This window comes from Roseateles sp. P2_H4, assembly GCF_056403315.1.
Genome location: NZ_JBFUFR010000005.1, coordinates 53,018 through 108,620, shown reverse-complemented (window position 1 = coordinate 108,620; position 55,603 = coordinate 53,018). Strand labels below are relative to the sequence as shown.

Annotated in this window: 51 protein-coding genes and 1 pseudogene (1 of these 52 only partly in view); 25 read left to right on the top strand and 27 right to left on the bottom strand. The window is 68.1% G+C overall.

Going from position 1 to position 55,603, the window contains the following annotated elements; genetic code table 11:
• On the top strand, nt 1-1,129 hold the 3' portion of the coding sequence (locus AC1DW3_RS05535) for a methyl-accepting chemotaxis protein (protein WP_477929369.1). The gene continues 563 nt to the left of window position 1, outside the view; 1,129 of the gene's 1,692 nt are visible here — the last part of the coding sequence; its start codon lies beyond the left edge, outside the window; it ends in the stop codon at nt 1,127-1,129.
• 18 nt (nt 1,130-1,147) lie between these two features.
• Here AC1DW3_RS05535 and AC1DW3_RS05530 read toward each other — a convergent pair whose 3' ends face one another.
• The 3 genes from AC1DW3_RS05530 to guaD form a co-directional block, all read right to left on the bottom strand.
• Nucleotides 1,148-1,339 (bottom strand): hypothetical protein, encoded by a 192-nt coding sequence (locus AC1DW3_RS05530; protein ID WP_477929368.1) that lies wholly within the window; start codon nt 1,337-1,339, stop codon nt 1,148-1,150.
• A gap of 11 nt (nt 1,340-1,350) precedes the next feature.
• Nucleotides 1,351-3,297: a S9 family peptidase gene (locus AC1DW3_RS05525; RefSeq protein WP_477929367.1), complete on the bottom strand. Its 1,947-nt coding sequence runs from the start codon at nt 3,295-3,297 to the stop codon at nt 1,351-1,353.
• 176 nt (nt 3,298-3,473) lie between these two features.
• Nucleotides 3,474-4,796, bottom strand: a complete 1,323-nt coding sequence (gene guaD, locus AC1DW3_RS05520) for a guanine deaminase (protein WP_477929365.1) — start codon at nt 4,794-4,796, stop codon at nt 3,474-3,476.
• 39 nt (nt 4,797-4,835) lie between these two features.
• Here guaD and xdhA point away from each other — a divergent pair, with 39 nt between their 5' ends.
• Genes xdhA through AC1DW3_RS05505 form a run of 3 tightly spaced genes read left to right on the top strand, consistent with a single transcriptional unit; the run spans nt 4,836 to nt 9,186 of the window.
• Nucleotides 4,836-6,305 carry a xanthine dehydrogenase small subunit gene (gene xdhA / locus AC1DW3_RS05515; protein ID WP_477929363.1) on the top strand — a complete coding sequence of 490 codons (1,470 nt, stop codon included), beginning with the start codon at nt 4,836-4,838 and terminating at the stop codon, nt 6,303-6,305.
• Nucleotides 6,302-8,620, top strand: coding sequence for a xanthine dehydrogenase molybdopterin binding subunit (xdhB, locus tag AC1DW3_RS05510; protein ID WP_477929362.1), 2,319 nt, complete (start codon nt 6,302-6,304; stop codon nt 8,618-8,620). The genes xdhA and xdhB overlap by 4 nt, the downstream gene beginning before the upstream one ends.
• Nucleotides 8,617-9,186, top strand: a complete 570-nt coding sequence (locus AC1DW3_RS05505) for a peptidoglycan recognition protein family protein (RefSeq protein WP_477929361.1) — start codon at nt 8,617-8,619, stop codon at nt 9,184-9,186. The genes xdhB and AC1DW3_RS05505 overlap by 4 nt, the downstream gene beginning before the upstream one ends.
• On the opposite strand, the gene AC1DW3_RS05500 is transcribed toward AC1DW3_RS05505, so the two are convergent.
• From AC1DW3_RS05500 to polA, 4 genes are all read right to left on the bottom strand, one after another.
• Entirely contained in the window at nt 9,183-9,812 is a 630-nt protein-coding gene (locus tag AC1DW3_RS05500) for a response regulator transcription factor (protein ID WP_477929359.1), read from the bottom strand. The two genes, AC1DW3_RS05505 and AC1DW3_RS05500, sit on opposite strands and share 4 nt — an antisense overlap.
• A 37-nt stretch (nt 9,813-9,849) precedes the next feature.
• On the bottom strand, nt 9,850-10,470 hold the full coding sequence (locus AC1DW3_RS05495; RefSeq protein ID WP_477929357.1) for an ATPase: 621 nt from the start codon (nt 10,468-10,470) through the stop codon (nt 9,850-9,852).
• A 3-nt stretch (nt 10,471-10,473) separates the two neighbouring features.
• Nucleotides 10,474-10,827: a type II toxin-antitoxin system prevent-host-death family antitoxin gene (locus AC1DW3_RS05490; RefSeq protein ID WP_477929356.1), complete on the bottom strand. Its 354-nt coding sequence runs from the start codon at nt 10,825-10,827 to the stop codon at nt 10,474-10,476.
• A 98-nt stretch (nt 10,828-10,925) separates the two neighbouring features.
• Nucleotides 10,926-13,688, bottom strand: coding sequence for a DNA polymerase I (gene polA / locus AC1DW3_RS05485; protein WP_477929354.1), 2,763 nt, complete (start codon nt 13,686-13,688; stop codon nt 10,926-10,928).
• 42 nt (nt 13,689-13,730) lie between these two features.
• Here polA and AC1DW3_RS05480 point away from each other — a divergent pair, with 42 nt between their 5' ends.
• The 4 genes from AC1DW3_RS05480 to AC1DW3_RS05465 all read left to right on the top strand — a co-directional run bounded on the left by AC1DW3_RS05480 (nt 13,731) and on the right by AC1DW3_RS05465 (nt 18,012).
• Nucleotides 13,731-14,024 carry a hypothetical protein gene (locus AC1DW3_RS05480; protein WP_477929352.1) on the top strand — a complete coding sequence of 98 codons (294 nt, stop codon included), beginning with the start codon at nt 13,731-13,733 and terminating at the stop codon, nt 14,022-14,024.
• A gap of 33 nt (nt 14,025-14,057) precedes the next feature.
• A complete protein-coding gene (locus tag AC1DW3_RS05475) occupies nt 14,058-15,071 on the top strand; it encodes a homoserine kinase (protein WP_477929350.1) in 1,014 nt (337 codons plus the stop codon).
• A 2-nt stretch (nt 15,072-15,073) separates the two neighbouring features.
• Nucleotides 15,074-15,898, top strand: a complete 825-nt coding sequence (locus AC1DW3_RS05470; RefSeq protein ID WP_477929564.1) for a BPSS1780 family membrane protein — start codon at nt 15,074-15,076, stop codon at nt 15,896-15,898.
• A gap of 137 nt (nt 15,899-16,035) precedes the next feature.
• On the top strand, nt 16,036-18,012 hold the full coding sequence (locus AC1DW3_RS05465) for a PhoX family protein (protein ID WP_477929348.1): 1,977 nt from the start codon (nt 16,036-16,038) through the stop codon (nt 18,010-18,012).
• Nucleotides 18,013-18,060: 48 nt separating this feature from the next.
• Here the strand turns inward: AC1DW3_RS05465 and AC1DW3_RS05460 are convergent, their stop codons facing one another.
• Nucleotides 18,061-18,465 carry an HPF/RaiA family ribosome-associated protein gene (locus tag AC1DW3_RS05460; protein ID WP_477929346.1) on the bottom strand — a complete coding sequence of 135 codons (405 nt, stop codon included), beginning with the start codon at nt 18,463-18,465 and terminating at the stop codon, nt 18,061-18,063.
• 223 nt (nt 18,466-18,688) lie between these two features.
• Between AC1DW3_RS05460 and AC1DW3_RS05455 the strand changes: the two genes are divergently transcribed.
• Nucleotides 18,689-18,922, top strand: coding sequence for a hypothetical protein (locus AC1DW3_RS05455; RefSeq protein WP_477929344.1), 234 nt, complete (start codon nt 18,689-18,691; stop codon nt 18,920-18,922).
• 19 nt (nt 18,923-18,941) lie between these two features.
• On the opposite strand, the gene AC1DW3_RS05450 is transcribed toward AC1DW3_RS05455, so the two are convergent.
• Nucleotides 18,942-19,367, bottom strand: coding sequence for a PaaI family thioesterase (locus AC1DW3_RS05450; protein ID WP_477929342.1), 426 nt, complete (start codon nt 19,365-19,367; stop codon nt 18,942-18,944).
• Between the two features lie 63 nt (nt 19,368-19,430).
• Between AC1DW3_RS05450 and AC1DW3_RS05445 the strand changes: the two genes are divergently transcribed.
• Nucleotides 19,431-20,243: a class I SAM-dependent methyltransferase gene (locus AC1DW3_RS05445; RefSeq protein WP_477929340.1), complete on the top strand. Its 813-nt coding sequence runs from the start codon at nt 19,431-19,433 to the stop codon at nt 20,241-20,243.
• A 151-nt stretch (nt 20,244-20,394) separates the two neighbouring features.
• Here AC1DW3_RS05445 and AC1DW3_RS05440 read toward each other — a convergent pair whose 3' ends face one another.
• Entirely contained in the window at nt 20,395-22,782 is a 2,388-nt protein-coding gene (locus AC1DW3_RS05440) for a UvrD-helicase domain-containing protein (protein WP_477929338.1), read from the bottom strand.
• Nucleotides 22,783-22,889: 107 nt separating this feature from the next.
• Between AC1DW3_RS05440 and AC1DW3_RS05435 the strand changes: the two genes are divergently transcribed.
• Nucleotides 22,890-23,627 (top strand): DUF481 domain-containing protein, encoded by a 738-nt coding sequence (locus AC1DW3_RS05435; protein WP_477929336.1) that lies wholly within the window; start codon nt 22,890-22,892, stop codon nt 23,625-23,627.
• Nucleotide 23,628: 1 nt separating this feature from the next.
• On the opposite strand, the gene AC1DW3_RS05430 is transcribed toward AC1DW3_RS05435, so the two are convergent.
• Both AC1DW3_RS05430 and AC1DW3_RS05425 read right to left on the bottom strand, forming a co-directional pair.
• A complete protein-coding gene (locus AC1DW3_RS05430; RefSeq protein ID WP_477929334.1) occupies nt 23,629-23,898 on the bottom strand; it encodes a hypothetical protein in 270 nt (89 codons plus the stop codon).
• A gap of 14 nt (nt 23,899-23,912) precedes the next feature.
• Nucleotides 23,913-25,676 (bottom strand): DUF885 domain-containing protein, encoded by a 1,764-nt coding sequence (locus AC1DW3_RS05425; RefSeq protein ID WP_477929332.1) that lies wholly within the window; start codon nt 25,674-25,676, stop codon nt 23,913-23,915.
• Between the two features lie 80 nt (nt 25,677-25,756).
• Between AC1DW3_RS05425 and AC1DW3_RS05420 the strand changes: the two genes are divergently transcribed.
• The 4 genes from AC1DW3_RS05420 to AC1DW3_RS05405 all read left to right on the top strand — a co-directional run bounded on the left by AC1DW3_RS05420 (nt 25,757) and on the right by AC1DW3_RS05405 (nt 30,225).
• Nucleotides 25,757-26,707, top strand: coding sequence for a bifunctional helix-turn-helix transcriptional regulator/GNAT family N-acetyltransferase (locus AC1DW3_RS05420; protein ID WP_477929330.1), 951 nt, complete (start codon nt 25,757-25,759; stop codon nt 26,705-26,707).
• Between the two features lie 158 nt (nt 26,708-26,865).
• Nucleotides 26,866-29,127: a putative bifunctional diguanylate cyclase/phosphodiesterase gene (locus AC1DW3_RS05415; protein WP_477929327.1), complete on the top strand. Its 2,262-nt coding sequence runs from the start codon at nt 26,866-26,868 to the stop codon at nt 29,125-29,127.
• 10 nt (nt 29,128-29,137) lie between these two features.
• Entirely contained in the window at nt 29,138-29,533 is a 396-nt protein-coding gene (locus AC1DW3_RS05410) for a YchJ family protein (RefSeq protein WP_477929325.1), read from the top strand.
• Complete coding sequence (locus tag AC1DW3_RS05405; RefSeq protein WP_477929323.1) at nt 29,530-30,225, top strand: pseudouridine synthase; 696 nt, start codon at nt 29,530-29,532, stop codon at nt 30,223-30,225. The genes AC1DW3_RS05410 and AC1DW3_RS05405 overlap by 4 nt, the downstream gene beginning before the upstream one ends.
• Here AC1DW3_RS05405 and AC1DW3_RS05400 read toward each other — a convergent pair.
• Entirely contained in the window at nt 30,209-32,158 is a 1,950-nt protein-coding gene (locus AC1DW3_RS05400) for a hypothetical protein (protein ID WP_477929321.1), read from the bottom strand. The genes AC1DW3_RS05405 and AC1DW3_RS05400 overlap by 17 nt on opposite strands.
• Before the next feature lie 154 nt (nt 32,159-32,312).
• On the opposite strand from AC1DW3_RS05400, the gene AC1DW3_RS05395 reads away from it, so the two are divergent.
• On the top strand, nt 32,313-33,314 hold the full coding sequence (locus AC1DW3_RS05395; protein ID WP_477929319.1) for a zinc-dependent alcohol dehydrogenase family protein: 1,002 nt from the start codon (nt 32,313-32,315) through the stop codon (nt 33,312-33,314).
• Complete coding sequence (locus AC1DW3_RS05390) at nt 33,307-34,104, top strand: SDR family NAD(P)-dependent oxidoreductase (RefSeq protein WP_477929317.1); 798 nt, start codon at nt 33,307-33,309, stop codon at nt 34,102-34,104. Before AC1DW3_RS05395 ends, AC1DW3_RS05390 begins: the two co-directional genes overlap by 8 nt.
• On the opposite strand, the gene AC1DW3_RS05385 is transcribed toward AC1DW3_RS05390, so the two are convergent.
• Both AC1DW3_RS05385 and AC1DW3_RS05380 read right to left on the bottom strand, forming a co-directional pair.
• Entirely contained in the window at nt 34,101-34,847 is a 747-nt protein-coding gene (locus AC1DW3_RS05385; protein ID WP_477929315.1) for a substrate-binding periplasmic protein, read from the bottom strand. The genes AC1DW3_RS05390 and AC1DW3_RS05385 overlap by 4 nt on opposite strands.
• Before the next feature lie 53 nt (nt 34,848-34,900).
• Nucleotides 34,901-36,829: a CocE/NonD family hydrolase gene (locus AC1DW3_RS05380; protein WP_477929313.1), complete on the bottom strand. Its 1,929-nt coding sequence runs from the start codon at nt 36,827-36,829 to the stop codon at nt 34,901-34,903.
• A gap of 98 nt (nt 36,830-36,927) precedes the next feature.
• On the opposite strand from AC1DW3_RS05380, the gene AC1DW3_RS05375 reads away from it, so the two are divergent.
• Nucleotides 36,928-37,797: an ADP-polyphosphate phosphotransferase gene (locus AC1DW3_RS05375; protein WP_477929311.1), complete on the top strand. Its 870-nt coding sequence runs from the start codon at nt 36,928-36,930 to the stop codon at nt 37,795-37,797.
• A gap of 158 nt (nt 37,798-37,955) precedes the next feature.
• Here AC1DW3_RS05375 and AC1DW3_RS05370 read toward each other — a convergent pair whose 3' ends face one another.
• Together AC1DW3_RS05370 and AC1DW3_RS05365 are read right to left on the bottom strand one after the other, a co-directional pair.
• Nucleotides 37,956-39,026: a WD40/YVTN/BNR-like repeat-containing protein gene (locus AC1DW3_RS05370; protein ID WP_477929309.1), complete on the bottom strand. Its 1,071-nt coding sequence runs from the start codon at nt 39,024-39,026 to the stop codon at nt 37,956-37,958.
• A 3-nt stretch (nt 39,027-39,029) separates the two neighbouring features.
• Entirely contained in the window at nt 39,030-39,299 is a 270-nt protein-coding gene (locus tag AC1DW3_RS05365; protein ID WP_056198526.1) for a MoaD/ThiS family protein, read from the bottom strand.
• A gap of 89 nt (nt 39,300-39,388) precedes the next feature.
• On the opposite strand from AC1DW3_RS05365, the gene rarD reads away from it, so the two are divergent.
• On the top strand, nt 39,389-40,264 hold the full coding sequence (gene rarD / locus AC1DW3_RS05360; protein WP_477929306.1) for an EamA family transporter RarD: 876 nt from the start codon (nt 39,389-39,391) through the stop codon (nt 40,262-40,264).
• Here rarD and ahpF read toward each other — a convergent pair.
• From ahpF to AC1DW3_RS05330, 6 genes are all read right to left on the bottom strand, one after another.
• Nucleotides 40,261-41,814 (bottom strand): alkyl hydroperoxide reductase subunit F, encoded by a 1,554-nt coding sequence (ahpF, locus tag AC1DW3_RS05355; protein ID WP_477929304.1) that lies wholly within the window; start codon nt 41,812-41,814, stop codon nt 40,261-40,263. The genes rarD and ahpF overlap by 4 nt on opposite strands.
• Before the next feature lie 194 nt (nt 41,815-42,008).
• Entirely contained in the window at nt 42,009-42,572 is a 564-nt protein-coding gene (gene ahpC / locus AC1DW3_RS05350) for an alkyl hydroperoxide reductase subunit C (RefSeq protein ID WP_477929302.1), read from the bottom strand.
• 131 nt (nt 42,573-42,703) lie between these two features.
• A complete protein-coding gene (locus tag AC1DW3_RS05345) occupies nt 42,704-43,834 on the bottom strand; it encodes an HD domain-containing phosphohydrolase (protein ID WP_477929300.1) in 1,131 nt (376 codons plus the stop codon).
• A gap of 34 nt (nt 43,835-43,868) precedes the next feature.
• Nucleotides 43,869-45,044 carry a DegT/DnrJ/EryC1/StrS family aminotransferase gene (locus AC1DW3_RS05340; protein ID WP_477929299.1) on the bottom strand — a complete coding sequence of 392 codons (1,176 nt, stop codon included), beginning with the start codon at nt 45,042-45,044 and terminating at the stop codon, nt 43,869-43,871.
• Nucleotides 45,045-45,626 (bottom strand): acyltransferase, encoded by a 582-nt coding sequence (locus AC1DW3_RS05335; protein ID WP_477929297.1) that lies wholly within the window; start codon nt 45,624-45,626, stop codon nt 45,045-45,047. It lies immediately after the preceding gene.
• The gene (locus AC1DW3_RS05330; protein WP_477929563.1) at nt 45,626-46,630 is read right to left on the bottom strand and encodes a Gfo/Idh/MocA family protein; all 1,005 of its coding nucleotides are present in this window, start codon (nt 46,628-46,630) and stop codon (nt 45,626-45,628) included. Before AC1DW3_RS05330 ends, AC1DW3_RS05335 begins: the two co-directional genes overlap by 1 nt.
• A 14-nt stretch (nt 46,631-46,644) precedes the next feature.
• Here AC1DW3_RS05330 and AC1DW3_RS05325 point away from each other — a divergent pair.
• A pseudogene (locus AC1DW3_RS05325) lies at nt 46,645-46,698 on the top strand (hypothetical protein); the annotation flags it as partial.
• Between the two features lie 40 nt (nt 46,699-46,738).
• Here AC1DW3_RS05325 and lysA read toward each other — a convergent pair.
• The gene (gene lysA, locus AC1DW3_RS05320) at nt 46,739-47,974 is read right to left on the bottom strand and encodes a diaminopimelate decarboxylase (protein WP_477929295.1); all 1,236 of its coding nucleotides are present in this window, start codon (nt 47,972-47,974) and stop codon (nt 46,739-46,741) included.
• A gap of 70 nt (nt 47,975-48,044) precedes the next feature.
• On the opposite strand from lysA, the gene AC1DW3_RS05315 reads away from it, so the two are divergent.
• Entirely contained in the window at nt 48,045-48,950 is a 906-nt protein-coding gene (locus tag AC1DW3_RS05315; protein ID WP_477929293.1) for a LysR family transcriptional regulator, read from the top strand.
• Here the strand turns inward: AC1DW3_RS05315 and dxs are convergent.
• Genes dxs through xseB form a run of 3 tightly spaced genes read right to left on the bottom strand, consistent with a single transcriptional unit; the run spans nt 48,901 to nt 51,961 of the window.
• Nucleotides 48,901-50,793: a 1-deoxy-D-xylulose-5-phosphate synthase gene (gene dxs / locus AC1DW3_RS05310; RefSeq protein WP_477929291.1), complete on the bottom strand. Its 1,893-nt coding sequence runs from the start codon at nt 50,791-50,793 to the stop codon at nt 48,901-48,903. The genes AC1DW3_RS05315 and dxs overlap by 50 nt on opposite strands.
• 11 nt (nt 50,794-50,804) lie before the next feature.
• The gene (locus tag AC1DW3_RS05305) at nt 50,805-51,704 is read right to left on the bottom strand and encodes a polyprenyl synthetase family protein (RefSeq protein WP_477929289.1); all 900 of its coding nucleotides are present in this window, start codon (nt 51,702-51,704) and stop codon (nt 50,805-50,807) included.
• Nucleotides 51,701-51,961 carry an exodeoxyribonuclease VII small subunit gene (xseB, locus tag AC1DW3_RS05300; protein WP_477929288.1) on the bottom strand — a complete coding sequence of 87 codons (261 nt, stop codon included), beginning with the start codon at nt 51,959-51,961 and terminating at the stop codon, nt 51,701-51,703. Before xseB ends, AC1DW3_RS05305 begins: the two co-directional genes overlap by 4 nt.
• A 236-nt stretch (nt 51,962-52,197) precedes the next feature.
• Here xseB and AC1DW3_RS05295 point away from each other — a divergent pair, with 236 nt between their 5' ends.
• The 4 genes from AC1DW3_RS05295 to AC1DW3_RS05280 all read left to right on the top strand — a co-directional run bounded on the left by AC1DW3_RS05295 (nt 52,198) and on the right by AC1DW3_RS05280 (nt 55,546).
• Nucleotides 52,198-53,310, top strand: a complete 1,113-nt coding sequence (locus AC1DW3_RS05295; protein WP_477929286.1) for an aromatic ring-hydroxylating oxygenase subunit alpha — start codon at nt 52,198-52,200, stop codon at nt 53,308-53,310.
• Nucleotides 53,310-54,212 (top strand): DMT family transporter, encoded by a 903-nt coding sequence (locus AC1DW3_RS05290; RefSeq protein ID WP_477929284.1) that lies wholly within the window; start codon nt 53,310-53,312, stop codon nt 54,210-54,212. The genes AC1DW3_RS05295 and AC1DW3_RS05290 overlap by 1 nt, the downstream gene beginning before the upstream one ends.
• Complete coding sequence (locus AC1DW3_RS05285; RefSeq protein WP_477929282.1) at nt 54,209-55,033, top strand: sulfurtransferase; 825 nt, start codon at nt 54,209-54,211, stop codon at nt 55,031-55,033. The genes AC1DW3_RS05290 and AC1DW3_RS05285 overlap by 4 nt, the downstream gene beginning before the upstream one ends.
• 78 nt (nt 55,034-55,111) lie before the next feature.
• Nucleotides 55,112-55,546: a universal stress protein gene (locus AC1DW3_RS05280; protein ID WP_477929280.1), complete on the top strand. Its 435-nt coding sequence runs from the start codon at nt 55,112-55,114 to the stop codon at nt 55,544-55,546.
• Nucleotides 55,547-55,603 lie beyond the last annotated feature (57 nt).

The following is a 55,603-nucleotide window of genomic DNA, read 5'->3' as shown; positions in this document are numbered from 1 at the left end:
TGTCACGGCGCTGGCCATGGGCGGGGCGCTGCTGGGCATCGTCATCGCCATCGTGGCGGGCATGATCGTCACGCGCTCGGTGACGCGCCCGATCGGCCGGGTCGTCGGCGACCTCCGGACGATCGCCGGCGGCGACCTGACCGTTGACGTGACGGTGGACCGCGGTGACGAAGTGGGCGAGCTGCAGCGCGCCCTGTCCGGCACGGTGGACGCGTTGCGCCGCCTGGTGGGCGAGGTGCGCTCGGGCATCGACTCGGTGACCACGGCGTCGGGCCAGATCGCGGCGGGCAACCAGGACCTGTCCAGCCGCACCGAGCAGCAGGCGTCCAGCTTGCAGGAAACCGCCAGCTCGATGGAAGAGCTGACGGCGATGGTGAAGCAAAGCGCCGACGCGGCCCGCGCCGCCAGCGGGCTGGCCGCCAACGCCAGCAAGGTGGCCGGCCGGGGCGGCGAAGTGGTGGGCCTCGTCGTGGGCACGATGGAGGAGATCAGCAGCAGCAGCCGCAAGATCGGCGAGATCATCGGCGTCATCGACAGCATCGCCTTCCAGACCAACATCCTCGCGCTGAATGCAGCCGTGGAGGCCGCACGGGCCGGCGAGCAGGGGCGCGGCTTCGCGGTGGTCGCCAGCGAAGTGCGCGTGCTGGCCCAGCGCAGCGCCGAAGCGGCCAAGGAGATCAAGGCCCTGATCGGCGCCAGCGCCGACAAGGTGGAAGCCGGCAGCCGCCAGGTCGCCGAAGCCGGCCAGACGATGCAGGACATCGTGGAGGAGGTACGCAAGGTCAACGACCTGATCGGCGAGATCGCGGGCACCGCCGGGGAACAGAGCCGCGGCATCGAGCAGGTCAACATCGCCGTGACGCAGATGGACCAGGTCACCCAGCAGAACGCGGCGCTGGTGGAGGAAAGCGCGGCGGCGGCATCCAGCCTGGCCCATCAGGCCCAGTCACTGGCCAACGCCGTCGCGGTCTTCCGGATGGAGGCCGCAGACCGCGCCGCGCCATCCCTCTCGCGTCCGGGGCCCGAAACCGCGCGCGCCCGCGCTGCGACTCCGGTCGCAAGGCGATCTGTCCAGTCAGCGGCTAGCCGCGCCGCCCTGGAACAAGAGCCCGCCTGGGAAGCGTTCTGAGCACTTCGCCGGTTGGGCCTAGCGCCCACTCAGCACGCGCGACGGCAGCATGACGATGGCGCGCAGCAGCCCGAAGGCGCCATCGACCGCGATGCCCAGCAGCCTGAAGGGCAGCGTGATCAGCCAGACCAGCGGCCACAGCAGCAGGGCCAGGATGGCCAGCGGCCAGCAGATCACGAACAGGATGCACCAGAGCAGGAAGCTGAACATCGCGGAACTCCTTACTTCGCCGGCTGACCGACGCCCGGCTTCAGGTATTTATCCAAGAACTCGACCATGCGGCGGTTGGCTTCCAGCGTGTTGTTCTTCTTCGAGAAGCCGTGGCCCTCGTCGTCGAACACCAGGTAGTCCACCGGCACATTGTTCTTCTTGACCGCCGCGACGATGTCGTCGCTCTCGGGCTTGATGACGCGCGGATCGTTGGCGCCCTGGATGACCATCAACGGCTTCTTGATCTCGCCGGCATGGAAGAGCGGCGACGTGGCCATCAGGCGCTCGCGGTCCTTCGCCGGGTCGCCGATCTCCTGGTAGAGGGCCAGGCGGAAGCTCTCCCAGTAGGGCGGAATGCTTTCCAGCGTGCGGATCCAGTTGGCCACACCGAAGATGTCGATGCCGACCTTGAAGGCCTCGGGCCGGAAGGCCATGGCCGACAGCACCATATAGCCGCCATAGCTGCCGCCGACGATGCCGATGCGCTCGGGGTCGATGACGCCCGTGGAGGCGAGGAAGGTCTTGGCCTCGATGCAGTCCCACAGCGGCTCACGGCCATGCTTGCCGTCATCGGCCGTGAAGAAGCTCTTGCCATAGCCCGAGCTGCCGCGGTTGTTGATGCCCAGCACCGCGTAGCCGTTGTTGACGAAGTACTGCATCAGCGCCGAGTAGCCGCGCTTGGTCTGGCCACCCGGGCCGCCATGCACCCAGACGATGGCCGGCACCTTGTGGCTCGGCGAGGCGTCTCTCGGCAGCATATAGACCGACGGGACGACCATGCCGTCGAAGCTCCTGAAGCGGGCGATGGACGCGTCCACCAGCTCGGCGGGGTCGATGTCCTTGGACAGGCTTTGCGTCAGCTGCTTCGGCGCGGTGTTGGAGCCGACGTCGGCGACGAAGAGGTTGTTGGGCGAGCGGTCGCCGTTCACGTAGAAGGCCATGCGCTTGCCGCTGCGCGAGAAGACCACGCCGCGCACTTCGCCGCCGGGCAGCTTGGGCAGCGCAATCGGCTTGCCGTCACGGTACAGGCGCAGCACCGTGCTGGCGTCGGCGTTGATGCCGGTGACGCGGTGGTGGCCGTCCTTGGAGAAGGCGGTGTAGTCCACATCCCAGTCGGCCTTCTCGACCTCGCGGGTGGCGCCGCTGGCCAGGTCATAGGACACGACGCGCGTGAACTCGCCGCCATCGTTGCTCGTCATCAAGAGCTCTTTGCTGTCGGGCGTGAAGTCCTGCGGTGCGTACTGGGCCACGCCCTGGTGCTTGGTGATGTGCTTGACCTCGCCGCTCTTCAGATCGGCCAGATGCACGTCGGAGTCGGCCGTCGTGTTGATCTTGCCCAGCGCCAGCCAACGTCCATCGCGGCTGACGTCGGCGACCTCCCAGCCCGCCTCGTTCTTGAAGGCCAGCGTGYGGGCATAGGTCTTGGTGTCGTAGCGGTAGAGGTCGAAGAAGCGCGGGTCGCGCTCGTTCGTGGCGGCGTAGAAAGCGGTGTCGTCGCCGCTCCAGCCCATGAAGCGCGCCTTCAATTTGTGATCAGGCTTGTCACCCGGCGTCAGGTCCTTCTCGCTGCCGTCCAGCTCACGCACATAGAGGTGGTTGAGCTCGTTGCCGGCCTGGTCGCGGGTGTAGAGCAAGCGGTCGTCGTTGGGGAAGAAGCCGACGGCATAGTGGCTGTCGGTCTTGGAGTTCGTCAGCTGAACCGGCTTGCCGCCGCCCACGGGCATCGCGTAGACATTGAAGATGCCGGTCTCGTTGCTGTGGAAGAGGATGCGGCTCTCGTCCGCCGAGAAGCTGGCGCCGCCGATGTTCACGGTGGCCATGAACTGCTCGATGGTGTAGCGCTTGGCGGGCTTGGGTGCCTTGGCGGCAGCGGCCGGCTTGTCAGCGGCAACGGCGGCGTTGGCTGCATCGGCAAGCAAGGCCAGGGAAGCGACGAGGGTCAGCAGGGGGCGGCTCATGGAGTCTCCGTTGAATGAACGGGCAGACTCTAGCCAGCCACGCCGCCCTCTCCCATCAGGGTTGTGACGAAGCGGCGGAATTGGGGGTCAGGCGGTTCCAAGGCGACGCTGGGCCGTTCCCGAGTCGCCTTGACCCCTTCGGGGGGGCTGGCTTCAGGCCAGCCCTGGGGGCAACATCAAATTCGCTGCTGACCCGCAACGTAGCAGGCAGCGAGGTTGCGCTCGTCGGCCAGCGTCATCCAGGCGAAGACGCGTTCGTGCAGCTCGCGGGCGACGGCGTCGCGCGCTTCGGCCACCGGGCCGGTCGCCCAATCCCAGACGCAGATGTCCGCCGTCTGCCCCACCGACAGGCCGCCGATCTCGCCACCCAGCTGCAGCGCCTCGGCCGCACCACGCGTGGCGGCATGCAGGGCTGCCCAGGCCGTCAGGCGCTCGCCGCGCAGGGCCTGCACCTTGTAAGCATCGAGCATGTTGCGCGGCAGGCTCAAAGACGTGCCGCCGCCCACGTCGGACGCCAGGCTGATGTTGAAGGCGGCACCCGGCCAGTCGAACAGCCCGCTGCCCAGGAAGAGATTGCTCGACGGGCAATGCGCCACTTGGGCGCCGCGGTCGGCGATGACGACGCGGTCGTGCGGGTCGAGGTAGATGCCATGGGCCAGCACCGAGCGCTCATGCACCAGGCCAACGCGCTCGTAGACGTCGAGGTAGCTGCGCGCGTCCGGGAACAGCTCGGCCACCCAGGCCACCTCGGCGCGGTTCTCGGCCACATGGGTCTGCATATAGAGGCTGGCATCGGCGCGGCACAGGGCGCCGGCCATGGCGAGCTGCCCGGGCGTGCTGGTCGGTGCAAAGCGCACGGTCACTGCGTAGGCCAGGCGCTGGTACTTGCCGCTTTGGCCGTGAAAGCGGCTGATCAGGTCGATGCAGTCCTTCTCGGCCTGCACGACGTCATCGCGCAGCCCGTCCGGCGCATGGCGGTCCATCAACACCTTGCCGGTGATGAGGCGCATGCCACGCGCCGCGGCGCTCTCGAACAGGGCTTCGGCCGAGACCTTGTGCACCGTCGGGAAGACGACGGCGGAGGTCGTGCCGCTGGCCAGCAGGGCGTCCAGGAAGACCTCGGCGCCGGCGTGGCTGCGCGCCGGGTCGGCAAAGGCGCACTCGCTGGGGAAGGTGTAGCGCTTCAGCCAGTCCAGCAGCTCGGTGCCGTAGGAGCCGATGACCTCCAGCTGCGGGCAGTGGACATGGGTGTCGATGAAGCCCGGCAGCACCAGCTTGCCGGCATGGTCCTTGCGCGCCCAAGTCGCATCCGGCGCGGTGGCCTGGCGGCCGACGATACGGCCGTCCTCGATCAGCAGCCAATGGTCGCGGTCAAAGCGCACTGCCGACGACTCGGTGTCGCCCCAACGTGGTGCGGCCGTGAAATCGAGCAGATCACCCCTCAGCGCCCATCGGCCGGGACTGTTTGTGGAGAATTTTTCCTGGTTAGTAAAACTCATGTGGCAATTCTGACGCCAAGCCAGACAATAGAGCGCAGCATGAATACCCGACCCATCCGCTTTTTCCATCGCGGCGAGGTTGTCGAGGTGGGAAACCTGCCCCCGACGACCACCGTGCTGCAGTACCTGCGCGAGCATGCCGGCTGCACCGGCACCAAGGAAGGCTGCGCCGAGGGGGACTGCGGCGCCTGTACCGTCATCCAGGGCGAACTGGGCGCCGACGGCCAGTTGGAACTGCGCAACGTCAACGCCTGCACCCAGTTCCTGCCGACGCTGGACGGCCGCGCCCTGCTCACCGTGGAAGATCTGGGCGGCCCCGAGCATCTCAACCCCGCTCAAGAGGCCCTGGTGGCCTGCCATGGCTCGCAATGCGGCTTCTGCACGCCGGGCTTCGTCATGAGCCTGACGGCCTGCTACGAAACCCACCAGGCTGCCGGCACCCAGCCCACGCGCCAGCAGCTCGCCGATGCGCTGTCCGGCAACCTCTGCCGCTGCACGGGTTACCGGCCCATCCTGGATGCCGGCGAGCAGATGTTCGACGCGCCGGCCCGCTGTCTGGACCGCCAACCCATCGCCCAGGCCCTCGAAGCCCTGGCTGCGGATGAACCGCTGGACTACGGCCACGCGGGCGCACGCTTCCACGCACCGCAAAGCGTTCACGACCTGGCCCTGCTGCGCGAAACCTATCCCCAGGCGACGCTGCTGGCCGGCTCCACCGACGTGGGTCTTTGGGTCAACAAGCAGTTCCGCGACTTGGGCGACGTCATCTACACCGGCCGGGTGGCGGCGCTGCGCGAGATCCGCCATGACGGCACCAGCCTGTGGATTGGCGCCGCCGCCTCGCTGGAAGACAGCTGGGCGGCCCTGACCGCCGCCGTGCCGCGGCTGCGCGAGCTGTGGCTGCGCTTTGCCTCGCCCCCGGTGCGCCATGCCGGCACGCTGGGCGGCAATATCGCCAATGGCTCGCCCATCGGCGACGGCGCCCCGGCGCTGATCGCACTGGGCGCCGACGTCGTCCTGCGCCGCGGCGCGCAGCAGCGCCGCCTCAAGCTGCAGGACTTCTATCTCGACTACATGAAGAAGGACCTGCAGCCCGGCGAGTTCATCGAGGCGCTGCATGTGCCGCTGCCCTCGGCGGACTGGCGCTTCAGCGCGCACAAGATCGCCAAGCGGCACGACAGCGACATCTCGGCGGTCTGCGCGGTGCTGGCCATCCGGCTGGATGCCGGCATCGTGCAGGAGGCCCGCTTTGCCTTTGGTGGCATGGCGGCCATCGTCAAGCGCGCCGCCGCGGCGGAAGCCGCCGTCGTCGGCCAGCCCTGGACCGAAGCCGCTGCCAAAGCCGCCGCAGCTGCGCTGGCCCAGGACTTCAAGCCCATGACCGATATGCGTGCCTCGGCCGACTACCGGCTCAAGGTCGCGCAGAACCTGTTCACCAAGCTGTGGCTGGAGACCGTCGGCGCCATTCCGATCGGCATCTGGCCTTCCATGCAGGAGGTGGCGGCATGAACAAGCCTGAAGCCTTGCTTGAACTGCAGCCGGTCGTCGGCAAGTCGACACCGCATGAATCGGCCCATCTGCATGTCAGTGGCGCCGCACCCTATATCGACGACCTGCCGGAGCCCGCCGGCACGCTGCATGCAGCGCTGGGCTTGTCGCCCATCGCCCACGGCAAGCTGCTGGGCGTCGACCTGGAACGCATCCGCCAGATGCCCGGCGTCGTCGCCGTGCTCAGTGCCGCCGACATCCCGGCCGAGAACAACTGCGGCCCGCTGCTGCGCGACGACCCCATCCTGGCTGCGGATGAGCTGCGTTACGTCGGCCAACCGGTGTTTGCCGTCATTGCGACGGATCGCGACCTGGCCCGCCGCGCCGCGGGGCTGGCCAAGCAGGTCATCCAGGCCGAACCGCTGCCGCCGGTGCTGACGGCCCTCGACGCGCACGCCAAGGGTCAATACGTGTTGCCACCCATGCATCTGACGCGTGGCGAGCCGGCCGAGCACCTCGCCACGGCGCCGCATCGCCTGCAAGGCACATGGAGCCTCGGCGGCCAGGAGCAGTTCTATCTGGAAGGCCAGATCAGTCTGGCCCTGCCACAGGAAGGCGGCGAAGGCCTGCTGGTGCATTGCTCCACCCAGCACCCCAGCGAGATGCAGCAGCTCGTCGCGCATTGCCTGGGCTGGCAGGCCCACCGCGTCGCCGTGCAATGCCGCCGCATGGGTGGTGGCTTTGGCGGCAAGGAATCGCAGTCGGCCCTCTTCGCCTGCGTYGCTTCCATCGCCGCGCTGAAGTTGAAGAAGCCCGTCAAGCTGCGCGTGGACCGCGACGACGACTTCCTCGTCACCGGCCGCCGCCACGGCTTCGACTACCGCTGGGACGTGGGCTTCGACGCCGACGGCCGCATCCTGGCTGCCGAGATCGACCTGGTCTCCAACGCCGGCCACAGCGCCGACCTCTCCGCGCCCGTCATGGCCCGGGCGCTGTGCCACTTCGACAACGCCTACTGGCTGCCCCACGTCGCCATGCACGGCTACTGCGCCAGGACCAACACGCAGAGCAACACTGCCTTCCGCGGCTTCGGCGGCCCCCAGGGCGCCATCGCCATCGAGATGATCCTGGACGGCATCGCCCGCCAGCTCGGGCTGGACGGGACGGTCGTGCGCGAGCGCAACTTCTATGCCGCCGGACAGGACGTGACGCCCTACGGCCAACAGGTCGAGGAGCTGCACGCGCAAACGTTGACCGCGCAACTGCTGGCCAGCAGCCGCTACGTCGAACGCCGCGCCGAGATCAGCGCCTTCAACGCGGCCAGCCCGGTGCTGAAGAAGGGCCTGGCCTTCACGCCGGTCAAGTTCGGCATCTCCTTCAACGTCGCCCACCTGAACCAGGCCGGCGCCCTGGTGCATGTCTACACCGACGGCTCGGTGCTGGTGAACCACGGCGGCACGGAGATGGGCCAGGGGCTGAACACCAAGGTGGCACAGGTCGTCGCCCACGAGCTGGGCCTGCCGCTGTCGGCGGTGCGCTGCTCGGCCACCGACACCAGCAAGGTCGCCAACACCTCGGCCACGGCCGCTTCCACCGGCAGTGACCTGAACGGCAAAGCCGCCCAAGATGCCGCGCGCAAGATCAAGGCGCGCCTCGCGACCTTCGCCGCGGAACGCTTTGGCTGCGCGGCCGAACTGGTGGCCTTCGACGGCGGCCAAGTCAGCGGCGGCGGCCAGAGCCTGCCCTTTGGCGAACTCGTCGCCGCGGCCTATCTGAAGCGCATCCAGCTCTGGAGCGACGGCTTCTACGCCACGCCCGGCCTGCACTGGGACCGCAGCAAGCTGCAGGGCCACCCCTTCTACTACTACGCCTGGGGCGGCGCCGTCTGCGAAGCCCTGGTGGACACGCTGACCGGCGAGAGCCGCATCACGCATGCCGACATCCTGCACGACGTCGGCACCAGCCTGAACCCGGCCATCGACATCGGCCAGATCGAAGGCGGCTTCATCCAGGGCATGGGCTGGCTGACGATGGAAGAACTCGTCTGGCATCCGGTGACGGGACTGCTGACGACGCATGCGCCCAGCACCTACAAGATCCCGACCGCCAACGACTGTCCGCCCGAGCTGAAGGTCGAGCTCTTCGGCATCGCCAACGCCAGCGAAACCATCCACCGCAGCAAGGCCGTCGGCGAGCCGCCGCTGCTGCTGGGTTTCGCGGCCCTGCTGGCCATCAAGGACGCCTGCGCGGCCTGCGGCCCCGACCACTGTGACCCGCCGCTGCGCGCACCGGCCACGGCCGAGGCGGTGCTGAACGCGATCGACGCCGTCCGATGAGGTTGTTCGTCCTCGCCCTGCTGCTGGCCCTGGCCGGCTGCGCCAGCAAGCCGCAGGCGCCGACTATCGTCAGCGTCGAGGCCTGGGGCGGCAGCCCGCCCACAGCCCGCGACGAGCCCCAGCACATCAGCCGCATCACCATCCATCATCAAGGCGAGATCTGGAAGGAAGGCACTGACCCCGAGGCCTATCTGCGCCGGCTGCAGCAATGGTCGCGCCTGACCAAGCGCTGGGCCGACATCCCCTACCACTACGTCATCGCGCCCGACGGCCGCATCTACGCCGCGCGGCCGTTGACCCAGGCGGGCGACACCAACACCGAATACGACCCGCGCGGCCATGCCCTGCTGATGCTGGTGGGCAATTTCGAAGAGCAGCAACCGACCCCGGCCCAGTTGAGCGCAGCGGTGGAGCTGACGGCCTGGCTGGCGCGCGAACACCACCTGGGGCTGGACGCCATCGCCAGCCACAAGGACTACAGCAAGCAGACGGTCTGCCCGGGCAAGAACCTCTACGCCTATCTCGAATCAGGTTGGTTCAAGGCAGAGGTCGCGAAGCGGCTTTAACGCCCCTTCTGCGTCGCGATCAGCACGGCCTGAGTGCGCGAGCTCGCGCCCAGGGCCTTGAACACGGCGGCGACATGGTCCTTGACGGTCTCGACGCTGACGCCCAGTTCGCGGGCGATCAGCTTGTTGGACAGGCCTTGCGTCAGCAGATGCAGCACATGTTTCTGGCGCGGCGTCAGCGGCAGTTCGGCCCAGTCGGGTGGCGCCGTGCTGGCCGAGGCGGCCGCGGCCGGCACTTCGCCCGCCCGCTTCAACGGCGGCACATAGGTGCCGCCGGCCAGCACCAGATGCAGGGCCTGCACCAGCGTGTTCAGGTCGCTGCGCTCGGGCACATAGCCCATGGCGCCAGCGCCCAGGGCCTGCAAGGCCTCTTCGCTGTCGTCGCTGCCCGAGATGACCACGACGGGCAGCAGCAGATGCTCGCGGTGGATCTGCTGCAGCAACTCGAAGCCACCTTCGACATGCAGGTCCAGCAGCACCAGGCGCGGCATGGCCTGCTCCAGCGCCGTGCGCGCGGCGGCGACGCTGTCGACACCCTGCACCTGCGCGCCGGCAAAGTGCTGCTCGATCAGGCCGGTGAGCGCCGCACGCACCATCGGAAAAGCATCGACCAGCAAGACCCTCATCACATCCCAAGCCTGTTCTATTGGGCGCCGATGATAGTCAACGCAGCGCAGCCGCCAGCAAAGGTTTTGCCCAGGCGGGCACGCTGCGCAACGGTGCGTGGGCAACGACGCGGCCGGCCTGCATCTGCAAAAGCAGCACCGGCTGCGGCCGGCGGCCGGCGCGGGGGTCGGCCTCGAAGCTGTTGTCGTAGACGCGCAGGCTGGCCAGCACCGGCATCAGCTTGACGAGATTGGCACGGCTCGCGTCGAAGCGTTCGCGCACCTTGGTCTCTGGGATGTCATGCCCGCCGGCGGCCACGCGCGCCTGGATGCGGCGCAGATGCAGCTCGGGCGTCGCCAGGCCCGCATACCAGACATGCACCTCGGCGCCGTCACGGGCACCGTCCAGCAGCAGCCTGGCGATGCTGTTGCCGCCCAGCGTCGTCTCGAAGGCATAGGTCAGGCCTTCGGCCAAGGCCTTCTCCACCCCCTGGCGACCCAGCGTCCAGGCCAGGCCGTTGGCCTGCTCGGCGGAGAGATGGGGCTGCTGTTCGCGCAGGCGCGAGGCGGCGATGTCGGGGTTGAAGAACTCGGCGCCGCTGGCCGTGATGGCCGCACCGCCGATGGAACTCTTGCCGGCGCCGTTGACGCCGGCCAGCACATAGAGCTTGGCGGGCAAGGCTCAGGCGGCCTTGCGGACGGGTTTGCGAGGTTTGGCGGCCTTGACCGCGTTGGCGCCGAGGGCGTCGGGCGCCATCGCGAAGGCGTCGCCGAGAGCGTCGCCCTGGCCCTGCATGCGCGCCAGCATCGCGTCGAACTCGCCGCCCAGGGCGCCCAGGTCGGGCTCGGCGGCGCGCTGCATCTCGCGGTAGCGCTCGACCGACATCAGCACGAAGGCCGGTTGGTCATGCTTGGTGATCAGCACCGCGCCATGGGCGGCGACGGTGCGGCCGACCTTCTGGATACCCGCCACGAGCTGGGTGGCCGACACGCTGGGCAGCTGGTCGGCCAGGGCTTGTTCGAGGACTGCGGACATGATGAGACTCCCGACTGGCATGGCCGGTATTTTCCCTATTTTGGGAAAAATAGGAAATTTAGGGGATTGCGTCCCATCACCAGCTCCCCTCACCAGACTCAGTGCGCCTCTTCCCAGTTGCTGCCCACGCCCACCTCGGCCAGCAGCGGCACCTTGAATTCGGCCACGCCCGCCATCAGGCGCGGCACCTCGGTGCGCATCCAGTCCAGCTCGGCCTCGGGCACTTCGAAGACGAGTTCGTCGTGCACCTGCATGATGATCCTGGACTGCTTGCCCGCGCTCTCCAATTCCGCCTGCACGGCCAGCATGGCCAGCTTGATCAGGTCGGCGGCCGTGCCCTGCATGGGCGCATTGATGGCCTGGCGCTCGGCCCCGGCCTTGCGTTGCCCGTTGCCGCCACGGATCTCGGGCAGGTAGATGCGCCGGCCGAACAGCGTCGACACATAGCCGAGTTCGGCGGCGCTCGCCTTGGTCTCGTCCATGTACTTCTTGACGCCGGCAAAGCGGGTGAAATAGCGCTCGATGTAGTCCTTGGCGGCCTTTTGTTCGATGCCCAGGGCGCTGGCCAGGCCAAAGGCGCCCATGCCGTAGATGAGGCCGAAGTTGATGGTCTTGGCGTAACGGCGCTGCTCGCTGGACACCTCGCCCAGCGCGACGCCGAACACCTCGCTGGCCGTCGCCTTGTGCACGTCCTGGCCTTCCTGGAAGGCCTTCAGCAGGCCCGGGTCCTCGCTGATGTGGGCCATGATGCGCAGCTCGATCTGCGAGTAGTCGGCGCTGACGATCTTGAAACCCGCGGGCGCGATGAAGGCCTCGCGCACGCGCCGGCCTTCCGCCGTGCGGATGGGGATGTTCTGCAGATTGGGCTCGTTGCTGGACAGCCGCCCCGTCACGGCCACGGCCTGGGCGTAATTGGTGTGCACGCGGCCGGTATGGGCGTTGATCTGCAGCGGCAGCTTGTCGGTGTAGGTGCTCTTGAGCTTGGACAGGCCGCGGTATTCGAGGATCTTGGCCGGCAGCGGGAAGTCGGCGGCCAGCTCGGTCAGCACCTCTTCGTCGGTGGACGGCGCGCCGGTGGCCGTCTTCTTCACGACGGGCAGGCCCAGCTTGGTGAACAGGATGTCGCCGATCTGCTTCGGGCTGCCGATGTTGAAGGGCTGGCCGGCGATGTCATAGCACTGCGATTCCAGCAGCACCAGGCGCTGGCCGATCTCGTGGCTTTGCAGCTTGAGGCGCTCCGAGTCGATCAACACGCCGTTGCGCTCCACGCGCGCCAGCAGATCGGCCGTCGGCATCTCGATGTCCGCATAGATGCGCTTCAGCCCCGCATCGGCCTCGATCTGCGGCCACAGCACGCTGTGCAGGTGCAGGCACATCTCGGAGTCCTCGCCCGAGTAGGTCGTGGCCTTGGCCACGTCGACCTGGGCGAAGGGGATCTGGTGGGCGCCCTTGCCGCACAGGTCCTCGTAGCTCAGGCCCTTGCGGCCCAGGTGGCGCTCGGCCAGGGCCTCGAGGTTGTGGGTCTTGTGGGCTTCGAGCACATAGCTCTGCAGCAGGGTGTCGTGCTGCACGCCGGCCAGCTGGATGCCGTGGTTGAGCAGCACATGGCGGTCGTACTTCAGGTTCTGGCCGATCTTCTTGGCGGACTCGTCCTCCAGCCAGGGTTTGAGGCGGGCCAGCACTTCATCGAAGGGCAGTTGCTCGGGGGCATCCGGGCCGCTGTGGTGCAGCGGGATGTAGGCCGCTTCGCCCGGTTTGTCAGCGAAGGAGATGCCGACGATATGGGCCGCCATCGGGTCCAGCGAATCGGTTTCGGTGTCCAGGGCGCACAGGGGCGCGGCGTGCAGGCGCTGCAGCCAGGCCTCGAGTTGCTCGAAAGTCAGGATGGTCTCGTACTGGCGGGCGACATCCGCCGCGCCGGCCAGTGGCTCCGGCTCGTCGAACAGGCCCGGGTTGGCGACCGGCGCCGCCTTGGGCTTGGGGATCACCGCGGTGCCCGTCAGCTCCTCCAGCCACTGCTTGAAGCCGTTGCGCACATAGAACTCGCCCAGGGCCGCCTTGTCCGGCTCGCGGAAGGCCAGGTCCTCCAGCTGCGGCCAGCCCGGCACATGCTCGGCCAGTTCGCAGTCCACCTTCACGGTGACGAGCTTGCGCCCCATGGGCAGCCAGTCCAGTGCCGCGCGCAGGTTCTCGCCGGCCTTGCCCTTGACCGCGGGCGCTGCGGCGATGACGCCGTCCAGCGAGCCGTATTCGGCAATCCACTTGGCGGCCGTCTTGGGACCGACGCCGGTCACGCCCGGCACGTTGTCCACCGTGTCGCCCATCAGCGTCAGGTAATCAATGATGCGGTTGGGCGGCACGCCGAACTTCTCCAGCACGCCGGCCTCGTCCAGCCGCTCGTTGCTCATCGTGTTGATGAGCTCCACGTCGGCATTGACGAGCTGGGCCAGGTCCTTGTCGCCGGTCGACACGATGACGCGGTGGCCCTGGGTGGCCGCGATGCAGCACAGGGTGCCGATGACGTCGTCCGCCTCGACGCCCGCCACCGTCAACGTGGGCCAGCCCAGCAGCTTGACGACCTCGTGGATGGGCTCGATCTGGGCGCGCAGCTCCGGCGGCATGGGCGAGCGCTGGGCCTTGTATTCCGGATACCAGTCGTCGCGGAAGGTCTTGCCCGGTGCGTCGAACACGCAGACGGCGTGCGCCGCGCCGATGTCGCTCTGCAGCTTCTTCAGCATGGCCACCATGCCGCGCACCGCGCCGGTGGGCTGCCCCTCGGGGCCACGCAGGTCGGGCATGGCATGGAAGGCGCGATAGAGGTAGCTGGAACCGTCGACCAGCAGCAGGATGGGTTTACTCATGGAGAGGGATTCTCGGCCAGGTGCCCGCCTAGAATCGGCAGCATGCTTCGCCCCGCCGTACTCCTCCTGCTCGCTGCCTGTGCCGCGAGCGCCTTCGCCGACCCACCCCCCGAGCCCAAGGTCGAACAGACCGTGGCCGAGGATGACCAGGTCCGCATCGAGGAGCTGAAGGTGCGCGGCGAGACCAAGAAAGTCACGGTCAAGAACAAGCTCACCAAGGCACCGGACTACGAAATCGTCGTCAATGACGCAGGCCGGGAATCGGCCGGCGGCACGGGTACGGGCCTGAGCAAGAGCGGCTCCGGCACGCGGGTCTGGCGAGTTCTCAAATTCTGATCGCAGGCGGCCCGAGAGCCGCTTTCTGGACCCATGGCCGTTTTTACCGAAGTCAGCCCTGAGCAGGCGCAAGCCCTGCTGGACCATCTCGCCCTGGGGCAGCTTTCGTCGCTGCGCGGCATTGGCGCCGGCATCGAGAACACCAACTACTTCGTCGACTGCACCCAGGGCGACGGCCATCTGCACCGCTATGTGCTGACGCTGTTCGAGCGCCTGACGGCCGAGCAGCTGCCCTTCTACCTGCGGCTGATGCAGCACCTGGCCCAGCGCGGCGTGCCCGTGCCCGAGCCCCACGCCGATGCCAGCGGCGAGATCCTGTTTGAAGTGGCGGGCAAGCCGGCGGCCATCGTCGACCGCCTGCATGGCGGCCACCAACTCGCACCCGACGCCTTCCACTGCAGCCAGGTCGGCGCCACGCTGGCGCGCATGCACCTGGCCGGCCAGGACTTCGCCCTCTACCAGCCCAATCTGCGCGGCCTGCCCTGGTGGCGCGAGGTGGCGCCGCAATTGCTGCCCTTCCTGGACGCGGCCGAGGCCGACCTGCTGCAAACCGAGCTGGCCTACCAGGAGCAGCTCGCCGCGTCGGCCCGCTATGCCGACCTGCTGGCACATCACTCGGGTCCCATCCACGCCGACCTGTTCCGCGACAACGTCATGTTCGAGCCCGGCGAGGGCCCGGGCCGCGAGCGCCTGACCGGCTTCTTCGACTTCTATTTCGCCGGCTGCGACACCTGGCTCTTCGACCTCGCCGTCTGCCTGAACGACTGGTGCATCGACCTGACCGACGGCCGCCTCATCGAGGAGCGCGCCGCCGTCTTCGTCGCCGCCTACGAAAGCGTGCGGCCGCTGTCCGGCGCCGAGCACCGCCTGCTGCCCGCCCTGCTGCGTGCCGCGGGATTCCGCTTCTGGCTGTCGCGGCTGTACGACCTGCACCTGCCGCGCGAGGCCAGCCTGCTGAAGGCCCACGACCCGCGCCACTTCGAGCGCGTGCTGCGTGAGCGCATCGCCAAGCCCTGGCACGCGCTGCACGACGAGGCGGCCACGTGACGATGCAGTTGCATCTGCAACAGGTGCCGGCCGGCAATGGCCGGCTCTGGATACGCCACGGCTTTCGCGTCTTCCAGCGCCAGCCCTGGGCCTTCTCGATGGCCATCCTGGCGCTCACGCTGTGCTCCAAGCTGATCGCGCTGATGGCACCCGTCGTCGGCACGCCGCTGCTGCTGGCGGTGATGCCGCTGATCTCGCTGGGCTTCATGCTGGCCACGCACCTGGCCCTGCAGCGCAAGCGGCCGGGCGTCGACACCTTCCTGAGCCCCCTGCGGCTGACGCCCGAGCGCACCCGGCACCAGATGGCGCTGTGCGCCACCTATCTGGCCGGCATCGTCGTCGTCATGCTGCTGTCCCACTGGATCGACGGCGGCAGTTCCGACAAGCTGCAGCAACTGATGGCCGCCCCCGCGCCCGACAAGGCCGCCATCGAAGCCGCCGCCACCGACCCGCGGCTGGTCTGGAGCGGCCTGGCCCTGGGGCTGGGGCTGCTGGCGCTGGCCATACCGTTCTGGCACGCGCCCGCGCTGGTGCACTGGGGCGGCCAGGGCGTGGCCCAGGCGCTGTTCTCCAGCACGCTGGCCCTGTGGCGCAACAAGGCGGCCTTTTTGCTGAACGCCCTGCTCTGGGTGGCCCTGATCGCCACCTGCTTCAGCCTGCTGCTGCTGCTCAGCGGCATGCTGGGGCTGCCGGCGGACCCGGTCATGTCGCTGCAGATCACGGGCCTGCTGCTGTCGCCGGTCTATTACGCCTCGCTCTACTTCACCTTCGTCGACTGCTTCATGTTCGGCGCGCCGCAGAACCTGCTGGACGACAAGCAGGCCTGACGCCCCGGTTGCTGCACCGGGCCCGCGTTTTAACGCGGATGACATGCAGGATTCCTACATTGCACGGCTCGTGCCGGGCCGGCGTGCGACCTCGCGCGGGGCTCGGCTGTGCAGCCTTTCTCTGTAGCAGTCGCCAAATGTCCGAATCCCTGAATCGTCGCCACGCCCTCAAGTTCCTGGGCGCTCCCCTGATGCTTCCTATCGCTGGAACGGTCGGCGGCACCGCCATTGCCAGCCTGCTGACCGGCTGCGGCGGCGGCAGCGACGACAACAACGCGCCCGCCCCCAGCTTCGCCTCCGCCACCTTCGTGGCCATGGCCGCGCCCAGCCTGGCCACGCCGGCCGACATGGCCAAGACCCTCGTCAACTCGACGCTGATGGTCAAGTTCAGCGACGACAGCACCCAGGGCTTCTCGCTCGCCTATGCCCCCTTCTTCACGACCGGCGACCTCGTCTCCGACGGCAAGGGCGGCACCCTGCTGGCCGGCGGCTATGTCGACTTCGCCGGCAAGCCCATCGTCGACACGACCGTGGCGGGCAAGGATCGCCAGTTCTTCAGCGACTCGCCCGACGGCACCTCGCTGCTCAAGCTCGACAACGCGACCGTGTCCGGCATCAAGGGCAACGCCGTCTTCGCCGTCGTGCAGTTCGAATACACGACCTGGGCCCAGGACGGCAAGACCGACATGTACGGCAAGCTGCCCTCGCCCATCGCCGTGCTGACGCTGGACCAGGACCCCGCCACCGGCCGCCTGTCGCTGGTGAAGTACCACAACGTCGACACGGCGCCCGCCATGGGCCTGTGGATCACCTGCGGCGCCAGCCTCTCGCCCTGGGGCACCCATCTGTCCAGCGAAGAGTACGAGCCCGACGCCTTCACCATCGCCAGCAACGCGCAGTTCAAGGCCTACAGCAAGAACCTGTTCGGCGACGAGACCAAGGCGAACTGCTACCACTACGGCCATCTGCCCGAAGTGACCGTCAACCCCGATGGCACCGGCACCATCAAGAAGCACTACTGCCTGGGCCGCATCTCGCACGAGCTGATCCAGGTCATGCCCGACAACCGCACCGCCATCATGGGCGACGACGCGACCAACGGCGGCTTCTTCATGTTCGTGGCCGACAAGGAGAAGGACCTCTCCGCCGGCTCGCTGTATGTGGCCAAGTTCGGCGCCGGCTTCTCGCTGGACACGGCCGCCGCCGGTGCGCCCATCACGTGGATCAAGCTCGGCGCCGCCACCAGCGCCGAGATCAAGGCCCTGGCCGACACCCTGAAAGCCACCGACATCATGGACGTGGCCACCACCGACCCGCTGGACGCCAGCTTCACCAAGATCTGGTTCAGCGGCAAGGTGCAGTGGGTGCGCGTCAAGGCCGGCATGGACAAGGCCGCCGCCTTCCTCGAGACGCATCGCTACGCGGCACTCAAGGGCGGCTCCATGGCCTTCACCAAGATGGAGGGCACGACCGTCAACGCCAAGGACAAGATCGCCTACTCGGCCCTGCAGAACATGCAAAGCTCCATGGTGCGCGGCAACGCGGCCTGGAACGAGGCCGCCAACATCACCCTCGACAAGGCGCTGAACGCCGGCGGCGTGCTGGCCCACACGCTGAGCACGGGCCAGAAGGACACGGCAGGCGGCGCCATCACCAGCGACTGGGTACCTTCGCTGACCAAGACCCTGCTGATCGGCGAAGACCTGGCCACGGCAGATGCGCTGGGCAATCTCGCCAACCCCGACAAGATCGGCGCGCCAGACAACCTGAAGTTCTCGGAGAAGCTGCGCACCCTCTTCATCGGCGAGGACAGCAGCTACCACGTCAACAACTTCGTCTGGGCCTACAACGTCGACACCAAGGCGCTGACCCGCCTCGTGTCCATGCCTTCGGGCGCCGAGGCCACCGGCCTGGGCGTGGTGGACGACCTGAACGGCTGGACCTATATCACCAGCAACTTCCAGCACCCGGGTGACTGGGGCACGCCGCTGCACAACATCGTCAAGGCCACGCTGGACCCGCTGGTGCGCGCCAACTACAAGGACCGCTTCGGCGCCCAGGTGGGCTATCTGACGGGTGCGGCCACCAGCGTCAAACTGGCCAAGATCGGCTGATTGCAGGCGCGTGACTGAAGGGCTGCGTGAGCAGCCCTTTTTCGTGGGTCACCGTGGCTCGGCCGCAGGCGACGCCCTCTCGTCGACCTCGCGGGCCACGTCGGCGCTCAGTTCACCGGTGCCCGCATGGCGCCGCTGGCGGTCCTGCTGCTTGCCGAGTGCCGAGTCGAGCGCCCTCGTCAGCTTGTCGGCCGCACCCTCGATCGCCAGGTGCAGGCTTTCAGCCTGGTGCTTGACCGCGATGTTCTTCAGCCCCACCACACGCGCCTCCAACAGGCAGCGCATGTCGTCGGGGCCCGATTTCTCGCCGCTGTTCATGTCGCCCAGATGCGCTTCCACATGCGTCACCTGGACCTTGTAGTGATCCACGGCATCGCGGATCACGCCCTCGACATGCTCGATCAGCTTCTCCCTGCCCTCCACATGGTTGTCGGTCTCGATATGCACCTGCATCGCATTTCCTTTCGGCGTACGGAAGTCGCGCGCTTGAAAGGAAGGGAGCAAGCGGCATGCCGTGAGGTGCTTCAGTGCCTTGGGAGGTCGTTGAAGACTGCGCCGGCAACCGCCGGTAAGAAGCGGTACGTGACGGCCGATTCAACTCCAGCAAGTGGGTGCTGAACGTCAACGCCCAGCGGGCGGCGTCGTCCCCTGTAGCGCAGGGCTAGACCTCGACCGAGTGATCGACTTCGATCTCTTCAGCAAAGAAGTCCGCAAGCCAAAGACTGCTGCCGTCTGGAAGGCAGCTCTCAACGACATACTTGTCTGGAAGATTTGGCGCACTCAGAACATCCAGCACGGTTCCGTAGTCGCCGACCTGTGGGGGCCGCTGGTTTACGCGCCAGCCGTCATAGGACTGCGCTTCATGCAGCAAATGCCGAACACGAACGCAGACGAATGGTTTGAGCACTGAATCCACAGGTAGCGGCGTCTCAGCGCTCCCGCGGAATCGCGTAAGTGCCCGTCGCATGCGCCACCGGCTCGTCTTCGCCTTCGGAATAGATGTAGACCTCGCCCACCGCCAGCGTCTTGCCCAGCTTCATCAACCGGCAGCGCGCAACGACACGCCGGTCGGCGCGCGGCTTGCGCAGGAAGTTGATGGACAGGTTGGTCGTCACCGCCAGCGGCACGATGCCGATGCGCGCCAGGATGGCGAGGTACAGAGCCACGTCGGCCAGCGTCATCATGACCGGGCCCGACACCGTGCCGCCGGGGCGCAACTCGCGCTCACCCACCGGATGGGCGACGACGACGCTGCCGTCCCCTTCGTCCACCTCCTCCAGCGTGCAGCGGTTCTGCGGGAACTCGGCCAGCAGGAAAGCGTTCAGCTCGGCGTGTGAGGGGCGGTGTTCGGTCATGGCGAATTGCAAGTAAATGCGAAGACAGCACTGAACAGCCTAGCATCGCCTCAGAATCCGCCCATGAACCTCAACGACCGGGGCTTCACGGGCTCCATCCCCGAGCTCTACGAGCGCTATATGGTGCCGCTGATCTTCGAGCCCTATGCGCTCGATCTGGCGGCCAGGGCGGCTGCGCTGCGGCCGGCCGAGGTGCTGGAGATTGCCGCCGGCACCGGCGTGCTGACGCGCCGCCTGGTGGCCGAACTGCCGCCCGAGACGCACATCATCGCCAGCGACCTGAACGCGATGATGATCGACATGGCCGCCACGCTGGGCACCGAGCGCCCCGTCGAATGGCGGCTGGCCGACGCCATGGACCTGCCCTTCGAGGACGAGAGCTTCGAACTCGTGGCCTGCCAGTTCGGCGCGATGTTCTTCCCGGACAAGGCCGAGGCCTATGCCGAGATCCGCCGCGTGCTGAAACCGGGCGGCTTCTTCCTGTTCAACGTCTGGGACCACATCGACAGCAACGAGCTGGCCAAGACGGCCACCGAGGCCTTGGCCCAGGCCTTCCCGGACGACCCGCCGCGTTTCATGGCCCGCACGCCGCATGGCTATCACGACATCGACGTGCTGCGTGCCGATCTGCAAGCCGGTGGCTTCGAGCGCGAGGCCGACATCGTCACGCTGCCGCTGCGGGCCCGCGCCGACTCCCCCTCCCCGGCCGCCCTGGGCTATTGCCAGGGCACGCCGCTGCGCACCGAGATCGAGGCGCGCGCGCCGGGCCGGCTGCCGGAGATGACGGCCCTCGTCGCTCGCGCCTTTGCCGACAGATTTGGAGCCGGTCCTCTGGACACGCGCATCCAGGCCCATGTGGTGATCATCGGGCGATAGTCCTTCGTGTTGCGGGCCGAGCGCCGGGCCACTCCCTAGCCGGCCCGCCTTGGGCGATGTTTGCCGGTCAATCCGGCAAGCATCGCCGTCCCCTCGGGGGACCGACCAGATGCACCCGCGTTCAGCAGGGGTGCATCTGGGCGAGGGGCAGTCAATCGATCGGCGTCAGCTTCGCGACCGACAAGGCCAGCCACTTCGTACCGTGGCGACCGAAGTTGACCTGGGCCCGCGCATCCGTGCCCGAACCTTCCAGCGTCAGCAACACGCCCTCGCCGAACTTGTTGTGGAAGACGCCCTTGCCCACGCGCAGGCCGCCATGTTCTTCCGACACCTTCTGCTTCATGCTGGGCGGCACGGGCGGCTCGACCCAGGCCGCCCTCTCTCCACGATTGGGCACATTGCCGGCGCCCACCATGCCCTTGAGGCCGCTGCCGCGCTGCCAGGCCTGCTGGTACTCGCGCGCAAAGCCCGAGCCGAAGCCCTGGTTGCGCGGCGTCAGCCATTTCAGCGCTTCCTCGGGCAGCTCGTCGAAGAAGCGGCTCTTGATGTGATAGCGCGTCTGTCCGTGCAGCATGCGCGTCTGGCAGAAGCTGAGTGACAGCTTCTGGCGCGCCCGCGTGATGGCCACATACATCAGGCGGCGCTCTTCCTCGAGGCCATCGTGGTCGGACATCGAGTTCTCATGCGGGAACAGGCCCTCCTCCAGGCCCGTGATGAAGACCGCATCGAACTCCAGGCCCTTGGCCGAGTGGACGGTCATCAGCTGCACGGCGTCCTGGCCGGCCTGGGCCTGGTTGTCACCAGCCTCCAGCGAGGCATGCGTCAGGAAGGCCACCAGCGGGGACATGATCTCGCCCGTCTCGGCGTCGGGCACCGCGCCCGGCGTGCCGGTGGACTGCACGCTCGGCGCCACCTCGTCCACGGGCAGGCCCACGGCGTTCTTGCCGAAGCCCTCCTGCATGACGAAGGCCTCGGCCGCGTTGATCAGTTCGTCCAGGTTCTCCAGCCGCTCGGCGCCGTCCTTGTCGGTGCGGTAGAAGTCCAGCAAGCCCGAGGTCTCCAGCACCTGCTCGATGATCTCGCGCAGCGTCATGCCCTGCGTGAGGTTGCGCGTCGAGTCGATCAGGTTGGTGAAGGCAACCAGGTTGGCCCCGCCCTTGCCGGTGATGGCGCCCACGCTCTGGTAGAGGCTGCGGCCCGAGGCCTTGGCGGCGTCCTGCAGGTTCTCCAGCGTCTTGGCGCCGATGCCGCGCGTCGGGAAGTTCACGACGCGCAGGAAACTGGTGTCGTCGTTGGCGTTCTCCAGCAGCCTGAGGTAGGCCAGTGCATGCTTGACCTCGGCGCGCTCGAAGAAGCGCAGGCCGCCGTAGACGCGGTAAGGGATGCCCGAGTTGAACAGCGCCGACTCGATGACCCGCGACTGCGCATTGCTGCGGTAGAGGATGGCGATCTCCTGGCGGTCCATGCCGCCGCGGTGCAGGCTCTGGATCTCCTCGATGACCCACTGCGCTTCGGCAAAGTCGCTGGGCGATTCCTGCACGCGGATGGGGTCGCCCGGGCCGGCATCGGTGCGCAGCGTCTTGCCCAGGCGCTGGCTGTTGCGGCTGATCAGCTCGTTGGCGGCATCCAGGATGTGGCCAAAGCTGCGGTAGTTCTGCTCCAGCTTGATGACCTTCTTGACGCGGTACTCGCGCTCGAAGTCGGCCATATTGCCGACGCGCGCGCCACGGAAGGCGTAGATGCTCTGGTCGTCGTCACCCACGGCCAAGAGGCTCTGGCCGCTATCGAGGCCGGGCGGAGCGAACATCTTCAGCCAGGCGTATTGCAGCTTGTTGGTGTCCTGGAATTCGTCGACGAGGATGTGGCGGAAGCGGTGCTGGTAGTGCTCGCGCACCGCCGCGTTGTCGCGCAGCAGTTCGTAGGAGCGCAGCATCAGCTCGGCAAAGTCCACGACGCCTTCGCGCTGGCATTGGTCCTCGTAGTTGGCGTAGATCTCGACGAGCTTCCTTGTCTGCTCGTCACGCTGCTCCACGTCGCCCGGACGCTGGGCTTCTTCCTTGCAACCGGCGATGAACCAGCCCACCTGCTTGGGGACGAAGCGCTCTTCATCGAGCTTCATCGCCTTGATGACGCGCTTGACGGCCGACGTCGTGTCGCTGGCGTCCAGGATCTGGAAGGCCTGGGGCAGGTTGGCCAGTTTCCAGTGCGCCCGCAGGAAGCGGTTGCACAGGCCGTGGAAGGTGCCTATCCACATGCCCCGCACATTGAAGGGCAGCATGGTGGAGAGCCGCGTCAGCATCTCCTTGGCGGCCTTGTTCGTGAAGGTCACGGCCATGATGCCGCCCGGGCTGACCTGGCCGGTCTGCAGCAGCCAGGCGATGCGGGTGGTCAGCACACGGGTCTTGCCGGAGCCGGCACCGGCCAGGATGAGGGCGGGCTCCGGTGCCGCGGTCACGGCGGCCAGTTGCTCAGGGTTGAGATTGCGCAGCAGGGGGCTGGAAGCGGCGTCGACCGCAGCGTCGACAGGGAAAGAGGTCATGCCGGCATTTTAGGGAACCGCCTCTTACAGACCCGGCTGGGGACCACCGCGTTCCCGCGAGTGCGTTGGCGATACTTCTGGTTTTCCCCGTAAGGCTCACTTTCCGAATGCCACGTCTCACTCTCGCCCTCGGCGTTGTCGCCCTCACCCTCGCTTCTCAGGCCACCCAGGCTCAGGACACGCCCGACGGCAAGTGGCATGGCGGCCTCAGCGTCGCCGGCGCCCTGGCCAGCGGCAACAGCAGCAGCCGCACGCTGGCCGCCAATGCGGATGCCAGCGTCGCCACGGCCGAAGACAAGCTCAGCCTCTTCGGCATCGCCAACTACGGCCGCAACAAGAACGCGGGCGTCGACACCACCACCGCCGACCTGCTGCGCCTGGGCGGCCGCTACGACTTCAACTTCGGCCCGCAGTGGTTCGCCTTCGGCGGTGCAGACGCCGAGACCAACAAGGCCGGCGGCGTGCGCGACCGCTACAGCGTCAACGGCGGTCTCGGCTATCACCTGGTGAAGGACGACGCCACCAACTGGGACATCTTCAGCGGTCTCGGCTACACCGCCACCCGCCTGACGGACGGCAGCTCGGCCAATGGCGCGCAAGTGCTGTTCGGCGAAGAGTCCAGCCACAAGGTCAGCGAGACGACGACGCTGAAGCAGCGCCTCGTCTACTACCCCGGCGGCGGCGACCTCGGCAACCGCGCCACCTTCGACGCCGGCCTCGCCACGCAGATCAGCGGTGCCTGGACGCTCAACGCCGGCCTGGCCAGCCGCTACACGAGTCGTGTGCCTGTCGGCACCAAGAAGACCGACAACCTGCTGACGGTCGGCTTCGGCTACAAGTTCTGATTCAGCGGCCCTTGCGCACCTTGCCGGCCCGGCCGGCCTTGGACCATTCGTAGGCTTCGCCGTCCGGCGTCTTGCCCCCCTCCACGGCCGAGACACCGGGCTTGCCCACGCTCTCGTCCAGTTCGGTCGAGATGCTGACGTGGCGATGCCCCGCCCGGCGCCTGTCCTCGGCCCAGGCCAGGGCCTGGGTCAGTTCCTTGCTGCTGAAAAACTGGCAGACGGGCGCAGCCTCTTCGCCCTCGCTCTCCAGCCAATACACGACGATGCCCAAAACGATCTCCGATCTCAGCGTCCAGCCGCCAGCCTAGCGCCTATCCAGCGATTCACCTCGCGCTCCAGCAGATCCAGCGGCATGGCCCCGCCGCGCAGCACGGCGTCGTGGAAGTCGCGCAGCACGAAGCGAGCACCCAGCTCGCGCTCGGCCCGCTCGCGCAGCGCGCGGATGCGCAGCTCGCCCAGCTTGTAGCCCAGGGCCTGGGCCGGCCAGCCGATGTAGCGATCCACCTCGGTCTCGATGAAACCGGCGCCCAGCGCCGTGTGCTCGCGCAAGTAGGCCACGGCCTGCTCGCGCGTCCAGCCCTTGGCATGCAGGCCGGTGTCGACAACGAGGCGGCAGGCGCGCCAGATCTCGAAGGACAGGCGCCCGAAATGCTCATACGCGTCGCGGTACAGGCCCATCTCCACGCCCAGGTGTTCGGCATAGAGCGCCCAGCCCTCCACATAGGCATTCAGGTCATCCAGGCGCCGGAAAGCCGGCAGGTCATCCCGCTCCTGGGCCAGCGCGATCTGCAGGTGGTGGCCCGGCGCGCCTTCGTGCAGCGTCCAGGCCGTCAGGCTGTAGAGGGGGCTGTGCTCCACCGCATCGGCATTGACCAGCACCGTGCCGGCCACGCCCTGCGTCAGGCTGCCCGGGTTGTAGCCCGAGGACGACTCCTTCATCTCCGGCGCCACGACGCGCACGCCAAAGCTCAGCTGCGGCAGGCGGCGGAAATAGGCTGGCAGCAGCGCATCGACCCGCTTGGCGACATCCCGCGTGCGGCTCACGTAGTCGTCCAGGCTGGCGGCGCGAAAGCGTGGGTCGGCGCGCAGCTGCTCCGAGAAGGCGGCCAGGCTGCCGCTGAAGCCGGTGCTGGCCATGACCTGCCGCATCTCTGCCTCGATGCGAGCCACCTCGCTCAGCCCCAGCGCATGGATGGCCTCGGGCGACATGCGCGTGGAGGCCTGGCGGTGGATCAGATAGGCGTAGTAGGCCGGGCCCTCGGGCAAGGTCGTGATGCCCAGGACCCGGCTGGCCGCCGGCACCACCACGCGCTCGAACAGCTCGGCCATCTCGCGCTCGGCCGGCTTCACCGCGCGCTGCACCAGGGCCAGCCCTTCGGCCTGAAGCTGGGCTCGCAGCGGTTGCGCCAGCGTGGCCGGCAGCTCGGCCAGCGGCTTCATCAGCGCGTGGGCCTCGGCGGGTTGATCTGCTCTTGCCCGCAAGGCCGCCGCCGCGCGCTCGGCGATGAGGCGCGGCCGCACGAAGCCGCTGGCCGCACCGCGCTTCAGGTTGTCGGCCTGCGCGCGGTAGTAGGCCGGGAAGGCGGCGATCTTGGCCAGCCAGGCCCGCGCCTGCGCCTCGTCGCGCAGCACGACGCCGTCGGCCGCGTAATTGGGCACCGTGTAGAAGCCGTCGCCACCGATATAGGGCAGGCGCGACTCGTCGAAGGCCAGGCCTTGCAGATCGAGGTCGACCCGCTCGGCCAGCAAGTCGCGGCTCAATGCGTCCTCGGGCGTCAGCCTGGACTTGCCCAGCGCCACGATGCGGGCCTGCAACTTCAGCAGCCGCTGCCGGCGCTCGGTCAGGGCGGAGGCACTGTCGTCCGGCCAGCGCGCCAATGCGGCGGTATCGCCCACCAGCACGGCGCGCAACGGGTCGGTGGCCCGCAGATGGAGGTCGTAGTCCGCCAGCAGCGTGCGCCAGCCCTGCGGGGCCGACGGCGACGCGGCAACAGCCAGCGGCAGGCCGGCCAGCAAAGGCAGCAGAGCGACTCGGAGGGCTCGAAGCATGCAGGCTCCCGGATTGGCGCCCGGCATCATGGCACGCCAAAATACTTGCCAAAAGCAATCATATTCACCATGATGCACTCATGAGCACCTCGACCCAAGCCCTGGACATCCGCGCCTTCAACCGCTTCTACACGGGCCGCATCGGCGTGTTGGCGCCCAAGCTGCCCGACAGCGAGTTCACGCTGCCTGAGGCCCGGCTGATGTGGGAGCTGGCTCATCACGCGCCCGTCAGCGCGGCCGCGCTGAGCAAGAGCCTGCAACTGGATGCCGGCTATATGAGCCGCCTGCTGCGCGGCTTGAAGAACCGCGGCCTGCTGGCGAGCCAGTCCCACCCCAGCGACGGCCGCCAGACCCTGCTCAAGCTCAGCGCCGCCGGCAAGCGCGCCTTCGTGCCGCTGGACCGCGCGGGCACGGCCAAGGCCGAGGCCATGCTGGCGCCGCTGTCCACGCCGCAACGCCAGGCGCTGCTGGGCTCGATGTCGCGCATCCAGGCCATGCTGGAGCCCGACGCGACAACGCCCGTGGAGTTGCGCGCGCCCCAGCCCGGCGACCTGGGCTGGATCGTCGAGCGGCATGGCGCCTTCTACGCCGCCGAATATGGGCTGGATACCCGCTTCGAGGCCCTCGTGGCCCGCATCTGCGCCGACTACGTCGATCGCTTCCAGCCAGGGCGCGAGGCCTGCTGGATCGCTGCACGTGGCGCCGAGCGGCTGGGCTGCGTGATGCTGGTGCAGGCGCGCAATGAGACTCAAGATGGGGCCACCGGCAAGCCGCGCGCCGGCGTCGCCAAGCTGCGCCTGCTGCTGCTGGAGCCGCATGCACGCGGCCTGGGCCTGGGCAAGCGCCTGGTGCGCCAATGCAGCGACTTCGCGCGCGAGGCGGGCTACAAGCGCATCGAGCTGTGGACGCAGAGCGCACTGAGCGCCGCCCGCGCCATCTACACGGCCGAGGGCTACCGGCTGGTGCACAGCGAGGCCCTGAACAGCTTCGGCCAGGATGTCATCAGCGAGAGCTGGGAGCTGGTCCTCTAGGCGCGCCGCACCACGGGTGTGCGGGCCACCGCACGCTTGAGGTGCCATCAAACCGCGCGCACCCGCACAGTCGTGCGGTTCTGCACATTGCGGATCTGGCATCGCCCTGGCATGCGATTTGCGCTGTGCCGCCCATGACCAGCAATCGGGGAGTCAGCATGCCGGCCGCGGCTATCCAGTTCGGACCGCCGCGACATCTCCCCTCGCCCGCCGCCGCCTGCCCTCAGCATCTGGAGCAGGCCGCCGGTTTCGGCCAATGGTGGTACGACCCGCAGACCGGCGTCACCCATCTGTCGTCCACGGCGGCCGAATACCTCGAGATGCCCAGCCGTTCGGCCAGCGGCCTGGCCACCTGCTTCGGTCATGTCGTCGAGGACGACCTGCCCGAACTGATCCAGCTCTGGACCGGCGCCCAGCCCCAGCGCCCGCTGGACATCCGCGTCGCGGGCCTGGCGCGCGGCCTGCGCTGGCTGCGCGTGACGCCGCTGCCGCCCGACCCGGCGCGGCCGCGCTGGCGCCATGGCCTGCTGCAGGACGTGACAGCCCTCACCCACGCCGCCGTGCGCGAGCGCCTGGGCTATGCGCTGACCGAGTACCTGGTGGGCACCCACACGCTGGAGGACGCGATCAGCAACGTCATCCAGCTGATCTGCCGCAATCTCGGCTGGGAATGGGGCGCCTACTGGAATATGGAAGGCGGCGGCAGCCATCTGCATTGCCGCCACTTCTGGCACCAACCCGACGCGCGGCTGGAGCAGTTCAGCGCGGTCAGCGCGTCGCTGAAGATGGCGCCGGGCGAGGGCCTGGTCGGCCGTGTCTGGGCCACCGGCCAGGCCGAATGGGTGGAGGACATGAGCACCGACCCGCGCTTCCTGCGCCGCGGCAGCGCCCAGATGTGCGGTTTGTGGTCGGGCTATGTCTTCCCGGTCACCTATGTGTCGGAGAACGGCGAGCGCCACCGCCCCGGCGTGCTGGAGTTCTACAGCAGCCTGGCCCGCCAGCCCGAGGCCCAGCTGCCCAAGGTCTCGGCCACCATCGGCGCCTTGATCGCCCAGACCGCCCAGCGCCTGGAGACCGAGGCCGTCATCCACCGCCTGGCCCAGGTCGACGAGATGACCGAGCTGGACAACCGCGCCCATTTCTACGCCCAGCTGAATCGCCATTGCGCGCTGAGCCATCACCAGGGCCGCCGCTTTGCGCTGATGTTCATCGACCTGGACCGCTTCAAGCCCATCAACGACGCCTTCGGCCACGAGGCCGGCAATGCGGTGTTGCAGGAGTTCGCAAAACGGCTGCGCAAGCTGGCGCCGCCGCCGGCCCGCGTCGGCCGCCTGGGCGGCGACGAGTTCGCCATCCTGGTGCCCGACAGCGGCGCCGAGGAGGCGCTGGCGACCCTGGTGGACGCCGTGCTCGCCGCGGCCAACCGCCCCTTCGGCTATGAGGGCGTGGCGCTGACCGTGTCGGCCAGCATCGGCGTCAGCCGCTTCCCCGAGAACGGCCAGAGCGGCCCGGAGCTGCTGCGCAGCGCCGATGCGGCCATGTACCGCGTCAAGCAGAACGGCCGCAACGGCAGCAATGTGTTCTCGACCAGCAGCCCCGACACCCTGGCCCAGCAGCGCGCCAAGCTGGCCCAGCGCCTGGCCATCGAGACCGAGCTGCACGAGGCGCTGCAGACGGAACAGCTGCGCCTGGTCTACCAGCCCATCGTCGACATCGCCTCGGGTGCGCTGCATGGCGTGGAGGCGCTGCTGCGCTGGCACAAGCCCGACGGCACGACGGTGCCACCCGATGTCTTCATCCCCATCGCCGAGCAGAGCGACCTCATCGTCGACATCGGCCGCTGGGTGCTGGGCCAGACGCTGCGCGACCTCGCCTCGCTGAAAGGGGGCGTGCTGGAGAAGCTCAAGATCCACGTCAACATGGCGGCGTCCGAATTCACCAGCAACGCCCTGCCCGAGATGCTCAGGGCCATGTCGGCCGGACTCGAGGTGCCGCCCTCGCAAGTCGTGCTGGAGCTGACCGAAGGCATGCTGATGCGCCAGCCCGAGCAGGTGAAACGCGTCATGCATCAGCTGCGCGACATCGGTTTCGAGATCTCGCTGGACGACTTCGGCATGGGCCACTCGTCGCTGGCCATGCTGAAAAGCCTGCCCATCAGCTCGTTGAAGATCGACCGCAGCTTCGTGCGCGACCTGCCCACTGGCGACCGCGACCGCGCCATCGCCCAGACCATCGTCGACCTCGGCCGGCATCTGCAGCTGGAGGTCATCGCCGAAGGCATCGAGAGTGCGGAACAGCTTGAAGTGCTGAGCGCATGCGGCTGCGGCTTCGGCCAGGGCTGGCTGCTGGGGCGGCCGCTGCCGCTGGCGGGACTGATCGAGGCCTTTCCGGACGGCCACTCGGGAGGAGCCAAGCGCTAGAGTGCCGGGCATGGACATGCCCTGCCCCTGCGGTCGCTCTGCCACCTACGCCACCTGCTGTGGCCCCTTGCATCAAGCCTTTGCGGCAAGCAGTGGCCTGACCGCCGCCACGCCCGAGGCGCTGATGCGCTCGCGCTACTCGGCCTTTGTGCTGGACCTGCGCGACTATCTGCTCGCCAGTTGGCATGCCAGCACCCGCCCCACCGAACTGGAGCCGCCCGAGCCTGGGCTGAAGTGGCTGGGCCTCGACGTGAAGCGCGCCGCCATGCAGGACGCCGACCATGGCACGGTCGAGTTCGTGGCGCGCAGCAAGCTCGGCGGCCGCGCGCATCGCCTGCACGAGGTCAGCCGCTTCGTGCGCGAGAACGGCGAGTGGCTCTACGTCGATGGTGACCTGAAAAATTGACTCTGACCCTGCTTTATCAGGACGAGCACCTCGTCGCCATCGACAAGCCGGCGGGCCTGCTCGTGCACCGCACCCAGCTCGCTGCGGGCGAGGACGAGGCCGCGCTGCAATTGCTGCGCGACCAGCTCGGCCGCACGGTCTGGCCGGTGCATAGACTGGACCGCGGCACCTCGGGCGTGCTGCTGTTCGCGCTGTCGGCCGAGATCGCGTCGCTGCTGGGCGCGATGTTCGAGCAAGGGCGGATGGACAAGCGCTATCTGGCTCTCGTGCGCGGCTGGCCGGGCGACGATGAAGGTCTCATCGATCACCCGCTGGCCCGAGATCCCGAGCTGCCGTCGGCGGGGCAGCCCATGCTGGAAGCACGGACCCGCTGGCGGCTGCTGCAGCGCCTTGAATGGCCGCTCGTCACCGACCCGCGCTTCGCGACGACTCGCGTCGCTCTGCTCGAAGCCGAACCGCTGCAAGGCCGCCGCCACCAGATCCGCCGCCACCTGAAGCACATCGCCCACCCCATCCTGGGTGACGCGACCCACGGCAAGGGGCCGCTGAACCGGGCCGTCGCAACCCTCCTCGGCTTGCAGCGGTTGTGGCTGCATGCGCGCGAGCTCAGGTTGATTCACCCGGTCACCGGCACGGCGCTGGTGCTCGAAGCCGCGCCTGGCCCCGACTGGCCGTCTAGCGGTGCCAGATGACGACGGGGATCATCAGGCCGTCGGTGGTCGTCAGGATCAGTGAATGCTTGTCAAAGACGATGGCGGCCGTCATCGGACGCAGGTCGGGGATGCGCATGCGCGCGGTGGCCTTCATGTCAGAGGTCGGTGAGCCGCTCCCGACCTTCATCAGGCGAACGTCCAGGTGGTAGCGCTGGAGCTGCTCATCGAAGTACACCACGCCGTGCACCGGCTCCGCATAGACCCAGTTGCCCTTGTAGCCGGTCATTCGCTGCGCGTTCAGTCCGCCGCTCCTGTCCATGAGGCCGGGTAGCGACGCATTGAGCAGCGAAGTCACGTCATATGCCACCCCGAGCATTGCGCCGTTGCTGTCCAGGCGCACCCCATGCGTGCGGTTGCAGGAGCACGCCGTCGTATAGCCCCACCAAAGGGCGTGCGGCCCCGTCCCGTCATCGAACAGCGTGAAGCCGTCCATGAAGGTCGTGGCATCCACCACCGGCGCCGCCGACACGCGGCCATCGGGCGCCACGCGCGCGACATGCTGGTCCACACCATCCCGCCAACTCAGCAGCAGACCGTCAGGCTGCGCCACCGCCTGCAGCGTGTCCGCATAGCCTCGGCTGCCCAGCGGAATCCAGATCTCACCACCAACCAACTCCTGACCATCGTGGCGACGCACGACGGCGACACGCTGGCCGACGCCCGTGCCGCTCACGTCGCGGCTGGCAAACCAATAGGCCCACAGGACGCCGCTGCCCTCAGCCCACGCGAAGCGGGGCGTCTGCTTATCCTCGCTGCGCGGAGCGAGTTGCAGGGGATCGAAGCTGCTGTAGGGCGCGGCCTCGGGCTTGCCGTCCGCGGCCAGCCGGTGCAGGTCGTAGCGCACGCCATCGGTGACGACGGTCACGCGGCGCATGGCCCAGGTGGTCCCGCCCGTCTGGCCCAGCAGGCTGACATCGGGGAAGGCATGGAAGGCCATGGGGCGGCCGTAGGGGTCCACCAGGCGCAGCCCGCGCGGCTCGGCCAGCAGCAGGCCGGCGGGAAGCTTCAGCGTGGCCGCGAAGTCCGCGCTGGGCACTGGCCAGTCTTCTGCGAAGAACATCGGCGTGTAGCCAATGCCCGCATCGCCGTGGGCATAGCCCACCAAGGTGCGATCGTTGTCCAGCAAGAAGCTGCAGCAGCTGCCAGCCGTCGCCTCGCGGACGATACCCACCTGCGGCGCATACCAGGTGCTGACCTGGGTCGTCGTGGACTGCGCCGCGCCGCCACCGCTGGGCTGGAAGCGCACCACCGTGGTCGTGTCCACGCGCACCGCCGTCATGGGCTCGGCGAGCCAGGTCAGGGTGACCGGCTCATTGCCGACGACGGTGCGCCAGATGGCCACATCGGCCGGGTCGATCTTGCCGTCGCCATCGACATCGCGGCCGCTCTGCTCGATGCGCTGGTCCAGCACGACGATCTGCTCGTTCACCCGCACCGGCGAGCGCAGCTCGAAGCTGTCGTAGGCGACGGGCGTCGCGGCGGGCGTCAGCCGATAGCTGCCGCTGGCGCGGACATGGCCCTGGGCATTGACGCTCACGGCGGCGGTCAACGGCCGCGTGGGCAACTCCTGCGACATCACCTCGACCAGCCCGCCGTCGCTGGCCTTTCTTTGCCCCACTTCCATCAGTTCCAGCCCCTTGCCGAGGAAGGCCCGATAGCGATAGTGCCAGCGGGCGCCGTCCTCCATGGGCCTCAGCACGGCGGCCTGCTCCTGCAGCACGGCACCGAGAGCACTCGGGGCCGGCACCATGCCCGTCGGCACAGGTGCTGGGGCGGGAGCCGGTGCAGGCGCCGGAGCGGGAACCGGTGCTGGCGCTGGCGATCCCCCGCCGCCACCACCACCGCAGGCCGTCATCAATGCCGTCACCACGGCCACGGCAATGCCTGCGGCCTTCCTTTGCTGGAAGGTCATACCCCTCTCCCTGCCCTGTTGTCTTGTTCGAGGCGCGCAGCATAAGGGTGAGCCTGGCCAGGGCTAACCGCCGAGCCACGGGGTTGCGTCCGCGACAGCGCGCAAATCCGGTTGGGATCAGAATCGACCGTTCCATTCAAAACAGGAGACCGGCATGACGATCCAGGGCATCAAGTCGCTTTACGAACAACGCGGCCCGGTGCCGCAGGACGTCATCGGCGCGGTGCCGTTCGACGTGCCCGCGCCGACGGCGGGCCAGGCGGTCGTGGCCGTACTGGCCGCGCCGATCAACCCTTCCGACGTACTGATGCTGACCGGGGGCTACGGCATCCTGCCGCCGCTGCCGGCCGTGGGCGGCAGCGAGGGCGTGGGCCGCGTCGTGGCCGTCGGCGAGGGCGTGAGTCACTTGAAGGAAGGCCAGACCGTGCTGCTGCCCGCCGGCAGCGGCACCTGGGCCAGCCACCTCGTCGCCGACGCCAAGCGCCTCGTGCCGCTGCCGCCAGGGGCCGACGCACAGCAGCTGTCCATGCTGACGGTCAACCCGGCCACGGCCTCGCTGATGCTGTCGGAGTTCGTCACGCTGCAACCAGGCGACTGGGTCATCCAGAACGTCGCCAACTCCGGCGTCGGCGGCTATCTGACCCAGCTCGCCAAGCTGCGCGGCCTGCGCACCGTCAACATCGTGCGGCGCGAGGGCGCGGCGGCGGCCGTGAAGGCCGATGGTGGCGACGTCGTGCTGGTGGACGGCGACGACCTCAGCAAGCGCGTGAAGGACGCCGTGTCGGGCGCGCCGATTCGCCTCGGCATCGACGCCGTCGGCGGCAAGGCGACCAACCGGCTGGCCATGTGCATTGCCGAGGGCGGCACCGTCGTCAACTACGGGCTGATGAGCGGCGAGCCCTGCGTCGTGTCACCGCAGTCCTTCGTCTTCAACGACCTGACCTTGCGCGGCTTCTGGCTGGCCAAGTGGTTCAAAGTGGCCTCGCGCGAAGCGCAGATGGCGCTGTACGGCGAGCTGACCAAGCTCATCGCCACCGGCCAGTTGAAGGCGCGCATTCACGCGACTTACCCGGTCGAGCAGATCAAGGAGGCCATCGCCGCGGCAGCAACCGGCGAGCGCGACGGCAAGATCCTGGTCGTCCCCCAGCATGGCTGACATCGCCCTCATCACCGGCGCGTCCTCGGGCATCGGCGAGGCGTTGGCGCATCGCTTCGCGCGCGCCGGCCACGACCTCGTGCTGGTGGCGCGCAGCGAGGACAAGCTCAAGGCCCTGGCGAAAACCTTGGCGGCGGAGCACGGCATCAAGGCCTGGGCCGTACCGGCCGACCTCAGCCAGGCCGGTGCCGCCGAACGCCTGGCCGCTGCCATGAAGCGCTCGCGCCGGCGCATCGACGTGCTCGTCAACAACGCCGGCGTGCTCGAGCATGGCGAGTTCACGGCCATGCGCGCCAGCCGCCACCGCGAGCTGATCGACCTGAACGTGACCTCCTTGAGCGAGATGCTCGCCCACTTCCTGCCGCCCATGCGCGCGCGGGGCGCGGGCCGGGTGCTGAATGTCGCGTCCATTGCGGCCTTCCAGCCCATCCCGATGCTGGCGACCTATGCAGCGACCAAGGCCTATGTGCTGTCGCTGACCGAGTCGCTGTCCGAGGAGCTGCAGGGCACCGGCGTGACCATCACGGCGCTCTGCCCCGGCATCACGGCCACGTCGATGCTGGACCAGGCCCAGGCCGGCAGCAGCGAGCTCGGCGCCCTGCCCGGCTTCGTCATCGGCACGGCCGAGGCGGTGGCCAACGAGGGCTTCGAGGCCTGCATGGCGGGCGAGGTCATCCGCGTGCCCGGCGTGCTGAACCTGGCGGCGACGCTGGCCGGACGCAGCACGCCGCGCTGGCTGGTCCGGCGGGTGACGGGTGCCTTCGCACGCCGGCTCAAGCCCAAGGGCTAGCGCCGGGGCTCACCCAGCCAGCGGCTGCGGATGCGCTGCAGCTCGCCGCGCGCCTCCAGCCGCTGGATGGCTTTGTTGAAGGCGCGCAGATCGGCCTCGGTCAGGGACTTGCGGCTGAGCTTGTAGGTGACGGCGTCGCGCAGCACGTGCATGGGCAACTCGATGAGGGGCACGTCGGCCGCGCGTGCGGCAAAGGCGATGGCGACGCTGTCGCCGAGCAGCACATCGCCATGGCCGGCCTGCATCAGCTGCACGCCCTTGGCGTATTCCTCGAACAGGGTCAGCAGGCCGCGCGCCTTGAAGTCGTTGATGATGGGCACGCTGGCCGGGCCGCGATGCGTGACCAGGCGCAGCCTGGCGCGCAACAACTCCTCCAGCGAGCGCGCGTCCATGCGCGCTTCGTCGGCACGCATGAAGGCGCCAAAGACTTCCTCGCGGTAGGGCCGCGTGTACCAGGCGGCGTCGCCCGGCCTGGGCGTCGCGGCAATCAGCAGGTCCAGCTCGCCGGCCACCAGCATCGGCAGGCGGCGGTTGCGGGGCACCTCACGCACATAGCTGATGCGGCAGCCTGCCTCCTTGGCGACGGCGGCCAGCAGCTCGGTCTCCAGGCCGGTGTGCTGACCATCGGCCATGAAGGAATAGGGTCGCCAGTCCTCGAAGGGCACGCGCAGCGGCCGCGTGCAGGCGGCCTGCGCCAGCAGCGGGGCAGACAGCATCAGCGCAAGCAGCAGTCGTCGGAACATCTCGGCCTTGGGCGGTGACCGCCAGCGGCCGAGAATAGTCCCGCGCCGCGGCATCAACGCGCTTCCAGCACCTTGAGTTCCAGCCCCGAAGCCTGGCCCTGCCAGCGGTAGAGCTTCTGCGTCGCGGCCCGGAAATCCTCGGGCCGGGCGCTGCGGATGGGCACGAAGGTCTGCGGATTGCGGTCGATGAGCGGGAACCAGCTGCTCTGCAGCTGCACCATGATGCGGTGGCCGCGGCGGAAGCTGTGGTTGATGTCCTGCAGCTCGACGCGCAGCTCCTCGACCCGGTCCGGCACCATGGCCTCGGGGGCCTCGAAGCTCTTGCGGAAGCGGCCGCGCAATGGGTCGCCGCGCACGAGTTGCTGGTAGCCGCCGAGGGGGCTTTCCGGCGGCTCGACGTCCTCGGTGCGCGCCTTGCGCTTCTTCGCGGCCTCGTCCTCCAGTTCGGCGGGGTAGACGTCGATGAGCTTGACGACCCAGTCGGCGTCGCTGCCCGACGTCGATGCGAACAGCCGCGCGACGATGGGGCCGACGACGGTGACGTCATCCTCCAGCACCTCGCTGCTGAAGGTCAGCACGTCGGGCCGGGTGGCCGCGAAGCGCTGGTCGCTGACCATGTATTCCTGCGGCACGCCGAGCGTCGCGTAGCCGACGTAGGGCACCGGCTTCGTTGGGTCGCTGACCCAGCTGTCGAACTCGGGCTGCGTGGCCGCCGGCGGCGTGAAGCTGAGCTTGCCGCCGGCCGCGAAGTAGAGGGTGCGGGCCTTGGCCTGCTGGGGCGGCCAGGCGTCGTAGCGGCGCCAGACATTGGTGCCGGTCTCGAAGACGGTGGCCTTGGCAATCGGCGCCTTGGGCGCGACCTCACGCAGATGCTGCTCGAAGAAGGGCAGCAGCACGTCCTTCTGGAACTGCTCGGCGGTGGCCTGGCGGAACTGCACACGGCCCAGTTGGCGGCCCGGCGCGCCGACCCAGCCGCCATGCACCCAGGGGCCTATGACGAGGCGGTTGTCGGTCGCCGGGCTCTGCCTGGCGATGGCGCGGAAGGTCGCGAACGGGCCGGCCAGATCCTCGGCGTCGAACCACCCGCCCACCGTCAGCATGGCGGCGCGGATGTTCTTCAGATGCGGCAGGATGGCGCGCGAGGTCCAGAACTCGTCGTAGCGGTCATGCTCCAGCTGCACGTCGAAGTAGGGGTTGGGGCCGCCGTCCCTGGCCAGGCGGCGCGACAGCGCGTCGAGGTTGCCGTGCTGCAGGAAGAAGTCGTAGCCGTCCAGCGTGCCCCAGTCGAACTGCGGCCAATGCTTGGGCGGCGGCACCGGGGCATCCTGGGGCTTGAACCCTGTGTAGAAGCCGAAGTTGGCGGCCAGCATGAAGGCGCCGCCGTGGTAGCTGTCGTCGCCCTTGAAGAGGTCGCCGATGGGCGCCTGCGGCGAGGCCGCCTTGATGGCCGGATGCGAGTCGATGACCGAGGCCGCGGCATAGTAGCCCGGGTAGGAAATGCCCCAAAGGCCGACGCGGCCGTTGTGGCCAGGCACATGGTCGAGCAGCCATTGCACGCTGTCGTGAGTGTCCGAGCTCTCGTCGAATTCCGACCTCAGCGTCTTGGCGGGCTGGTGCGGCGTCATCTCGATGAAGTGGCCCTCGGACAGGTTGCGGCCCCGCACGTCCTGGCAGACGAAGATGTAGCCGGCCTTCAGGAAGTCCTCGTTGGGCGCCAGGCCCTTGACGCCATCGCGGTCCACGCCATAGGGGCCGCAGCCATAGGGCGTGCGCACCATCAGCAGTGGGTAGCGGCGGCTCTGGTCCTTGGGGACATAGACGGCGGTGAAGAGCTTCTTGCCATCGCGCACCGGCACGCGGTACTCGTACTTGGTGTAGTGCTCACGCGGCTCGTAGGCCGGCGGCTTGCTGTCTTCGTCGGCGGCTTGGACGACTGAACCGGTCAGGCCCAGCAGCAGGAGGAAGGAGGCGCGCAGCAGCATCGTCGACGACAGCGGAGTGACGGAGGGGCGAAGTCTGACACCGACTCGCGGCGGGGGACGTTAGTCTGGGCACCCGCCAGCTTGCAGGAAACCCCACCATGACGATCGACACCGAGGCCTATCGCGTCCTGCCCGATCAGAAGATCAAGCTCAAGCACTGGGCGACCCGCGTGGACCCGCTGTACAGCGACAAACGCGACTACGAGCAGCAGCTGGGCGCCCAGGTCGAGCGCTTGAGCGAGCTGCAAAACCTGCTCTACGCCCACAACCGCTACTCGCTGCTGCTGATCTTCCAGGCCATGGACGCGGCGGGCAAGGACGGCGTCATCAAGCATGTGATGTCGGGCGTGAACCCGCAGGGCTGCCAGGTGTTCAGCTTCAAGCACCCCAGCGCGCTGGAGCTGGACCACGATTTCCTGTGGCGCACGACGCAATGCCTGCCSGAGCGCGGSCGCATCGGCATCTTCAACCGCTCCTAYTACGAGGAGGTGCTGATCGTGCGCGTGCACCCGGAGATCCTGAAGGCGCAACTGCTGCCCAAGGACACGGCGCGCGCGCCGGCGATCTGGCCGGAGCGCTATGCCTCCATCAACAACCTCGAACAGCATCTGCACCGCAACGGCACGCGGGTGCTGAAGTTCTTCCTGCACCTGTCCAAGGAGGAGCAGCGCCAGCGTTTCCTCGCGCGGCTGGACGACCCGGCCAAGAACTGGAAGTTCACGTCAGACGACATGGCCGAGCGCGAGCTGTGGCCCAAATACATGCAGGCCTATGGCGACATGCTGGGCGCCACGAGCAGCGAAGAGGCGCCCTGGCATGTGGTGCCGGCGGACGACAAGCGCAATGCGCGTCTCATCGTCTCGCAGGTCATAGGCGACACGCTGAAGGCGCTGAAGATGAGCTATCCCGAACCCACGCTGGATGCGGCCGAACTGGCCGCCATCAAGAAGAGGCTCAGTCGGGCTTGACGTCGGGGTGCGTATTTCGGGCCGAGCGCTGGGCCGCTCCCGAGCCGGCCCGCCTGGCGACGCTTGCGGCTCGATGCCGCAAGCATCTGCGTCCCCTCGGGGGACCGGCTGGGCTCGCCCGCGTTCAGCGGGGCGAGAACGGACGAGGGGTCAACATTTCAGCCGAACTTGACCGCGTAGACCGGCGGCAGGTGGGCCGACACGGCCTGCCAGCTGTCGCCGGCATCGCCGCTGGCCCACAGGCCGCCGGTGGTCGAGCCCATCATCAGCTGCTCGCCGGCGTCGTCCACCGCCAGGCCGTGGCGGAAGATCAGGTCGTAGCAGTGCTGCTGCGGCAGGCCGGTGCGGAGCACGTCGAAGCTCTTGCCGCCATCGCGGGTACGGGTCACGCACAAGGCGCCGTCGACGGGGATACGACGCTCGTCCTTGACGGCCGGCACGAACCAGGCGGTCTGCGGGTCGGCCGGGTGCGCGGCGACAGCAAACCCGAAGCTCGATGGCTGGGCCTGCAGCTCTTCCCAGGTCGCGCCGTTGTCGCTGCTGCGAAAGATGCCGCAGTGGTGCTGGCACCAGAGCACATCGGGCTCGGCGCGGCAGCGGGCGATCAGGTGCGGGTCCTGCGAGTTCTCGTCGCCGGCCAGTTCGGGGGGCATGAAGTCGGCCCGCATGCCCTTGGCGCGCAGGCCCCAGCTGTCGCCGCCATCGGTGGTGCGCCAGGCGCCGCCGCAGGAGACGCCGACCAGCAGTTCGTCGGCGTTTGAAGGATGGGGGCAGATGGAATGCAGGGCCGGCGCCGGATTGCCGCCGCCCATCCACTGCAGGCGGCGCGGGTCCTGCCACAGCGCCTCGCTGAGCTGCCAGCTCTCGCCGCGGTCGCGGCTGACGAAGAGGCCGCCGGGGATGCTGCCGCACCAGATGGCGTCCCCTGAGCGCTCCAGCGAGAACACCTGCTCCAGCTTCCAGGCCGGACCTTCCGAGCCCTCCGGTTGGGTCGGGAAACTCGGCGCCGCCACCTCGCGCCAGGTCTTGCCGGCGTCGTCGCTGGCCTGCAGCTTGGCTCCGAAGTGGCCCAGGTTGAGGCCGGCCAGCATGAAGCCCGAGGCGTCGGGCGGCAACAGCATGGTGACCGGGTCGGCCACGAAGCTGAGGTTCTCGATATGCCAGGCGCCCGCACGGCGGCGCAACTCGAAAAGGCCTTTGCGGGTCGCGGCCCAGGCGCGGTCAGTCATGGTTCAACCTCCGGATAAAGCTTGCAGGACATGGATGCGACTGTCCGACCGCAGCGGGTCGCTCAGGCCGCGCAGGTCGCGCGCCCGTTTGCCGTCGATGAAGACGACCACGTTGACGCGCAGATGGCCCTGCTCGTCGAGGATGTAGCCCCGCAGCCGCGGCTGCTCGGCAAAGGCGGCATGCAGGGCTTCGCCCAGCGTGGATGCCTCGCACTGGCAGGACGGCGCATCGACGAAGCGCCTCAACTGGGGAGTGAATTCGACAAGGGCCATGGATGCACGACGAACGACGTCCATCGAATTCGACGACCTCGTATCCCTCAAATATCCCCGGGCTTACCCGCACGGACAGAATGCGGCCGATGAATTCCGGTGTCCTCTTCGCCCTCGGCGCCTATCTGAGCTGGGGGTTGTTCCCGCTCTATTTCCGCCAGATCGCTGCCATCCCCGCGCTGCAGATCGTCGCCCACCGCACGCTGTGGTCACTGGCCTTCGTGGCCGTCGTGCTGCTGGTGACGCGCAATCTCTCCTGGCTGAAGCAGGTCAGCGCGGCGACCTGGCGGCGCTTTGCACTGTCGGCCACGCTGATCGCCATCAACTGGCTGACCTATGTCTGGGCCGTGGGCAACGGCCATGTCATCGACGCCAGCCTGGGCTACTTCATCAACCCGCTGGTCAATGTGGCGCTGGGCTTTGCGGTGCTGCACGAGCGGCCGCGGCCCATCCAGTGGCTGGCCGTGGGCCTGGCGGCCTTCGGCGTGCTGTGGCTGACGGTGGCCGGCGGCAAGCTGCCCTGGGTGGCCCTGGTGCTGGCGGTCAGCTTCGGCCTCTATGGCCTGATGCGCAAGACGGCGGCCCTGGGCGCCATCGAGGGGCTGACGCTGGAAACGCTGATCCTCGCGCCACTGGCGGCGGTTGGGTTGATCTGGTGGTCGCAGGACGGCAGCATGGCCGGCCAGACGGCGGTGGACTGGGCCTGGCTGATCGGCACCGGGCCGGTCACGGCCGGCAGCCTGCTGCTGTTCGCGGCCGGCGCGCGGCGCCTGCCACTGGCCACGCTGGGCATCGTGCAGTACGTGTCGCCGTCGCTGCAGTTCCTGCTCGGCGTCTTCCTGTTCAAGGAGCCGATGGACGGGACGCGGCTGATCGCCTTCGGATGCATCTGGGCTGCGTTGGCGGTCTACAGCGCGGAGGGTCTGTGGCAGACCCGCCGCGTCCTGACCGTCAAGCCGGCCTAGCTCCGCATCAGGAAGTCGAAGGCGCCCAAGGCCGCCTTTGCACCATCACCGGCGGCGATGATGATCTGCTTGAAGGGCACGGTCGTCACGTCGCCGGCGGCGAACACGCCGGGCAGCGAAGTGGCGCCCTTGGCGTCCACGATGATCTCGCCGTGCTTGCTGAGCTCCAGCGTGCCGCGCAGCCATTCGGTGTTGGGCACCAGGCCGATCTGCACGAAGCAACCTTCCACCTCGACACGCTTGCCTTCGCCACTGATGCGGTCCGTGTAGTTCAGGCCGTCGAGCTTGCCGTTGGTGCCGGTGAACTCGGTCGTCTGCGCGTTGACGATGATGGTGACGTTGGGCAGGCTCTGCAGCTTCTTGACCAGCACCGCGTCGGCGCGCAACTCGGCACCGAACTCGACCAGCGTCACGTGCTTGACGATGCCGGCCAGGTCGATGGCCGCCTCGACGCCCGAGTTGCCGCCACCGATGACGGCCACCGGCTTGCCCTTGAACAGCGGGCCGTCGCAGTGCGGGCAGTAGGCCACGCCTTTGTTCTTGTACTCGGCTTCGCCGGGCACGCCGACGTTGCGCCAGCGCGCGCCGGTGGACAGGATGACGGTCTTGCCCTTGAGCTTGGCGCCGTTGGCCAGTTCCACCTCGACGAAACCGCCGGGCTGAGCGGCCGGCGTCAGTTTCTCGGCGCGCTGCAGGTTGTGGATGTCGACCTGGTAGTCCTTGACGTGGCCTTCCAGCGCGGCGGCGAACTTGGGGCCGTCGGTGACGGAGACCGAGATGTAGTTCTCGATGCCCAGCGTGTCGTTGACCTGGCCGCCGAAGCGCTCGGCCGCCACGCCGGTGCGGATGCCCTTGCGGGCCGCGTAGACGGCCGCCGCAGCGCCGGCAGGGCCGCCGCCGATGATGAGCATGTCGTAGGGCTCTTCTGAATCCAGCTTCTTCGCGTCACGCGCGGCAGCGCCGGTGTCGAGCTTGGCGACGATCTCCTCCAGGCTCACGCGGCCGGAGACGAAGTGCTCGCCGTTGAGATAGACGCTGGGCACGGCCATGATCTCGCGCGCCTCGACCTCGCTCTGGAACAGGCCGCCGTCGATGACGGTGGTGCGGATGCGCGGATTGACGATGGACATCAGCGCCAGCGCCTGCACGACGTCGGGGCAGTTGTGGCAGGTCAGGCTCATGTAGATCTCGAAGTCGAGATCCCTGTCCAGCGCCTTGACGGCGTCGATCTGCGCCTGCTCGACCTTGGGCGGATGGCCGCCGGTCCACAGCAGTGCCAGCACGAGGGACGTGAACTCATGGCCGAGCGGGATGGCGGCGAAGCGCAGCGATTGCTCGGTGCCGGTGCGGCGCAGCAGGAAGGACGGGGTGCGGGTGTCGACACCATCGGCGCGGAACGAGATCTTGTCGTTCATGCCGGCGATCTCTTCGAGCAGTTCGCGCATCTCGTCGCTGGACTTGGAGTTGTCCAGCGTGGCAATGATTTCGAAGGGGAGCTTGACGTGGTCCAGGTAGCCCTGGAGCTGGGTCTTCAGTGCGGCGTCCAACATGGTGGGGTCATCCTTTCAGTGAGGCGTGGCGAGGCGGGCCACTGCTGAAAGGGTCCCCGCGTTGGAGGCCCTTTCAGCAGAACCTGTGAGGCTCTGCGGAGGGAAGGAGCCCTCCCGGGCTCCCCAAGCTAGTCATCTGGATCAGTTGGGGTCGGAGCTTGCCGCTACGCAGCAAGGTCCAACCCGCAAGGTCATCAGATTTTGCCGACCAGGTCCAGGGACGGGGCGATCGTGGCAGCGCCTTCCTTCCACTTGGCCGGGCAGACCTGGCCAGGATGGGCGGCGGTGTACTGGGCGGCCTTCAGCTTGCGCAGCGTTTCCGACACGTCACGGGCGATCTCGTTGGAGTGGATCTCGGCGGTCTTGATGACGCCGTCCGGGTTGATGACGAAGGTGCCGCGCAGCGCCAGGCCTTCTTCGGGGATGTGCACGCCGAAGGCATTGGTCAGCGTGTGGGTCGGGTCGCCCACCAGCGGGAACTTGGCCTTGCCGACGGCCGGCGAGGTCTCGTGCCAGACCTTGTGCGAGAAGTGCGTGTCGGTCGTGACGATGTAGACCTCGGCGCCCATCTTCTGGAACTCGGCGTAGCTGTCGGCCGCGTCTTCGACTTCGGTCGGGCAGTTGAAGGTGAAGGCGGCCGGCATGAAGATCAGCACGGACCACTTGCCCTTCAGGGATTCGTCGCTAACGGTGATGAACTTGCCGTTGTGGAAGGCTTCGGTCTTGAAGGGCTGGACTTGGGTGTTGATCAGGGACATTTGAGAAAAGCTCCAGTGGGGGCTGGGTTGATGGGATAGGCATAACTATATCGGCAACACGTTTTCAGTAGAAAACATTTATCAAATCGCCGTCATTGATCCAGCCTATGACAGGCGCCTCGCAGAGGCGCTCAGGCTTCGTAGCGGCGGTCGTAGAGCTGGTGGGGACTGAGCTTGACGCGCAGGGCCTGCGCCGTCGCCAGACCCGTGATCGCATGCTCCGGCATCGCCGTGTCGCGCCTGACGGGAGAGCCTAGAGCATCCCCATGACGATTCATCACGGCGCTGACGATGGGAGTGTTGCCCGATGTACCGCGGCGCACCGCCACGGCGACCTCGCCGCTGGCCAGCTTGACCAGGGTGCCGGGCGGGAACATGCCGACTTCCTTGACCAGCAGCGCCGCAAAGGGGTGGCCGTTGCTGCCGGTGTAAAGCGATTTGGCCGCCTGCGGCGCCGGCAGCCCGGCCCGCCCTCCCCGGCTGGCGAGCTTGGCCAGGAAGATGTCGACGAGACGCAGCAGTTGCGCCGTCTCGTCCGGCTCGGCCAGGCCCTGCGGATAGCCGCCGCCACCGGGTTGCTCGTGGTGCTGGGCCACCGCGGCCAGCCATTCGGCATCGTCCAGGCCGGCATTGCGCAGCCAGGCGACGGCCTCGTCGGGGTGGCGATCGATGGCGGCGCGCTGGGGCGGCGCCAGCTTGCCGCCCCGCGAGGCCAGCCGGCCCTGCAGGTCGATGATGGACAGGTTCATCGTCAATGCGGCGCCGACCAGACTCTTCTGGCGCTCGGGCGTCCAGGCCAGGCGCCTCGCCAACAGTGCGGCAACCGCCGCCGTGTGCAGCAGATGGGCCAGACCGTACACCTCGTGACGACTGTGATCATGCTGAATCACGACGAAGAGCAGTTGGTCCGGGAAGCGCTCGGCCCAGCCTATGAGCTGGGCGGCGCATTCCTTGACTCGCGGCAGGAAGAGTGTCTCCTGTGGCGCGCGCAGCAGCACGGACAGCCGCGTCTGCAGCGTCTCCCAGCGGGCAAAGAAGTCCTCGCCGCCCGTGCCGTCGTCATGGCCGCGCTTGGACGGATCGCGCAACTCTTCCATGTCGACGAAGACGCCGCGGTTCAGCAGCGCCTCGCGCATCTGCTCGTTGGGCACCGGCTGGCCCTTGGCCAGCAGCAACTTCCCTTCGGCATCACGGACGCCGAAGGGCAGCGGCGCCCCGGCCTTGATATGGCCGGCAACCTGCTGAATCGGAACGAGTTTCATGTCCGGATGATGACCGGACTTTGGTCTAACTACATCAAGCGATGGCAGCAGCCAAGGCGCTGACGATCTCGTCCTGCTGCGCCTCGGTCAGGTCTGCGCTCATGGGCAAGCTCATGACGCGCTGCGCCGCGGCGATGCTGTGCGGGCAGTCTTCGGCCTTGGCGTATTTGGCATAGGCGGGCTGGTGATGCAGCGGCCGGGGGTAGTGCACCGCGGTCGGGACGCCGGCGCCCTTCAGCCTGGCCTGCAGGGCTTCGCGGTCGTCCACGAAGACGGTGTACTGCGCCCACACGCAATCGCGGTCACCCCTGACCGCCAGCAGTTGCAGGCCCGGGACGGCCGCCTGCAACTTGCGCCGGTAGGCGTCGCCGAGCTCAAGCCTGCGGCGGATCTCCCATTCGAAGCGGTCCAGCTTGCCCAGCACGACGGCGCATTGCAGCGTGTCCATGCGGCCGCCGACACCCAGCCGCGTGTGCAGATAGCGCTGGCTCTGGCCGTGGGTGCGGATCTCACGGCAGGCCTGGGCAAGCTTGTCGTCGCTGGTGAAGATGGCGCCGCCGTCGCCATAGCAGCCCAGCGGCTTGCTGGGAAAGAAGCTGGTGCAGCCGAAGGTGGAGAGGTTGCAGCTCTTCTTGCCCGGCCCGCCGCCGGGCCGTCCCAAGGCGGGCGCCCCCCCCCGGGGGGCAGCCGACGTACTCGTCGGCGTGGGGGCTCCCCAATACGTGGCGCCGAAGCTCTGCGCGGCGTCCTCGATGACGGCGAGGCCATGCTTCGCGGCGATGACATTGATGGCGTCCATGTCGGCCACCTGGCCGTACAGGCTGACCGGCATGATGGCCTTGGTCTTGGCCGTGATGGCAGCCTCGATAAGCGTCGCGTCGATATTGGCCGTGTCCGCCTCGATGTCGACGAAGACCGGCACGCCGCCAGCCAGCACGATCATCTCGGCCGTCGCGGCAAAGGTGAAGGGGCTGGTGATGACTTCGTCGCCGGGCTGCAGGTCCAGGGCCATCAGGCAGATCAACAGCGCCTCGGTGCCGCTGGCCACGCTGATGCAATGCCTGGCACCGGTGTAGGCGACGAGTGCAGCCTCCATCTCCTTGACCTCGGGGCCGAGGATGTACTGGCCATGGTCCAGCACCTTCTGGATGCGGGCATTGATGTTGTCGCGCAGAGCCGCGTACTGGCTCTTGAGGTCGATGAAGTCCATTCAGATCAACTCGAGTTGGTGACGGCTGAGGCGGTAGCGGTCGCCGGTGTGGGGGCAGACGGCCTCGATGGGCTGCTCGCTCGCGACGGGCAGTTCCAGCCTTTCGCCGTAGCGGCTCATCCAGCCGATCTGCCTGGCGGGCACGCCCACCATCAGCGCGAAATCGGGCACGTCACGGTTGATGACGGCGCCGGCGCCGATGAAGGCGTGGCGGCCAACGGTGGTGCCGCAGACGATGGTGCTGTTGGCGCCCAGCGTCGCGCCCTGCTTCACGAGCGTGCGGCGGTATTCGTCCTTGCGCGTGACCGCCGAACGCGGGTTGTAGACATTGGTGAACACCATGCTGGGGCCGCAGAAGACGTCGTCCTCCAGCGTGACCGCGTCGTAGACCGACACATTGTTCTGGATCTTGACGTTGTTGCCGATGGCCACGTCGTTGCCGACGTAGACGTTCTGGCCGAAGGAGCACCTCGCGCCGATGCGCGCGCCGGCGCTGATGTGCACGAAGTGCCAGACGCGGCAGTCCTCGCCGAGCTGGGCGCCGGCATCGACGATTGCCGAGGGGTGGACGGTGGTGGCCATCAGTAGCTCAGCGGCAGGTTGACGCGGCGGCCATCGCGGGCGCTCATGTAGAGGGCAATCAGCAGCTCCAGGGACTTCAGGCCCTCGCGGCCGTCGGTCTCGGCATGGGCCTCGCCACGCAGCGTCTGGATGACGTTGTCGTAGTACAGCGGGTGGCCGAAGCCGTAGACGGACGTGGTCTGGTAGCTGGCGTCTTTCGTCAACGCGTCCATCTCGTGCGGCGCGTCGAATTCCCAATGCTGGATCTCGTTGACCGCGAGGCCGCCGACGCGCACCGAACCCTTCTCGCCGAGCAGGGTGATCGAGCCCTCGAGGTTCCTCGGATAGGTCAGCATGCTGACGTTGACGGTGCCCATGGCGCCATTGCGCCACTTCAGCGCCGCCACGCCGCTGTCCTCGACTTCGATGTTGCGGGCCAGCGTGCCGGTGTAGGCCATCACGCTCTCGACCGGGCCGCAGATCCAGTCCAGCAGGTCGATGTAGTGGCTGGCCTGGTTCATGAAGGCGCCGCCATCGAACTCCCAGGTGCCGCGCCACTCGGCGCTGTCGTAATAGGCCTGGGGCCGGGTCCAGAAGACATTGACGGCAACGTTGTACAGGCGCCCGAAGCGGCCTTCGGCGACGGCGCGCTTGAGCAGCTGCAGCGTCGGGTTGCGGCGGTTCTGCTTGACGACGAAGAGGCGCACGCCGGCGTCGTCGCAGGCCTTGACCATGGCCAGGCCGTCCTGCCAGCGCGTGGCCATGGGCTTCTCGGTCATCACGTGCAGGCCGGCCTGGGCCGCCTCGATGGCTTGGCGCGGATGCAGGCCGCTCGGGGTGGTCAGCACGACGCAGTCGGCGCCGATCTCGTGCTGCGCAGCCAGCAGCTCGCCCTGCGACGCGAAACCGCGCGCGCCCGTCTTGGCCACGGCGGCAGCCAGGGTGGCGGGGTCGACATCGCAGACCGCCACCAACTCGGCACGCTCGGCATGCTGCTTGACGGCCTCGATGTGGTTCTGGGCGATGCGGCCGCAGCCGATCAGCGCGAAGCGGACCTTGCGGCCCTGGACGGGCGGGCGGGGAATGGGCATGAGCAATCCGGGGCGTTCAATGCCCGGATTGTCAGACCTCCTTCAGGCTTCCAGCGCCAGCAGTTCTTCCACCGTCTGGCGGCGGCGGATCAGGCGGCTGGTTTCGCCGTCGACAAGCGCCTCGGCCGCCAGCGGGCGGCTGTTGTAGTTGCTGGACATGGAGGCACCGTAGGCGCCGGCGTCGTGGATGACGAGCAGGTCGCCCACCGCCGCAGGCGCCAGGTCGCGCGTCAGCACCTCGCCGCCCGGGCCTTGCGTGAACACATCGCCCGACTCGCACAGCGGGCCGGCCACCACCGTCGGCTGCTCGGGGCCGCCGGCGCCGATGACGCTCATCGCATGGAAGGCCCCATACATGGCCGGGCGCATCAGCTCGTTGAAACCGGCGTCCACCAGCACGAAGCGGTTGGCGCCGGAGTTCTTGACCGCCCTCACCTCGGCCAGCAGCACGGCGCTCTCGGCAACGAGGTAGCGGCCGGGTTCGATCTCCAGCTTCAGCGCGTGGCCGACCAGGCCCTCGGCCTCGCGGCGGGCGGCGTCCCAGAGGCCGAAGTAATGCGCCACGTCGATGCGCGCATCGCCGTCGCGGTAGGGGATCGACAGGCCGCCGCCGGCCGAGATGGCGTGCAGGTCATGGCCGGCCGCCACGGTCTCGCGCACCAGACCGACCATGGCCTGGCCGACCTGGGCCAGGTGCTCATAGTCCACGCCCGAGCCGATGTGCATATGCAGGCCGACCAGCTTGAGCCCATGGCGGCGGATGGCGGCCAGCGCCATGCCCAGGTCTTCGTGCCAGATGCCATGCTTGCTGTGCTCGCCGCCGGTGTTGGTCTTGTGGCTGTGGCCATGGCCGAAGCCGGGGTTGATGCGCAGCCAGACCGGGTGGCCGGGGGAGGCCTGGCCGAGCTGGTCCAGCATGTCGATGGAACCGGCGTTGACGGGGATGCGGTGCTCGACGACGGTGGCCAGCGTGGCGTGGTCCAGCAGGTCGGCCGTGAAGACGATCTCATCGCCGCCTGCCTCATAGCCCGCAGCCAGCGCACGCAGGATTTCGCCGCGCGACACCGAGTCGACCTTGACGCCCGCCTCGCGCAGCAGCTTCAGGACGTGGATGTTGGAACAGGCCTTCTGCGCAAAGCGAACGACGTCAAAGCGCTTCAGCGAGGCGGCGCGATCGCGGATGGTGGCGGCGTCGTAGACCCACAGCGGCGTGCCATGTGCGGCAGCCAGGGCGGAGAGGCGGGCGGGGTTCAGGGCGACGGGCAGGGGCTTGGTCATGGCTCACAGCATGCGCCGCCACGCCCATTCAATCAAATTGAAATTTGTGCTGCGACAATTCATTCCTGATATGGATATCCAGCACCGCCACATCGAAGTCTTCCGCGCCGTCATGACGGCCGGTAGCGTCACCGGCGCCGCCGCGCTGCTGCACACCTCGCAGCCGACCCTGAGCCGCGACCTCGCCCGGCTGGAGCATCTGCTGGGCTATGCCCTGTTCGAGCGCGAGCGCGGTCGGCTCAAGGCCACGGCACGGGCGCGGGCGCTGTTCGACGAGGTGGAGCGCAGCTTCCAGGGTCTGGGCCGCGTCATCGAGCGCGCCGAGGCGCTGGGCCGCTCCGAAGACGCGGAGCTGAGCCTGCTGAGCCTGCCTGCGCTCAGTCACGCGCTGTTGCCGGCCGCCCTGCAGCAACTGCTGGCCACCAACCCGTCCGCCCGCGTGTCCATCACACCCGCCGAGCCGCCGTTGCTGGACGCCTGGATCAGCGAGCAGCGCTTCGACCTGGGCCTGGCCGAGCAGGCGACGCCTCTGCCCGGCGTGCGTGTCGAGCCGGTGCTGGCGGCTGACGAAGTGGCCGTGCTGCCGGCCGCCCATGCGCTTGCATCGCGCAAGCGGCTCAGCCTGAAGGACTTTGAAGGCCAGCATTTCATCAGCCTGGCCGAGGACGATCCCTACCGGCGTGAGATCGACGCGCGCTTCGATGCCGCGGGCGTGAAGCGTCGCCTGCGAGTGCAGACGCACAGCGCCGTGGCCGTCTGCGAACTGGTGCGGGCGGGCCTTGGCCTGGCCATCGTCAATCCGCTGACAGCGGTGGCTTGCGCCGGGTCAGACTTGGTCGTACGGCCGCTGACCGTCTCGATTCCCTACCGCGTCAGCGCGCTGATCCCATTGCACCGTCCGGCACAGCCGCTGGTCGATGCCTTGCTCAGCGCACTGCGGCGCGCACGACCGTCGGCTTCTCGCCAAAGCGCTTGACGATGCTGGCTTCGATGCCGGCGGCATCCAGGCCGCACAGGCTCATCAGCTTGACCGGATCGCCATGCTCGACGAACTCGTCGGGCAGGCCGAGTTGCAGCACGGGCACGCTCAGGCCGGCGGCGTTCAGCGCCTCGACGACGGCGCTGCCGGCACCGCCCATGACGCAGCCGTCCTCGACGGTGACGAGGGCGTCATGCGTGCGCGCCAGCTCCGCCACCAACTCGGCATCGAGCGGCTTCACGAAACGCATATTGGCCACCGTGGCATCCAGGCGCTCAGCCACTTCCAGGGCTGGATAGAGCAGCGTGCCGAACGCCAGGATGGCCACGCGGTGGCCCTGGCGGCGCACCTCGCCCTTGCCCCAGGCCTGGGCCGTCATCTGCTTGACCGGCACGACACCGGCACCGGCGCCGCGCGGATAGCGCACCGTCACCGGGCCGTTGTGCATGAAGCCGGTGTACAGCGCCTGGCGGCATTCGTCCTCGTCGGCCGGCGTCAGCACGGCCATGTTGGGGATGCAGCGCGTGTAGGCGATGTCGTAGTTGCCGGCATGCGTGGCGCCGTCGGCCCCCACCAGGCCGGCGCGGTCCAGCGCGAACAGCACGGGCAGGTTCTGGATGGCCACGTCGTGGACCAGCTGGTCGTAGGCGCGCTGCAGGAAGGTCGAGTAGATCGCGACGACGGGCTTGATGCCCTCGCAGGCCAGGCCGGCGGCGAAGGTGACCGAGTGCTGCTCGGCAATGCCGACGTCGTGATAGCGCTGCGGGAAGCGCTTGTGGAACTCGACCATGCCCGAGCCCTCGCGCATCGCGGGCGTGATGCCCACCAGGCGCGGGTCGGCCTCGGCCATGTCGCACAGCCAGTCGCCGAACACCTGCGTGAAGGTCGTCTTGGGCGGCGTGGCCGGCTTGACGAAGCCCACGGCGGGGTCGAACTTGCCGGAGGCCGCGTGGTACTTGACCGGGTCGGCCTCGGCCAGCTTGTAGCCGGCGCCCTTCTTGGTGACGATGTGCAGGAACTGCGGGCCCTTCTTCTCGCGCAGGTTCTCCAGCGTCGGGATCAACGAGTCCAGGTCGTGGCCGTCGATGGGGCCGACGTAGTTGAAGCCGAACTCCTCGAAGATGGTGCCCGGCACGACCATGCCCTTGGTGTGCTCCTCGAACTTGCGCGCGAACTCGTAGAGCGGCGTGTTCTTCAGCACGCTCTTGGCACTCTCGCGGGCCGCGGCGTAGAAGCTGCCGCTCATCAGCCGCGCCAGGTATTTGTTCAGCGCGCCGACCGGCGGGCTGATGGACATGTCGTTGTCGTTCAGGATGACGAGCAGGTCGCCCATCAGGCCGCCATGGGCCACGCCGGCGTTGTTCAGCGCCTCGAAGGCCATGCCGGCCGTCATCGAGCCGTCGCCGATGATGGCCACGGCCTTGTTGTTCTCGCCCTTGAGCTTGAACGCCATGGCCATGCCATGAGCGGCCGAGATGCTGGTCGACGAATGGCCGGTGCCGAAGGTGTCGTAATCGCTCTCGTCGCGGCGCGGGAAGCCGCTGATGCCGCCAATCTGGCGCAGGCCCGGCATGCGGTCGCGCCGGCCGGTCAGCACCTTGTGCGGATAGGTCTGGTGGCCCACGTCCCACACCAGCCGGTCATCCGGCGTGTTGAAGACGTAGTGCAGGGCCACGGTCAGCTCGACGGTGCCCAGGTTGGAGCCGAGATGGCCGCCAGTCTTGGAGACGCTCTCCAGCACGAAGGCGCGCACCTCGTCGGCCAGCTTGCGCAACTCGGTGCGCGGCAGGCGGCGCAGGTCGGCCGGGCTGTCGATGCCTTTCAGCAGCGTGTATTCCATGGCGGTCCTCTTTAGTTGTCCCGCTCTACAACGGAGTCGGCGAGCAGGCTGAGGTGGCTGACATCGGCCAGACCGCTGGCGGCCAGGGCCGCCTTGGCCTCGGCGCGCAGCGCCTGGGCCAGCGCCCGCGCGGCATCCAGGCCGAGCACGCTGACGTAGGTCGGCTTGTTCGCATCCTGATCCTTGCCGGCCGTCTTGCCCAGCACTTCGGAATCCTGGGTCACGTCCAGGATGTCGTCGACGACCTGGAAGGCCAGGCCCAGGGCCGCGCCGTAGACGGACAGCGACTGGGTGGCCTGCGTCGACGCCGGCCCGCAGGCCGCCCCCATCATGACGCTGGCCTGCAGCAGCACGCCGGTCTTGCGGCGATGCATGTCGCGCAGCGTGGTCTCGTCCAGTCGCTTGCCGATGCTGGCGAGGTCGATGGCCTGGCCGCCGGCCATGCCGTCGTGGCCCGCCGAGCGGGCCAGCAGCGCGCACAGGCGCGCCTGCAGGGCCGGGGCGATGCCGCCACCTTCAGATTCCAGGGGCGTCAGCACCTCGAAGGCCAGCGCCTGCATCGCGTCGCCGGCCAGCATGGCCTGGGCTTCGCCAAAGGCGACGTGGGTGGTCGGCTTGCCGCGGCGCATGACGTCGTCGTCCATGCAGGGCATGTCGTCGTGCACCAGCGAATAGGCGTGGATGAGTTCGACCGAACAGGCCGCGCGCATCGCCGCAAAGCTGTCGCCGCCAACGGCCGCGCAGCTCGCCAGCACCAGCAAGGGGCGCAGCCGCTTGCCGCCACCGAGCACCGCATAGCGCATCGCCTCGCCGAGGCCGGCCGGCGCAGCGGCGGGAACCAGATCGTCCAACGCCGCTTCGAAGGCGTTCAGCGACGCCTGCACCCAGCGGTCAAAGTCCTGTGCATTCAAGATTCGGGGCCCTCCCAGGCCTTCAGTTCGGCGCCGTCCAGCAACTTGACCTGTTGTTCCACAGCCTGCAGCCGCCCGCGGCACAGCGCCAGCAACTCGGCCCCGCGCTTGTAGCTGTGCAAAAGCTGGTCCAGCGGCAACTGCTGCCCCTCCATGGCCGCCACCATGCGCTCCAGCTCGTCGAGCGCCTGCTCGTAGCTGAGGTCGGCATCGCCGTCGCTCGCGGCGGCCTTGGTGCGGGGAGAGGACTTGGTCATTTCAAAACGCGAAACGGCAATTGTAGTCAGCGGGTTTCCTCAGCTCGGTGCATGCGGACGTAACCGTCGGACGGCGTGCACGGGCATGCGTAGAATCCCGGACCTCTCGCTCGAGCGCGCACGCGCGCTGCCTCGAACTCCCCTTTTCCACACCTAGCAACCTGGCCGACTCGGCAAACCCGAGATGCGCCGGAGGGACGCAGCACCCCATTCCGTCTGAAAGACCCGCCTGGATCATGTCCGACCTGAGCCTTCCCGTCTCGGCGCTCAAACGCAGCCAGACCCAGCTCCCGGTGAGCGCCTATTTCGATACCGATCTGTTCCAGCGCGAGCAGGCCAGCATCTTTCAGCGAGGGCCCCGCTATGTCGGCCATGCACTGGCCGTCCCCGAAATCGGTGACCACTACGCCCTGCCCCAGGAGGGCGAAGGCCGGGCGCTGGTGCGGTCGGCCCAGGGTATCGAGCTGATTTCCAACGTCTGCCGCCACCGCCAAGCGCTGATGCTCAAGGGCCGCGGCAACACCCAGGCCAACATCGTCTGCCCGCTGCACCGCTGGACATATTCACACCAGGGTGAACTGATAGGCGCGCCGCATTTTGCCGAAGACCCCTGCCTGAACCTGAACCGCTACAAGCTGCAGGAATGGAACGGCCTGCTGTTCGAGGACAACGGCCATGACGTCGCCGCCGAGCTGGCCCAGCTGGGGCCGCGCGCGCAGCTGGACTTCTCCGGCTATGTGCTCGACAAGGTCCAGGTCCACGAGTGCAACTACAACTGGAAGACCTTCATCGAGGTCTACCTCGAGGACTACCACGTCGGCCCCTTCCACCCGGGCCTGGGCGGCTTCGTCAGCTGTGACGACCTGGCCTGGGAGTTCGGCAAGCACCACTCGGTGCAGACCGTCGGCGTACACCAGGAGCTGGAGCGCCCCGGCTCGCCGGTCTACCAGCGCTGGCACGACCAGCTGCTGAAATTCCGCGAGGGCCGCCCGCCCGAGGCCGGTGCCATCTGGCTGACCTATTACCCGCACATCATGGTCGAGTGGTACCCCCATGTGCTGGTCGTGTCGACGCTGCACCCGGTGTCGCCGCAGAAGACCGTCAACCTCGTCGAGTTCTACTACCCCGAGGAGATCGCCGCCTTCGAGCGCGACTTCGTCGAGGCCCACCAGGCCGCCTACATGGAAACCTGCGTGGAGGACGACGAGATCGCCGAGCGCATGGATGCCGGCCGCAAGGCCTTGATGATGCGCGGCGACAACGAGACCGGCCCGTATCAAAGCCCGATGGAAGACGGCATGCAGCACTTCCATGAGTGGTATCGGAACGAGATCGGCGCGCCTCTCTGATGCCGGCTCCGCTGCTCATGGTCGCGGCGACGCTGCTGTTCGCCACCATGGGCGTCTGCGTCAAGCTGGCCAGCGAGTTCTACGCGGCCAGCGAGATCGTCATGTACCGGGGCCTGGTCGGCTCGGTCATGATGGCCCTGCTGACGCGCCGCCAGGGCATCAGCCTGAAGACCCGCCTGCCCGGCATGCACCTGTGGCGCAGCATCTCCGGCGTCACCTCGCTGTGCCTGTGGTTCTATGCCATCAGCCACCTGCCGCTGGCCACGGCGATGACGCTGAACTACATGTCCTCGGTCTGGATGGCCCTCTTCCTGCTCGGCGGCGCCGTGCTGATGGGCGCCCAGCGCCTGGACTGGCGGCTGATGGCCTCGGTGCTGCTCGGCTTCGTCGGCGTCGCCATCATCCTGCGGCCCACGCTGGACCAGCAGCAGCTCTGGTACGGCCTGGCCGGACTGCTGTCCGGCATGATCGCCGCGATGGCCTACCTGCAGGTCACGGCCCTCGGGCGCGTCGGTGAGCCCGAACTGCGCGTCGTCTTCTACTTCTCGGTCGGCGGCTGCGTGGCCGGCGCCGTCATCACGGGCATCACGGAAGGCGGCCTGCAGACCCACACGCTGTGGGGCGCCAGCCTGCTGCTCGCCGTCGGCGTGCTGGCCACCACGGCCCAGGTCTGCCTGACACGCGCCTATTCCATCGGCCGCCCGCTGGTGAACGCCTGCCTGCAATACCTGGGCATCGTGTTCTCCTTCATCTACGGCATGCTGCTGTTCAAGGACCCGCTGACCTGGCAGGCCTTCATCGGCATGCTGCTCATCATCGGCGCGGGCCTGGCTGCCACGGTGTTGCGCAGCAAGGTCGCACCACCACCCAAGGACAGCCAGTTCAACCCCGCCGAGTCATGACCTACACGACGCTGATCACCGCCGCCGAACTCCGTGCGCTGCACAACCCGCTGATCCTCGAAGGCAGCTTCGATCTGGCCGACACCGATGCCGGCGAGCGCGCCTACGCGGCCGGCCACATCCCCGGCGCCTTCTATCTGCACCTGGACCGTGACCTCTGCGGCGACAAGACCGCCGCCGACGGCTCCTTCCGCGGCCGCCACCCCCTGCCCGAACGCGAGGCCTTCGCCGCGCTGATGCGCCGCCTGGGCCTCGCCGCTGGCCGTCAGGTCGTCGCCTATGACCGCCAGGGCGGCCCCTATGCCGCCCACATCTGGTGGATGCTGCGCTGGCTGGGCCACGCCGAAGTGGCCGTGCTGGATGGCGCCTGGGATGGCGAGATGACGACAGACGTCTCCACCGCCACGCCGACCGACTGGCAGCCCGGCCAAGCCCTGGTCGGCCAGATCGACGCCGCCATGTTGCTCAAGAAACTCGGCAATGTGCGCCTCATCGACGCCCGCGCCGCCGAGCGCTTCCGCGGCGACGTCGAGCCCCTGGACAAGGCCGCCGGCCACATCCCCGGCGCCAGCAACCGCTTCTTCAAGGACAACCTCGGCACCGATGGCCGCTTCAAGCCCGCCGCCCAGTTGCGCGCCGAACTGCAGCCCCTGCTCGCGCCGCACGGCGCCGACGCCGTCGTTCACCAATGCGGCTCGGGCGTCACCGCCTGTCACAACCTGTTGGCCATGGCCCACGCCGGCCTGGGCGATGGGCTGCTGTATCCGGGTTCCTGGAGCGAATGGTCGTCGGACTCCGGCAGGCCGATCGCAAAGGGTTGAGCAAAGGCTTGATCTCCGACAAGCACTACGCCCGCTGATGGGCCACACTGTGGTTCTCCGCAACGACTGGAGGACCGAATGTTCAAGCGCATCCTCGTCCCCACTGACGGCTCCGACATCACCGCCCACGCGGTGGACACCGCCATCCAGCTCGCCAAGGTGCACGGCGCCCAGCTGCTGACGCTCAGCGTCATGGAGCCCTTCCCCTACAGCGCCGTCTCCGAGATCCAGCCCGTGCCGCCGCAGGAGTTCATCGACGCCCAGCTGCGCGTCGCCACTCAGCGCGTCGAGGCCGTCAGCGCCTCGGCTGCCGCGCAAGGCCTGTCATGCAAGGCGCACACCACCGAGGCCCTGCACGCCTGGGAGGCCATCGTCGACCATGCCAAGGCCGAGAACGTCGACCTCATCGTCATGGCCTCGCACGGCCGCAAGGGCTTCGCTGCGTTGCTGCTCGGCAGCGAAGCGCAAAAGGTGCTGTCGCACATCGAGACGCCGGTGCTGATCGTCAAGTAAGCGCCGGCTACCGGCCCAGCCGTGGCCACCGGCTTCAGCACGACCTTGTCCAGGCCC

Excerpts from the sequence above, each read along its gene's own strand:
- AC1DW3_RS05530 (WP_477929368.1), bottom strand. The coding sequence starts at position 1,339 with ATGTTCAGCTTCCTGCTCTGGTGCATCCTGTTCGTGATCTGCTGGCCG.
- guaD (WP_477929365.1), bottom strand. The coding sequence starts at position 4,796 with ATGAGTTTTACTAACCAGGAAAAATTCTCCACAAACAGTCCCGGCCGA.
- xdhA (WP_477929363.1), top strand. The coding sequence starts at position 4,836 with ATGAATACCCGACCCATCCGCTTTTTCCATCGCGGCGAGGTTGTCGAG.
- AC1DW3_RS05505 (WP_477929361.1), top strand. The coding sequence starts at position 8,617 with ATGAGGTTGTTCGTCCTCGCCCTGCTGCTGGCCCTGGCCGGCTGCGCC.
- AC1DW3_RS05500 (WP_477929359.1), bottom strand. The coding sequence starts at position 9,812 with ATGAGGGTCTTGCTGGTCGATGCTTTTCCGATGGTGCGTGCGGCGCTC.
- AC1DW3_RS05490 (WP_477929356.1), bottom strand. The coding sequence starts at position 10,827 with ATGTCCGCAGTCCTCGAACAAGCCCTGGCCGACCAGCTGCCCAGCGTG.
- polA (WP_477929354.1), bottom strand. The coding sequence starts at position 13,688 with ATGAGTAAACCCATCCTGCTGCTGGTCGACGGTTCCAGCTACCTCTAT.
- AC1DW3_RS05480 (WP_477929352.1), top strand. The coding sequence starts at position 13,731 with ATGCTTCGCCCCGCCGTACTCCTCCTGCTCGCTGCCTGTGCCGCGAGC.
- AC1DW3_RS05475 (WP_477929350.1), top strand. The coding sequence starts at position 14,058 with ATGGCCGTTTTTACCGAAGTCAGCCCTGAGCAGGCGCAAGCCCTGCTG.
- AC1DW3_RS05470 (WP_477929564.1), top strand. The coding sequence starts at position 15,074 with ATGCAGTTGCATCTGCAACAGGTGCCGGCCGGCAATGGCCGGCTCTGG.
- AC1DW3_RS05465 (WP_477929348.1), top strand. The coding sequence starts at position 16,036 with ATGTCCGAATCCCTGAATCGTCGCCACGCCCTCAAGTTCCTGGGCGCT.
- AC1DW3_RS05460 (WP_477929346.1), bottom strand. The coding sequence starts at position 18,465 with ATGCAGGTGCATATCGAGACCGACAACCATGTGGAGGGCAGGGAGAAG.
- AC1DW3_RS05450 (WP_477929342.1), bottom strand. The coding sequence starts at position 19,367 with ATGACCGAACACCGCCCCTCACACGCCGAGCTGAACGCTTTCCTGCTG.
- AC1DW3_RS05445 (WP_477929340.1), top strand. The coding sequence starts at position 19,431 with ATGAACCTCAACGACCGGGGCTTCACGGGCTCCATCCCCGAGCTCTAC.
- AC1DW3_RS05440 (WP_477929338.1), bottom strand. The coding sequence starts at position 22,782 with ATGACCTCTTTCCCTGTCGACGCTGCGGTCGACGCCGCTTCCAGCCCC.
- AC1DW3_RS05435 (WP_477929336.1), top strand. The coding sequence starts at position 22,890 with ATGCCACGTCTCACTCTCGCCCTCGGCGTTGTCGCCCTCACCCTCGCT.
- AC1DW3_RS05425 (WP_477929332.1), bottom strand. The coding sequence starts at position 25,676 with ATGCTTCGAGCCCTCCGAGTCGCTCTGCTGCCTTTGCTGGCCGGCCTG.
- AC1DW3_RS05420 (WP_477929330.1), top strand. The coding sequence starts at position 25,757 with ATGAGCACCTCGACCCAAGCCCTGGACATCCGCGCCTTCAACCGCTTC.
- AC1DW3_RS05415 (WP_477929327.1), top strand. The coding sequence starts at position 26,866 with ATGCCGGCCGCGGCTATCCAGTTCGGACCGCCGCGACATCTCCCCTCG.
- AC1DW3_RS05410 (WP_477929325.1), top strand. The coding sequence starts at position 29,138 with ATGGACATGCCCTGCCCCTGCGGTCGCTCTGCCACCTACGCCACCTGC.
- AC1DW3_RS05400 (WP_477929321.1), bottom strand. The coding sequence starts at position 32,158 with ATGACCTTCCAGCAAAGGAAGGCCGCAGGCATTGCCGTGGCCGTGGTG.
- AC1DW3_RS05395 (WP_477929319.1), top strand. The coding sequence starts at position 32,313 with ATGACGATCCAGGGCATCAAGTCGCTTTACGAACAACGCGGCCCGGTG.
- AC1DW3_RS05390 (WP_477929317.1), top strand. The coding sequence starts at position 33,307 with ATGGCTGACATCGCCCTCATCACCGGCGCGTCCTCGGGCATCGGCGAG.
- AC1DW3_RS05385 (WP_477929315.1), bottom strand. The coding sequence starts at position 34,847 with ATGTTCCGACGACTGCTGCTTGCGCTGATGCTGTCTGCCCCGCTGCTG.
- AC1DW3_RS05380 (WP_477929313.1), bottom strand. The coding sequence starts at position 36,829 with ATGCTGCTGCGCGCCTCCTTCCTCCTGCTGCTGGGCCTGACCGGTTCA.
- AC1DW3_RS05370 (WP_477929309.1), bottom strand. The coding sequence starts at position 39,026 with ATGACTGACCGCGCCTGGGCCGCGACCCGCAAAGGCCTTTTCGAGTTG.
- AC1DW3_RS05365 (WP_056198526.1), bottom strand. The coding sequence starts at position 39,299 with ATGGCCCTTGTCGAATTCACTCCCCAGTTGAGGCGCTTCGTCGATGCG.
- rarD (WP_477929306.1), top strand. The coding sequence starts at position 39,389 with ATGAATTCCGGTGTCCTCTTCGCCCTCGGCGCCTATCTGAGCTGGGGG.
- ahpF (WP_477929304.1), bottom strand. The coding sequence starts at position 41,814 with ATGTTGGACGCCGCACTGAAGACCCAGCTCCAGGGCTACCTGGACCAC.
- ahpC (WP_477929302.1), bottom strand. The coding sequence starts at position 42,572 with ATGTCCCTGATCAACACCCAAGTCCAGCCCTTCAAGACCGAAGCCTTC.
- AC1DW3_RS05345 (WP_477929300.1), bottom strand. The coding sequence starts at position 43,834 with ATGAAACTCGTTCCGATTCAGCAGGTTGCCGGCCATATCAAGGCCGGG.
- AC1DW3_RS05340 (WP_477929299.1), bottom strand. The coding sequence starts at position 45,044 with ATGGACTTCATCGACCTCAAGAGCCAGTACGCGGCTCTGCGCGACAAC.
- AC1DW3_RS05335 (WP_477929297.1), bottom strand. The coding sequence starts at position 45,626 with ATGGCCACCACCGTCCACCCCTCGGCAATCGTCGATGCCGGCGCCCAG.
- lysA (WP_477929295.1), bottom strand. The coding sequence starts at position 47,974 with ATGACCAAGCCCCTGCCCGTCGCCCTGAACCCCGCCCGCCTCTCCGCC.
- AC1DW3_RS05315 (WP_477929293.1), top strand. The coding sequence starts at position 48,045 with ATGGATATCCAGCACCGCCACATCGAAGTCTTCCGCGCCGTCATGACG.
- dxs (WP_477929291.1), bottom strand. The coding sequence starts at position 50,793 with ATGGAATACACGCTGCTGAAAGGCATCGACAGCCCGGCCGACCTGCGC.
- xseB (WP_477929288.1), bottom strand. The coding sequence starts at position 51,961 with ATGACCAAGTCCTCTCCCCGCACCAAGGCCGCCGCGAGCGACGGCGAT.
- AC1DW3_RS05295 (WP_477929286.1), top strand. The coding sequence starts at position 52,198 with ATGTCCGACCTGAGCCTTCCCGTCTCGGCGCTCAAACGCAGCCAGACC.
- AC1DW3_RS05290 (WP_477929284.1), top strand. The coding sequence starts at position 53,310 with ATGCCGGCTCCGCTGCTCATGGTCGCGGCGACGCTGCTGTTCGCCACC.
- AC1DW3_RS05285 (WP_477929282.1), top strand. The coding sequence starts at position 54,209 with ATGACCTACACGACGCTGATCACCGCCGCCGAACTCCGTGCGCTGCAC.
- AC1DW3_RS05280 (WP_477929280.1), top strand. The coding sequence starts at position 55,112 with ATGTTCAAGCGCATCCTCGTCCCCACTGACGGCTCCGACATCACCGCC.